The sequence below is a fragment of the Hyphomonas sp. GM-8P genome, assembly GCF_003263315.1.
Classification (GTDB): domain Bacteria; phylum Pseudomonadota; class Alphaproteobacteria; order Caulobacterales; family Hyphomonadaceae; genus Hyphomonas.
In genome coordinates, this window is sequence record NZ_AWFE01000071.1 from 1 (window position 1) to 50562 (window position 50562).

Annotated in this window: 54 protein-coding genes and 1 tRNA gene; 27 read left to right on the top strand and 28 right to left on the bottom strand. The window is 62.9% G+C overall.

Annotation, left to right across the window (positions count from 1 at the left end):
* A partial coding sequence (locus tag HY26_RS19230) for a hypothetical protein (RefSeq protein WP_233351593.1) occupies positions 1 to 242 on the bottom strand: 242 nt, incomplete at its 3' end.
* On the opposite strand from HY26_RS19230, the gene HY26_RS10050 reads away from it, so the two are divergent.
* From HY26_RS10050 to HY26_RS10080, 7 genes are all read left to right on the top strand, one after another.
* Entirely contained in the window at positions 153 to 974 is an 822-nt protein-coding gene (locus tag HY26_RS10050; RefSeq protein WP_112073531.1) for a ferredoxin--NADP reductase, read from the top strand. The two genes, HY26_RS19230 and HY26_RS10050, sit on opposite strands and share 90 nt — an antisense overlap.
* A gap of 47 nt (positions 975 to 1021) precedes the next feature.
* Positions 1022 to 1423 (top strand): hypothetical protein, encoded by a 402-nt coding sequence (locus HY26_RS10055; RefSeq protein WP_034761432.1) that lies wholly within the window; start codon positions 1022 to 1024, stop codon positions 1421 to 1423.
* Between the two features lie 75 nt (positions 1424 to 1498).
* Entirely contained in the window at positions 1499 to 3001 is a 1503-nt protein-coding gene (locus HY26_RS10060; protein ID WP_158531466.1) for a caspase family protein, read from the top strand.
* An 81-nt stretch (positions 3002 to 3082) separates the two neighbouring features.
* Positions 3083 to 3751, top strand: coding sequence for a hypothetical protein (locus HY26_RS10065; RefSeq protein WP_034761428.1), 669 nt, complete (start codon positions 3083 to 3085; stop codon positions 3749 to 3751).
* Between the two features lie 92 nt (positions 3752 to 3843).
* Positions 3844 to 4209: a hypothetical protein gene (locus HY26_RS10070; RefSeq protein WP_034761426.1), complete on the top strand. Its 366-nt coding sequence runs from the start codon at positions 3844 to 3846 to the stop codon at positions 4207 to 4209.
* 97 nt (positions 4210 to 4306) lie between these two features.
* On the top strand, positions 4307 to 5713 hold the full coding sequence (gene lpdA / locus HY26_RS10075) for a dihydrolipoyl dehydrogenase (protein WP_034761424.1): 1407 nt from the start codon (positions 4307 to 4309) through the stop codon (positions 5711 to 5713).
* Positions 5714 to 5775: 62 nt separating this feature from the next.
* Entirely contained in the window at positions 5776 to 6222 is a 447-nt protein-coding gene (locus HY26_RS10080) for an N-acetyltransferase (protein WP_051599510.1), read from the top strand.
* Positions 6223 to 6240: 18 nt separating this feature from the next.
* On the opposite strand, the gene HY26_RS10085 is transcribed toward HY26_RS10080, so the two are convergent.
* From HY26_RS10085 to HY26_RS10095, 3 genes are all read right to left on the bottom strand, one after another.
* Positions 6241 to 6999, bottom strand: coding sequence for a YebC/PmpR family DNA-binding transcriptional regulator (locus HY26_RS10085; RefSeq protein ID WP_034761422.1), 759 nt, complete (start codon positions 6997 to 6999; stop codon positions 6241 to 6243).
* Positions 7000 to 7091: 92 nt separating this feature from the next.
* Complete coding sequence (locus tag HY26_RS10090) at positions 7092 to 7667, bottom strand: TetR/AcrR family transcriptional regulator (RefSeq protein WP_112073510.1); 576 nt, start codon at positions 7665 to 7667, stop codon at positions 7092 to 7094.
* Between the two features lie 137 nt (positions 7668 to 7804).
* A complete protein-coding gene (locus tag HY26_RS10095) occupies positions 7805 to 8365 on the bottom strand; it encodes a carboxymuconolactone decarboxylase family protein (RefSeq protein ID WP_112073511.1) in 561 nt (186 codons plus the stop codon).
* 743 nt (positions 8366 to 9108) lie between these two features.
* Between HY26_RS10095 and HY26_RS10105 the strand changes: the two genes are divergently transcribed.
* Positions 9109 to 10635 (top strand): murein L,D-transpeptidase, encoded by a 1527-nt coding sequence (locus HY26_RS10105; RefSeq protein ID WP_112073513.1) that lies wholly within the window; start codon positions 9109 to 9111, stop codon positions 10633 to 10635.
* 191 nt (positions 10636 to 10826) lie between these two features.
* On the top strand, positions 10827 to 12404 hold the full coding sequence (locus tag HY26_RS10110; RefSeq protein ID WP_112073514.1) for an oleate hydratase: 1578 nt from the start codon (positions 10827 to 10829) through the stop codon (positions 12402 to 12404).
* A gap of 2 nt (positions 12405 to 12406) precedes the next feature.
* On the opposite strand, the gene HY26_RS10115 is transcribed toward HY26_RS10110, so the two are convergent.
* Both HY26_RS10115 and HY26_RS10120 read right to left on the bottom strand, forming a co-directional pair.
* Positions 12407 to 13228: a TIGR00282 family metallophosphoesterase gene (locus HY26_RS10115; RefSeq protein WP_034761414.1), complete on the bottom strand. Its 822-nt coding sequence runs from the start codon at positions 13226 to 13228 to the stop codon at positions 12407 to 12409.
* 85 nt (positions 13229 to 13313) lie between these two features.
* The gene (locus HY26_RS10120; RefSeq protein ID WP_034761413.1) at positions 13314 to 14933 is read right to left on the bottom strand and encodes a hypothetical protein; all 1620 of its coding nucleotides are present in this window, start codon (positions 14931 to 14933) and stop codon (positions 13314 to 13316) included.
* Positions 14934 to 15002: 69 nt separating this feature from the next.
* Here HY26_RS10120 and HY26_RS10125 point away from each other — a divergent pair, with 69 nt between their 5' ends.
* On the top strand, positions 15003 to 15731 hold the full coding sequence (locus HY26_RS10125) for a M48 family metallopeptidase (protein ID WP_034761407.1): 729 nt from the start codon (positions 15003 to 15005) through the stop codon (positions 15729 to 15731).
* A gap of 109 nt (positions 15732 to 15840) precedes the next feature.
* Here HY26_RS10125 and HY26_RS10130 read toward each other — a convergent pair whose 3' ends face one another.
* Genes HY26_RS10130 through motA form a run of 4 tightly spaced genes read right to left on the bottom strand, consistent with a single transcriptional unit; the run spans position 15841 to position 20308 of the window.
* Positions 15841 to 17775 (bottom strand): sodium:proton antiporter, encoded by a 1935-nt coding sequence (locus HY26_RS10130; RefSeq protein WP_112073515.1) that lies wholly within the window; start codon positions 17773 to 17775, stop codon positions 15841 to 15843.
* Between the two features lie 35 nt (positions 17776 to 17810).
* Positions 17811 to 18335 carry a hypothetical protein gene (locus HY26_RS10135; RefSeq protein ID WP_034761406.1) on the bottom strand — a complete coding sequence of 175 codons (525 nt, stop codon included), beginning with the start codon at positions 18333 to 18335 and terminating at the stop codon, positions 17811 to 17813.
* A 48-nt stretch (positions 18336 to 18383) separates the two neighbouring features.
* Positions 18384 to 19394 carry an endonuclease/exonuclease/phosphatase family protein gene (locus tag HY26_RS10140; RefSeq protein ID WP_233351591.1) on the bottom strand — a complete coding sequence of 337 codons (1011 nt, stop codon included), beginning with the start codon at positions 19392 to 19394 and terminating at the stop codon, positions 18384 to 18386.
* Positions 19395 to 19432: 38 nt separating this feature from the next.
* Positions 19433 to 20308 (bottom strand): flagellar motor stator protein MotA, encoded by an 876-nt coding sequence (gene motA, locus HY26_RS10145; protein WP_112073516.1) that lies wholly within the window; start codon positions 20306 to 20308, stop codon positions 19433 to 19435.
* Between the two features lie 134 nt (positions 20309 to 20442).
* Here motA and HY26_RS10150 point away from each other — a divergent pair, with 134 nt between their 5' ends.
* Positions 20443 to 20922, top strand: coding sequence for a hypothetical protein (locus HY26_RS10150; RefSeq protein ID WP_034761400.1), 480 nt, complete (start codon positions 20443 to 20445; stop codon positions 20920 to 20922).
* Between the two features lie 3 nt (positions 20923 to 20925).
* On the opposite strand, the gene HY26_RS10155 is transcribed toward HY26_RS10150, so the two are convergent.
* Positions 20926 to 22761: a dipeptide ABC transporter ATP-binding protein gene (locus HY26_RS10155; protein ID WP_112073517.1), complete on the bottom strand. Its 1836-nt coding sequence runs from the start codon at positions 22759 to 22761 to the stop codon at positions 20926 to 20928.
* 136 nt (positions 22762 to 22897) lie between these two features.
* Entirely contained in the window at positions 22898 to 23569 is a 672-nt protein-coding gene (locus HY26_RS10160; protein WP_034761396.1) for an OmpW family protein, read from the bottom strand.
* Between the two features lie 307 nt (positions 23570 to 23876).
* On the opposite strand from HY26_RS10160, the gene HY26_RS10165 reads away from it, so the two are divergent.
* On the top strand, positions 23877 to 25010 hold the full coding sequence (locus tag HY26_RS10165; RefSeq protein WP_034761394.1) for an iron-containing alcohol dehydrogenase: 1134 nt from the start codon (positions 23877 to 23879) through the stop codon (positions 25008 to 25010).
* A gap of 12 nt (positions 25011 to 25022) precedes the next feature.
* Positions 25023 to 25697, top strand: a complete 675-nt coding sequence (locus tag HY26_RS10170; RefSeq protein ID WP_034761392.1) for a DNA-3-methyladenine glycosylase I — start codon at positions 25023 to 25025, stop codon at positions 25695 to 25697.
* Positions 25698 to 25723: 26 nt separating this feature from the next.
* Here HY26_RS10170 and HY26_RS10175 read toward each other — a convergent pair whose 3' ends face one another.
* Positions 25724 to 27163: a carotenoid oxygenase family protein gene (locus tag HY26_RS10175; RefSeq protein WP_112073518.1), complete on the bottom strand. Its 1440-nt coding sequence runs from the start codon at positions 27161 to 27163 to the stop codon at positions 25724 to 25726.
* Between the two features lie 56 nt (positions 27164 to 27219).
* Between HY26_RS10175 and HY26_RS10180 the strand changes: the two genes are divergently transcribed.
* Together HY26_RS10180 and HY26_RS10185 are read left to right on the top strand one after the other, a co-directional pair.
* Entirely contained in the window at positions 27220 to 27819 is a 600-nt protein-coding gene (locus HY26_RS10180; protein WP_112073519.1) for a TetR/AcrR family transcriptional regulator, read from the top strand.
* A gap of 48 nt (positions 27820 to 27867) precedes the next feature.
* Positions 27868 to 28290, top strand: coding sequence for a hypothetical protein (locus HY26_RS10185; protein WP_051599506.1), 423 nt, complete (start codon positions 27868 to 27870; stop codon positions 28288 to 28290).
* A gap of 20 nt (positions 28291 to 28310) precedes the next feature.
* Here the strand turns inward: HY26_RS10185 and HY26_RS10190 are convergent, their stop codons facing one another.
* The gene (locus tag HY26_RS10190; protein WP_112073520.1) at positions 28311 to 28691 is read right to left on the bottom strand and encodes a hypothetical protein; all 381 of its coding nucleotides are present in this window, start codon (positions 28689 to 28691) and stop codon (positions 28311 to 28313) included.
* Positions 28692 to 28887: 196 nt separating this feature from the next.
* Here HY26_RS10190 and HY26_RS10195 point away from each other — a divergent pair, with 196 nt between their 5' ends.
* On the top strand, positions 28888 to 30174 hold the full coding sequence (locus tag HY26_RS10195; protein ID WP_112073521.1) for a polyhydroxyalkanoate depolymerase: 1287 nt from the start codon (positions 28888 to 28890) through the stop codon (positions 30172 to 30174).
* Here HY26_RS10195 and HY26_RS10200 read toward each other — a convergent pair.
* Together HY26_RS10200 and HY26_RS10205 are read right to left on the bottom strand one after the other, a co-directional pair.
* Entirely contained in the window at positions 30171 to 30782 is a 612-nt protein-coding gene (locus HY26_RS10200; RefSeq protein ID WP_034761381.1) for a hypothetical protein, read from the bottom strand. The genes HY26_RS10195 and HY26_RS10200 overlap by 4 nt on opposite strands.
* Positions 30783 to 30922: 140 nt before the next feature.
* The gene (locus HY26_RS10205) at positions 30923 to 31708 is read right to left on the bottom strand and encodes a ZIP family metal transporter (RefSeq protein ID WP_051599505.1); all 786 of its coding nucleotides are present in this window, start codon (positions 31706 to 31708) and stop codon (positions 30923 to 30925) included.
* A gap of 153 nt (positions 31709 to 31861) precedes the next feature.
* Between HY26_RS10205 and HY26_RS10210 the strand changes: the two genes are divergently transcribed.
* The 4 genes from HY26_RS10210 to HY26_RS10225 are packed head-to-tail and all read left to right on the top strand — an operon-like array spanning position 31862 to position 35202.
* Positions 31862 to 32476: a DUF2796 domain-containing protein gene (locus HY26_RS10210; RefSeq protein ID WP_112073522.1), complete on the top strand. Its 615-nt coding sequence runs from the start codon at positions 31862 to 31864 to the stop codon at positions 32474 to 32476.
* A complete protein-coding gene (locus HY26_RS10215; RefSeq protein ID WP_034761373.1) occupies positions 32476 to 33186 on the top strand; it encodes an ABC transporter ATP-binding protein in 711 nt (236 codons plus the stop codon). The genes HY26_RS10210 and HY26_RS10215 overlap by 1 nt, the downstream gene beginning before the upstream one ends.
* Positions 33183 to 34451, top strand: coding sequence for an ABC transporter permease (locus tag HY26_RS10220; RefSeq protein ID WP_034761368.1), 1269 nt, complete (start codon positions 33183 to 33185; stop codon positions 34449 to 34451). The genes HY26_RS10215 and HY26_RS10220 overlap by 4 nt, the downstream gene beginning before the upstream one ends.
* Before the next feature lie 55 nt (positions 34452 to 34506).
* The gene (locus HY26_RS10225; protein ID WP_112073523.1) at positions 34507 to 35202 is read left to right on the top strand and encodes a DUF3299 domain-containing protein; all 696 of its coding nucleotides are present in this window, start codon (positions 34507 to 34509) and stop codon (positions 35200 to 35202) included.
* Between the two features lie 16 nt (positions 35203 to 35218).
* Here the strand turns inward: HY26_RS10225 and HY26_RS10230 are convergent.
* A tRNA-Leu gene (locus HY26_RS10230) sits at positions 35219 to 35305 on the bottom strand.
* 86 nt (positions 35306 to 35391) lie between these two features.
* On the opposite strand from HY26_RS10230, the gene HY26_RS10235 reads away from it, so the two are divergent.
* Together HY26_RS10235 and HY26_RS10240 are read left to right on the top strand one after the other, a co-directional pair.
* A complete protein-coding gene (locus HY26_RS10235; RefSeq protein WP_051599504.1) occupies positions 35392 to 36033 on the top strand; it encodes an exopolysaccharide biosynthesis protein in 642 nt (213 codons plus the stop codon).
* A gap of 48 nt (positions 36034 to 36081) precedes the next feature.
* Complete coding sequence (locus HY26_RS10240; RefSeq protein WP_034761360.1) at positions 36082 to 36600, top strand: disulfide bond formation protein B; 519 nt, start codon at positions 36082 to 36084, stop codon at positions 36598 to 36600.
* On the opposite strand, the gene HY26_RS10245 is transcribed toward HY26_RS10240, so the two are convergent.
* Together HY26_RS10245 and HY26_RS10250 are read right to left on the bottom strand one after the other, a co-directional pair.
* Entirely contained in the window at positions 36597 to 37619 is a 1023-nt protein-coding gene (locus tag HY26_RS10245; protein ID WP_034761356.1) for an aldehyde reductase, read from the bottom strand. The genes HY26_RS10240 and HY26_RS10245 overlap by 4 nt on opposite strands.
* Before the next feature lie 75 nt (positions 37620 to 37694).
* A complete protein-coding gene (locus tag HY26_RS10250; protein ID WP_112073524.1) occupies positions 37695 to 38627 on the bottom strand; it encodes a DMT family transporter in 933 nt (310 codons plus the stop codon).
* On the opposite strand from HY26_RS10250, the gene HY26_RS10255 reads away from it, so the two are divergent.
* Positions 38626 to 38913 (top strand): hypothetical protein, encoded by a 288-nt coding sequence (locus HY26_RS10255; protein WP_112073525.1) that lies wholly within the window; start codon positions 38626 to 38628, stop codon positions 38911 to 38913. The two genes, HY26_RS10250 and HY26_RS10255, sit on opposite strands and share 2 nt — an antisense overlap.
* 4 nt (positions 38914 to 38917) lie before the next feature.
* On the opposite strand, the gene HY26_RS10260 is transcribed toward HY26_RS10255, so the two are convergent.
* The 8 genes from HY26_RS10260 to ykgO form a co-directional block, all read right to left on the bottom strand.
* Positions 38918 to 39799: an SDR family NAD(P)-dependent oxidoreductase gene (locus HY26_RS10260; RefSeq protein ID WP_112073526.1), complete on the bottom strand. Its 882-nt coding sequence runs from the start codon at positions 39797 to 39799 to the stop codon at positions 38918 to 38920.
* A gap of 78 nt (positions 39800 to 39877) precedes the next feature.
* Positions 39878 to 40732: an SDR family oxidoreductase gene (locus tag HY26_RS10265; RefSeq protein WP_034761347.1), complete on the bottom strand. Its 855-nt coding sequence runs from the start codon at positions 40730 to 40732 to the stop codon at positions 39878 to 39880.
* A 23-nt stretch (positions 40733 to 40755) separates the two neighbouring features.
* Positions 40756 to 41316 carry a hypothetical protein gene (locus HY26_RS10270; protein ID WP_112073527.1) on the bottom strand — a complete coding sequence of 187 codons (561 nt, stop codon included), beginning with the start codon at positions 41314 to 41316 and terminating at the stop codon, positions 40756 to 40758.
* Between the two features lie 38 nt (positions 41317 to 41354).
* A complete protein-coding gene (locus HY26_RS10275) occupies positions 41355 to 41615 on the bottom strand; it encodes a DUF2312 domain-containing protein (protein WP_034761343.1) in 261 nt (86 codons plus the stop codon).
* Between the two features lie 65 nt (positions 41616 to 41680).
* The gene (locus HY26_RS10280; RefSeq protein ID WP_112073528.1) at positions 41681 to 42622 is read right to left on the bottom strand and encodes an alpha/beta fold hydrolase; all 942 of its coding nucleotides are present in this window, start codon (positions 42620 to 42622) and stop codon (positions 41681 to 41683) included.
* Between the two features lie 4 nt (positions 42623 to 42626).
* On the bottom strand, positions 42627 to 43163 hold the full coding sequence (locus tag HY26_RS10285) for a tetratricopeptide repeat protein (protein WP_112073529.1): 537 nt from the start codon (positions 43161 to 43163) through the stop codon (positions 42627 to 42629).
* 55 nt (positions 43164 to 43218) lie between these two features.
* A complete protein-coding gene (locus HY26_RS10290; protein WP_112073530.1) occupies positions 43219 to 43827 on the bottom strand; it encodes an HAD family phosphatase in 609 nt (202 codons plus the stop codon).
* Between the two features lie 31 nt (positions 43828 to 43858).
* Complete coding sequence (gene ykgO / locus HY26_RS10295) at positions 43859 to 43984, bottom strand: type B 50S ribosomal protein L36 (RefSeq protein WP_034762314.1); 126 nt, start codon at positions 43982 to 43984, stop codon at positions 43859 to 43861.
* Positions 43985 to 44095: 111 nt separating this feature from the next.
* Between ykgO and HY26_RS10300 the strand changes: the two genes are divergently transcribed.
* Entirely contained in the window at positions 44096 to 45442 is a 1347-nt protein-coding gene (locus HY26_RS10300) for a lytic murein transglycosylase (RefSeq protein ID WP_065383202.1), read from the top strand.
* 4 nt (positions 45443 to 45446) lie between these two features.
* Here the strand turns inward: HY26_RS10300 and HY26_RS10305 are convergent, their stop codons facing one another.
* Positions 45447 to 46724 (bottom strand): MFS transporter, encoded by a 1278-nt coding sequence (locus HY26_RS10305; RefSeq protein WP_034762309.1) that lies wholly within the window; start codon positions 46722 to 46724, stop codon positions 45447 to 45449.
* 225 nt (positions 46725 to 46949) lie between these two features.
* On the opposite strand from HY26_RS10305, the gene HY26_RS10310 reads away from it, so the two are divergent.
* Genes HY26_RS10310 through HY26_RS10320 form a run of 3 tightly spaced genes read left to right on the top strand, consistent with a single transcriptional unit; the run spans position 46950 to position 50476 of the window.
* Positions 46950 to 49229, top strand: a complete 2280-nt coding sequence (locus HY26_RS10310; protein ID WP_233351592.1) for a S8 family peptidase — start codon at positions 46950 to 46952, stop codon at positions 49227 to 49229.
* Positions 49230 to 49826, top strand: coding sequence for a hypothetical protein (locus HY26_RS10315; RefSeq protein WP_034761330.1), 597 nt, complete (start codon positions 49230 to 49232; stop codon positions 49824 to 49826). It abuts the gene before it with no gap.
* A gap of 5 nt (positions 49827 to 49831) precedes the next feature.
* Entirely contained in the window at positions 49832 to 50476 is a 645-nt protein-coding gene (locus HY26_RS10320; protein WP_034761326.1) for a hypothetical protein, read from the top strand.
* Positions 50477 to 50562 lie beyond the last annotated feature (86 nt).

Consider the following 50562-nt stretch of genomic DNA (forward strand, 5'->3'; position numbering starts at 1 on the left):
CCCGCCGGTCCAATCGGCGGGTTTTTTTGTGCCCCCGATTTTCCTGCAGACTCGGCGGACTGTTGAGGAAATCTGAAGCGTTCTTCTGCCACATTGCAATCCAGCCGTGTGATAGTCATCTGCCGCTGACTGATATCGATAAGGGGTCTGCCATGTCCGCTGACGCGACCGGAGCCGCCGCTGGGGCCGCTCGAGTCAATCCGAATGCGCCGACGGAAGAAACCGTCCTTGCGGTCGAACATTACACCGACCGCCTGTTCCGCTTCCGCATCACCCGCCCGCGGAGCTTCCGCTTCCGTTCGGGCGAATTCGTGATGATCGGCCTGCCCAAGGAAGACGGCCGACCGCTGTTGCGCGCCTACTCAATCGCCTCCCCTGCCTGGGACGACGAGTTGGAGTTTTATTCCATCAAAGTGCCGGACGGTCCGCTGACCTCGCGCCTGTGCCACATCAAGCCCGGCGACAAGGTGCTGCTGGGCAAGAAACCGACCGGCACGCTTGTGCTGGATGCTCTCCTTCCAGGCAAGCGGCTCTACATGTTTTCAACCGGGACGGGATTTGCGCCCTTCGCGAGCCTTGTGCGCGATCCCGAGACGTATGAGCGATATGATGAGGTCATTGTCACTCATACATGCCGTGAAGCGGCAGAATTGACCTATTCGCGAAATTTGGTGGCCGATTTGATTAACGACCCTCTCGTAGGGGAAATGGTTGAAGGAAAGCTCCGTCTCTACACCTCCTGCACGCGGGAACCGCACGATCATCAGGGCCGTATCACGGACCTCATCGAATCCGGAAAACTCTTTGAAGATCTGGGGGTTAAGCCGCTCGACCCTGCCACGGACCGGGGCATGATCTGTGGCTCCATGGAAATGATCCAGGACACCAAAGCCCTCATGATCAAGGCCGGTCTGACCGAGGGTTCGAACGCCTCACCCGCTGAATTTGTTATAGAAAAGGCATTTGCGGGCTAGCCTTTACCGTGGCATTTACTCAGCCACTTTAGCTGGGAGGCTGAATTATGACGCGCAAGCTGGCAGGCGCCGTCGTAGGTATCGTGTTAGCCATGATGGTCGTCGCCCTCATCCAGATGGTGGGCCATTTCTTGTTTCCGCAACCTGAGCTTCCCGCGAACCCCTCTCCACAGCAGGTTCGCGATGCGGTTGCAGCCGCCCCCGTCGGGGCGAAGGCCATGGTCGTGCTGTCCTGGTTCCTCGGGGCACTCGTCGGCGTCTGGGCCGCTTTGCGGATATCAAAAGGCGCCCGCCGTTCGGCGCTCGTGGTCGCCGGGGCGGTCTTGTTGCTGACCATTGCTGTGCTTCTGTCGGTCTCCCACCCGACCTGGATGGTCGCTGGTGGCCTGCTGCTGCCAATCGTTGCGACCTTCCTCGCCACCCGGATCGTGCCCTTCGCTGAAGCCTGATCGGAAAAGCCGTTCCCTCTCGACGCGGTTTAACCATAAGGCTAGGTTTTCCCCGGTGTGGGAGGACCTGATCCGGTGAACCGAATAAAGCAATTCTGTCAGACCCGTCTGGCCCGCGTGGCGTTGGCCTGCACTTGCCTTCTTCTGCTGCCCGCCGCCTCAATCGCTGAAACCCGCCTTGGCCTGGTCATCTCCCAGACCGACTACACCGGAGATCTCTCCCGGGTAACCAGCGCCAGCCAGGAGGCCGACACGATTGCCAGCGCGCTGATCGAGACCGGTTTCGACGTCACCCGCGCACATGACCTCAACAAGCGTGACCTTGCCTCGACGCTCAACGCCTTCCGCCGCAAGGTCGATGCAGCCGGGCCCGATGCGGTGGCGTTCGTCTATTATACCGGCCATGGCGCCCAGCACCCCGAAAGCGGGGATTCCTACCTTCTGGGCGTGGATGCGGAACTGGTTGCCGCCTCCGACCTTGCCTTTTACGGCCTCGACATGCAGACCCAGCGCGACGGGTTTGCCGCCACCGGCGCCCGTGCGATTTTCCTGGTCTTCGATGCCTGCCGGAACGTGCCGGGCTTTTCCGGCTACAAGGCCGGCGTCAAAGGCCTCTCCCGCGTGGAGGCACGCCCGGACATGCTGATCGCCTATGCCACCGGCCTCGACGATGTGGCCAAGGAGGGCGTCTATGCGCCGGTGCTGGCCGAGGAAATCCGCCGGCCTGGCCAGAAAGCCGAAGACGCCTTCGCCGCCGCCCAGCGCCGGGTGGCCGGGCGCACCAATCGCAGCCAGCTGCCCTGGACCAACAATCTTCTTTACAACGAGTTCTGCTTTGCCGCCTGCGAAAAGCCGGCCGTTACCGAGCGGCCTGAACCCTTCGAACTGGTGATGAGCGGCAGTGATCTCGATCAGGCCTTCGCCGCCGCCTATGGCGACTTTGGCAAGGCGACCGTTGAAATCAAAGCCAGTGAAGAGTTTGGCGGCCGGATGGAGACGTTTACCTTCGAACCCGCCTTCGCCGTCAGGTTCGATGATTATATCGCCCTGGTCTCCAAGGGGACCAACAAGGAAGATGCGCATGTGGCTGCCGGCCGTATCAGCGCCCACTACATCAAGGATGGTGAGGTGATTGGCACCTGGCAGGATCTTGCCTTTGGCAATGGATTCGGCCAACCGCCAGACTATTCGCTCCGCACCGGCCTTCTGAACTATCCGACCATGATGGTCAAAGCCGGCTGGATGGGTCAGGGCTATGTGGTCGCCAAAGAGGACGTCATCGAAATCACACCGGACGGGCCTGCATTCCGCGCCAGTGTGACGACCCGGGATGACACGACTGGCGCCGCCTATGAAGAGCTGAAGCCCTGCGTTCTGGAAGGCCGGATCAAGCCCTCCCGAACAAGCGCCGACTCTTTCCTGGTCGATTACAAATTTACCAGCGAGATCAAAGGCGAAGATCGTCTGGTGACCTACACGCTCGACCCGGCGTCAGGCGCCTACGTGCCCGATTTCGAGTATGAGCAGGAAATCTGCGTGACCCTCATGTATGACGCTTTGGAGAGCAAAGCGGAATAATCGCCCCAAAAGGCAAAACTGAACGAATTTCAACGATTCCGTTCAGCGGATCGTCACCACGCGCGTGGTACGGCGTTAAGCATGCTCCGCCAGCTTATCGCCATCCTGATTACCTGTTTTGCGATCGCCTTTGCCTTTGGCGCGCTGACAGCCGTGCGCTGGCCGTCGATCATGATGGCCGTCAGCTGGCTGGCCCATGACCAATTGGCCGATGGCCTCGCCACGGTGAACTGGCGCCAGCTCGGCATCGACAATGGCGGACCCTATCTGCTCGCCGCGCTCTGCTTCTACTGCTCTGCCGCCATGGTGGCTGCGCGCCGCCGCGGCGGGGTTGCCTGGTATCTTTGCGGCATGGGCGCAGGCTTTCCGGTCTTCTACCTCGTCACCTTCGAACCCGGCTGGTGGGAAAACCCGAGCATTGCCGAAGGCGGTGTGGCCGGGCTCGGCGCCGTCGGCGTCCTGCTGCTGATCGCCGTCTGGGAGCTGCGCTACCGCCCTGCCCGGCCGGTTGAACAGGCAGAAGCCCAGCCCGAAGAGGTGCGGCAACCCGTGGTCCAGACCATCGTCGTCCAGCAATCTGCTGAGGGCGAAGAGCCGATTGTCGTGCGCAAGCATGTGTTCGGCCAGCCCAAGACCCGGCCCGGTTTCGTCCCAGCCGCCGTCGCGCGCCAACGGGCCAGCTTTGCCCATCATGGCCGCAAGGCCGCTGCCCGTCGGCAAAAAGTGCTGGAAGCCCGAGGCCTCGCCTGAGACCCGGCCAGACCGGCAGACCCTGAATTTACTTCGCTTTACGCCGACATGGCGTATGGTCCCCTCAAGAATGATAATGAGGGAGGCTTGTTATGACCGTTCGCAATCTCGCCGGCTTTGCACTGGCCGTGCTGGCAGCCTGGCTGCTCTGGGGCGGCATTCACACAGTGAACGTGATCGTTTCGCGCGGCAGCCCCCTGTCTGATGCCCTTCTCTCCCCGCCAACCAGCCTGCTGCGCATACTCGGCACCTTTGTCGCTGTGATCGGCGGCCTGCTGGCAGGCTTCGGCAAACCTTTCGGCGCCCTGCTCAGCCTGATTGGTGTGGGCGTTTTCGCGCTGCTGGCGGCCACGATGGCGCTTTCCGGGGCAAATTCGGTGCTCTGGATGGATGAAGCCGTGTTTTCGGGCATTCTGATTGTGCTGATGGGCCTGCTATTTATCCTGCAACGCAACTGAAGCTGCTCTCCCTACCAAGGGCGCATTGATTTCAGGGCGCAAATGCCTAGGTTGGCGCTCGAATCCTCAGGCCCCTTTTCGCAAGGCAGAATTTCCCATGGCAGAGACCTATGACGTCGTCATCATCGGTGGCGGCCCCGGCGGCTACAATTGCGCGATCCGCGCAGGACAACTCGGGCTGAAGGTTGCCTGTATCGAATCCCGCGGCAAACTCGGCGGCACCTGCCTGAATGTCGGCTGCATCCCGTCCAAGGCCCTCCTCCACGCGTCCGACCTTTATCGCGGTGCGCAGGAAGATTTCGCCGGCATGGGAATCAAGACCGGCAAGCTGGAAATCGATATCACCCAGATGATGGCGCAGAAGGACGACGCCGTCGAAGGCCTGACCAAGGGGATCGAATTCCTCTTCAAGAAGAACAAGGTCGACTACATCGTGGGCCGCGGCAAGATCCTCGGGCCGGGCAAAGTCGAAGCGACCCTGAACGAGGGCGGCACCCAGACCTTCGAAACGAAAAACATCGTCATCGCCACCGGCTCCGAGCCAGTCAGCCTGCCAGGCATCGAGATCGATGAAGAGCGCGTGGTGACGAACACCGGCGCCTTGTCGCTGACCGCTGTGCCAAAGCGCCTGATCCTGATCGGCGCCGGCGTCATCGGCCTCGAGATGGGCTCGGTCTGGGCACGCCTCGGCGCTGAAGTGACCGTGGTCGAGTATCTCGACCGCATCATGCCGGGCGCCGACAGCGAGATCGCCAAGGAAGCCCAGCGCGTCTTCAAGAAACAGGGCCTCACCTTCCGCCTCGGCCAGAAAGTGACCGGCGTCGAGAAGATGAAGTCGAAGCTGAAACTCTCCATGGAACCGGCCAAGGGCGGCGACACCGAAACCCTCGACGCAGATGTCGTGATCGTGGCCGTCGGCCGCCGTGCGTACACGGATGGCCTGGGTCTTGAGAATGTTGGCGTGACCACCGACAAGCGCGGTGTCGTGCAAGTGACCGACGGTCACTTCAAGGCCGCTGACGGCGTCTGGGCGGTCGGCGACTGCATCCACGGGCCGATGCTGGCCCACAAGGCCGAGGATGACGGCACGGCCGTCGCCGAACTGATCGCCGGCAAGGCGGGCCATGTCGACTATGATCTGGTGCCGAGCGTCGTCTACACGAACCCGGAGATCGCCTGGGTCGGCAAGACGGAAGACCAGCTGAAAGAAGCCGGCATCGAATACAAGAAGGGCAAGTTCCCCTTCATGGCCAACTCCCGCGCGCGCACGAACCATGAAACCACTGGCTTCGTGAAGATCCTGGCCGACAAGAACACCGACCGCATTCTGGGCGCCCACATGATGGGCCCGTGCGTTGGCGAGATGATCGGCGAGATCTGCGTTGCCATGGAATTCGGCGCGGCCTCGGAAGATGTCGCCCGCACCTGCCATGCCCACCCCACCCTGTCGGAAGCGATCCGTCAGGCGGCCATGGGCGTCGAAGGCTGGACGATGCAGATGTAGTTTTGCAGCGTTCACAGCCGAGAAACAGTGGACGCACAGAATTCCGTTGCTACTTTTAGGGCATGTACATTCATGCCGGAGCCGGCTGGCACATACGGGACTATGAAACGAGCGACGGGCAGGCCTGCATGTCGATCTTCATGTCCTGTCTGCGCAAGTTCCCGTGGCGCGGAGCCCCCCGGCCTTATGTGGCGCGGCTGATCCGGTCCCTGCCCGGCGCGAAGATCTGGGTCGCCGAAGAGCCGAGTGCCGGCATCATCGGCTTCCTCACGCTTCAGCCGCCCGATGCCTATGTCGACCACATCTTCGTGCATGAGGACTGGCGCTTTTGCGGCGTCGGCCGCGGCCTGCTGGAAGTTGCCCGGCAAGAGGCCGGCCAGCCGCTGACGCTGGATGTGGACACGCAGAATTTCGGCGCGCGCAAGGCTTACGAGGCGCTCGGCTGGCATGTCGCCGCCTCTGCCGGTGAAGACAGCGGCCGCAGCCAGATCCGCCTCGTCAGCCCTTAAACCAGTTTGCTGTCCGGATCACTCGCCAGCGAGGCGGGCGGCTTCCTCATCCGACAGTTCGGAATTGTCGTAGACGTTCGAGACATCGTCGAGGTCATCCAGCACGTCGAGCAGCTTCATCAGCGTGTCAGCCGCGTCGCCCTCGATCGGCACCGTGTTCTGTGGCTTCCAGATCAACTTGGTCGACTTGGCTTCGACCGCGTCCCCGAAATGTTCGGTCAGCGCATCGGCCACCGTCTGCAGGTCTTCGCGAGCGGTGTAGATGAAGTGGCCGCTCTCGTCGGACTCGACATCCTGGGCACCGGCCATGATGGCGGCTTCCATGATCTCGTCTTCGCTGCCGGCTTCCGGCGGGTATTCGATCTCGCCGACCTGGTCGAAGCCGAAGGAGACAGAGCCCGTCTCGCCGAGGTTTCCGCCATTCTTGGAGAACGCCGTGCGGATATCGGTCGCGGCGCGGTTCTTGTTGTCGGTGGAGGCTTCCACAATGATGCCGACGCCGCCGGGGCCGAAGCCTTCATAGCGGATATCCATATAGTCTTCGCCGCCACCGCCCTGGCCCTTGTCGATGGCGCGCTGGATGTTGTCCTTCGGCATCGACTGGCCCTTGGCGTTCTGGATGGCCAGACGCAGGCGCGGATTGGCGTCCGCATCGGGCCCGCCCATTTTCGACGCGATGGTAAGCTCCTTGGACAGACGCGAGAACAGCGCGGCGCGCTTCTTGTCCTGGGCGCCTTTGCGGTGCTGGATGTTTGCCCATTTACTGTGGCCGGCCATGAAAACCCTCTCGGCAGCGGTTCGAAACTGGAAAGGCAGGGCTTTAGCGCATGGGGCGCCGCAGGCCAAGCCGGACGGTTCAGGCGTGAAGGTCAGGCCGGTTCGAGCAGGTCCCGGCGGGCGGTTTCCATGGCATCGGTGAAAACGCCGGTATCGCCGCTGGCCCGGGCGACGAGGAGCGCACCCTGGATATCGATGATAGCCGCGGTCGCCCGACGCTTCGCCTCGGCCGCCGGGAGCCCCGCGCCTTCCAGCGCAGCGGCCAGCGCCGCGATCCAGTCATTCAGGATGGCCTGCACCTTTCCGACAGAGTCCGGCGCGAGGCCCGGCGAGACCATGAGGCTGGCGACCAGGCAGGGTTCCCGCCCGCAATCATACATCGCGCTGGTCGTTTCCAGCATCGCCGCAACCCGGTCCGCCAGCGGCCCTTCCCCGGCCAATGGCGCGAGGATGTTCTGTTCGATCTGGCCGTGGGCGAAGTCTGCGACGGCGGCAACCATCTCGTCCTTCCCGCCAGGGAAGTGGTGATAGAGGCTGGAGCGGCCAAGGCCGGTGGCCTCCGATATGTCCGACAGGGCCGCACCCTCGAAACCGCGATGGCGGAAGAGGTCGAACAATTTGCGGACGATCTCGTCGCGCGAATGGGAAGTTCTGGCAGCAGCGGTCATTGGTGTACCCTTCCGCAACTGACCGGTAAAATCAAAGCGGATTTCAGACGCGCGTTCGGGGAAGGACGAGTGGGAGAGTCCCCGTCCTTCCCCTTCCGGGCCTTTTGGGCCCGTCAGGCGCTTCCTCAGCGTTGGCTTCAGGCCGGCTCGGCCACGCGCTCGGCGGTGACGACCGGGAAGTCGATCTCGGTGCCAAATACCTCGTTGAGGTAGTTGGTGTAGACGTTGAGGGCGACGTGGCCGACGACTTCCACGAGTTCGCCATCCGACAGGCCAGCCGCGCGTGCTTCGGTGATGTCGGTGTCTTTCACGGCGCCGCGGGCGATGGCGATCTTGCGGGCGAGTACCACAGCCGCATCAGCTTTCGCATCGGAGGCACGGCCGCCACGGGCGCGGATGATCTCGTCTTCCGGCAGTTTCAGCATGTTGGCCGCGATGTAGGAGTGGGCCGAGTTACAGTAGGAGCAGCCGTTCACGTTCGCGATGGCGAGCGCGATGCGCTCCCGAGTTGCGGCCGGCAGCTGGCCTTTGCCGAGCGCGCCGTTGAACGAGAGCAGGCCGTCCAGGGCGGCCGGGCTGTTGGCGGTGAGGCGGTAGAGGTTCGGCACGATGCCGAGCGCGGCTTTCACGCCGTTCAGCGAAGTGTGTGCCGCGGCCGGGGCATCTTCAACGGTGGCGGGGGTCGGGATACGGGACATTTGAATTTCCTTGTTTGATCAGGGTGACTTCAGAGGTCGTTTGAAGGGTTATTGTCTTTCGACCCGGCTTATGTACCGATCGTTCGGTTCAATACAAGAGCCCTCGCGAAAGCGTGATCGCCAGCACGTGCGGCGCCCGTGACGGCGCTTGGTGAGGTGGGTTTGGTTTTCGGGGGTCAGCCGACGCGTCAGGTATCCGGCAGCGGCAGGTGAAGGCCCCTTCTCCCTTGGGACAAGGGGTTGGGGGTGAGGGGCCACGAAACACAAGCGAGTGCATGGCATACGGCAATGCCTTTACCCCCTCATCCCCCCTCTCCAGAGGGAGAGGGGCTGCAAGTTGAGATATGCCGGCACTGCGGCCCGCCCGTCGCACGCGACGGTAAGGCGGTCATTGGAATGCGCGCGCAGCATCAGCACCTGGACCCAGATCAGAGGCCAGAGAAAGGCGAGCTGCGGCGGGAACCAGGCGGGTGGATGAAAGAGCGACATGTGCCGGACTATAACTCCGGGCACGGAGGTGTCGGATGGAATTCTTTTCGCGGCAATGATGGCGGCAGGATTGGAGGCGTGATGCGTGCGGGGGGATAACTGCCACAGGACGAAATCCGACTACGCCATGATCTGGCCTGACTATAACGGATCATTCCGGACACGTTAGTCTGCCGCTCCTCCATCAGCTAAGACTGGACGAAGCGGCGTATTCACCGCCAGAATGAAAAGCGGTCAGTTGAAGAGGAAGCTCCATGCGCCCGAAGCCCATTATTATCATCCAGGCGGCTGCCGCATTGCTGTTGACTGCCTGTACGCAAACCCAGCCGGTTCAGGAGACTGCACACGCGGCAGATATTGCGCCCATCGTGACCGAGACCTTTTATGAAGAGGCCGGGGTCGAACAGGTCTGGTCCGATGAGAATTTCGACGAGCTGCTTTCCGCCCTGAAAGGCATTTCGAGTCATGGTCTGAATCCGGAAGATTACAATCTCGGCGCGCTGGAAGCTGCGCGCGGAGACCCCGCAGAGCGTGACCGGCTGGCCACTGCCGCATGGCTGATGGCCGCCTCCCACCTGCTGCAAGGCAAGCTGAATCCTGTGAGTATCGAGCCAAGCTGGACCATTCCTGCCCGGCAAGCAGATATTTCAGCCAGCCTGTCGAGCGCGCTGGAGAGTGGAGAGATATCAGCCACGCTTGAAGCGCTCGCCCCGCAACAGCCGGTCTATCAGGCGATGCGGGCAGAATTGGCAGCTCAGCAGGCGGCCGAAGCATTGAAAATCATCACCGTGGAAGAAGGGCCGGCACTGAAATCCGGTATGTCAGGCCCGAGGGTCGCCTCATTGCGCGCCCGCCTGTCTCAACTTGGCCTGCTGGAAGCCAGGGCGGGAAGCGATAATTTTGACGAAGCCACAAAAAACGCAGTCGAAACCTTTCAGGCTTCGGAAGGGTTGGACTCAGACGGTGTAGCCGGTGCTGCTACAATTCGTCTATTGAACAAGGGAATTGAGGCTCGGATTGCACAATTACGCGTCAACCTCGAGCGCTGGCGCTGGCTGCCCGATTCCCTCGGCCGCCGGCATCTACGGGCGAATATCGCATCCTTCGAGGTAACAGCCTTCGAAAACGGTATTTCTCAGAGTACGCACCTGACGATTGTCGGCAAGCCCTACCGGCGGACGCCTGTGTTTTCCGACGAAATCGAATACATCGTGTTTAATCCCTGGTGGGAAACGCCGGACAGTCTGGCCCGAGCGGACAAACTGCCCATGTTCCAGAAAGACCCCGGCACCATAGGACGACTGGGCTTCCAGGTACTTGACCGGTCGAACAAGGTTGTGGACCCCGCAAGCATAGACTGGGCCTCATTAAAGCCGTCGAACTTCCCCTATCGACTGCGACAGGCACCGGGACCGATGAACGCGCTTGGTCAGGTGAAGATCATGTTTCCCAATCCGTATAATGTATACCTGCACGACACGCCAACGCGGGGGCTGTTCGCTGAACGGCAGCGGGCCTTCTCGTCCGGCTGCTTGCGGACGCAGTTCCCGATCGAGCTGTCAAAATGGCTCTTGTCGGAAACATCCGGCTGGGATGCTGCAAAGGTGGACGCCGCAGTTGCGTCGGGCAAAGAAACACGCGCCACGCTCAGCACGCGCATACCTGTCCATATCCTTTACCTCACCACGGTCAGTGATGGGCTGGGAGGCATCCGCTACCTGGATGATATCTATGACAGAGATTCCGCCGTTCTCACCGCCCTGCAATCTGCACCTGAATAGCACCATCAATCACCCTGCACGATTTCCTTTGGGCTTCAGCGGCGCGGGAGGTGATGATGCTTTACAAGTGCGCTTCCCTAACAGCGATCGCCGACTTGGCAGGGCGGCGAAAACGCTGTCTGATCCGATAAGCGCCGCGCTGAAGAAATAACACAGCCCGCGGCAGCTGAACCCGTCAGGGAGGGCGGCAGATGACACGCGAACCGGAACGGCCTGCGCATTACTATCTCGCCGGGGGCGGGATCGCCTCGCTGGCGGCGGCGGTGTTCCTGATCCGCGATGCTGACGTTGCAGGCGAGCAGGTCACGATCTTCGAGAAGGAAGACCGCTTCGGCGGCAGCCTCGACGGGTCCGGCGATGCGGACATAGGCTATCTCGTGCGCGGCGGGCGAATGTTCGAGCCGAACTTCATCTGCACCTTCGACCTGTTGCAATCCATTCCGAGCAGATTGCCGGACGGTCTGTCAGCGAAGGAGGACATATTCGCCTTCAACCGGGACGTACCCGGATCTTCTCGCTGCCGGCTTATCCGGAATGGCGCGAAGGCCGACACGCGCCTCGGCCTGCGCCTGCGCGACATGCGGGACCTGGCTCGCCTGATTCTGGTGAAAGAAAAGACGCTGGATGGAAAGGCGATTGAGGACTGCTTCGATGCGGCCTTCTTCCAGTCGAACTTCTGGATCATGTGGAGCACGATGTTTGCCTTCCAGACATGGCACAGCGCGGTTGAGCTCGCGCGTTACCTGAAGCGCTTCATCCACCTCTTCCCAGGCTTCACCCGTATGGAAGGCGTTCTGAGGACGCGGTTCAACCAGTATGACTCGCTGATCGCGCCCATCGTGGACTGGCTGACAGAACGGGGCGTGACGTTCGCGACGGGCACGGAGATTGTCGATGCGAGCCTTGACGGGCCGGGAGAGGCGCTCAGCGTCGCCGAACTCATTCTCGACCGGGCCGGGCGGCGCGAGACCATGCCGGTTTCCGAACATGACCGCGTCTTCTTTACGCTCGGCTCGATGACGGCCAATTCGGTTCAGGGGTCGAACACGGCGCCCCCGCCCGCCCCGGAGACGGAGAGCGCCTGGACGCTGTGGCAAAACCTCGCGGCGAAGACGCCCGTATTCGGACGGCCGGACCTGTTCTGCCCGGACGTTACGCGCACACGCTGGGAATCCTTCACGGTGACCCTGAAGAATCCGGCCTTCGTCGATCACATGGAGCGCTTTTCCGGCAACCGGACTGGTACGGGCGGCCTGGTGACCATCGCCGATTCTGGCTGGATGCTGTGCTTCGTTATGCTCCACCAGCCGCACTTCCGTCAGCAGGCAGATGGCACCTATGTCTTCTGGGGCTATGGCCTGCTCGGCGACCGGGAGGGTGACTTCGTGAAGAAGCCGATGGCAGAGTGCTCGGGCGACGAGATCCTGGCGGAGCTTGCGGGCCAGTTAAGGCTCGGCGACGAGGCAGACGCCATGTTCTGCGATGCCATCGTCCGGCCCTGCATGATGCCGCTGATCACCAGCCAGTTCATGCCGCGACGCGCTGGCGACCGGCCGGATGTCGTGCCTGCAGGCGCCAGCAACTTCGCCTGCCTCGGCCAGTATTGCGAACAACCGCACGATGTCGTCTTCACGGTCGAATACTCCGTCCGCTCCGCCATGACGGCCGTGCACAGGCTGGCCGGCGGCAATCCGCCGCCACCCGTGAAGCGGACAGACCGCAACCCGATTGTGATTGCGAACGCCCTGCGGACAATCCTCGCCGGATAGACTCAGCCCGGCACCATCTCGCTCAGTCTGCCACCGATGCGGATTGGCTCTATACGGATGGCGAGGCCGGTGCGGTCGTCGGTTTCGACATAGGTGCCGCAGAGCGTGCCTTCGCCGAGGGCCGGCTGGTAGCGGTCACCGGGCAGCTGGGTCTGGAAGCGATAGAGCGAGATCTGCTTCTGCATGCCGATGACGCTGTCATAGTCGCCGCACATGCCGGCATCGGTCTGGTAGGCCGTGCCGCCTTCGAGGATCATCGTGTCGGCGGTCGGCACATGGGTGTGGCTGCCGACAACGAGGCTGGCGCGGCCGTCGCAATGGTGGCCCATGGCCATTTTCTCTGACGTCGCCTCGCAATGCATGTCGACCACGATGGCATCCGCCACGGCGCCGAGCGGCATGGAATCGAGCGCGGCGTCCACGGCGTCGAACGGGCAGCTCATCGTCTGTTTCATGAACACATTGCCCTGCGCCTGGATCACGCCGATGCGGCGGCCATCCGGCAGGGCGAAGAGATGCGCCCCCTTCCCCGGCGCATTGGCCGCGGCAGGATAATTGACGGGGCGCAGGAGGCGCGGCTCCCGCTCGATATAGGTCAGCGCCTCGCGCTGGTCCCAGGCATGGTCGCCAAGGGTCAGACAGTCCGCCCCCGCATTGAAGAACTCTTCCGCGATGGCGCTCGTCAGGCCAAAGCCGCCGGCGGCGTTCTCTGCGTTGACGATGGCAAAGTCGACCTGCAGGCGGGCTTTCAGGCCCGGCAGATGGTCCAACACGGCCTGGCGGCCGGGCTTTCCGACGACGTCTCCGAAGAATGCGATTTTCATGGCGATACGCTATGCACCCGGCCCGCAAAAAAGAAAAGCGCGCGCACCCAGAAGGATGCGCGCGCTCCTCATGTGGTCAGGAAGCCTATTCGTTGGCGGCGGAGAAGCCGAGCTTCTCTTTCGTCAGGGCCGACGGGTCTTCCATGTCGGCCAGCGTGGACATGGCCAGCGGCTCGGCCGGAGCGAGCTTGATGGTCAGCGTCTTGGGGCTGGTCACAAAGCTGGAAAGCGCTGTCGAGGCCTCGGTCAGCAGCTCAGGATCGATGCCGCTGCCAGCCGCCATCATCGGCGCCATGGCCAGGAGACCGGTCAGCTGGTTGCGGATCTCCTGCGGGTCCTGCCCGGACTGGGCGGCATAAGCGTTGAAAGCCCGGTCCATGAAGCCGTCATCGTCGATCGACAGTTCCATATTGTGGATGATCATGTTGTCGAGCGTATCGCCCAGCATGTCCGCCGGATCGTCGGATGCGTCTGCCTCGGCCATGGCCTTGGCGCCGGCATATTGCGCACCGAAATCGATGCGGAACCCGTCCTTCAGCTCCCAGAAGTTCTCACCCTTTTTATAGGTGGTGAGATCGGAGGCCTCGTCATAGGTCTGGTATCCGGCGCCGGACAGTTCCAGCTCCTGATAGCCCAGCATGGCCAGCTGGCCGGCCAGCTGCTCGCCATATTTGCCTTCATCCGTGGTGAGAGAAACCTTGAACGGCTCGGTCTTCACGGCGACGACACCGTTCTTCTTGTCACGACCAACGGCGGAGACGAGCTTCGGCAGGTCGATCTTCACGCCGGCCATGTCCATGTCGAAGCCGTTGAGCGTCAGGGATTCATAGCCCGGATTGGCCGGGTCCTGCCCCGCCAGATTCATCATCTGCGAGACCTCTTCCGGGTCTGCCGCGTCTTCTGATGCATCGGTCAGCAGGCCAAGGTCTGCGCCGCGCATCTCGATAGAGGCGAGATTGAGCTTCATCTTGGTATCTTCGACCGGGTCGAACATATCGAAGGTCAGGCCGTCCAGCTTCATCAGGGCGGCCGCTTGCTCCTTGAGACCCGTCACTTCGATTGTGCCGATGGTAAAGGTGCCCTCTTCACCATCGGGATCGTCGATGCGGAAATCGACATCCTTGACGGCCCAATGGTCGAAGGCGAGGGCGTCGCCTTCCGGCAGGTCCGGCACTTCATCTTCGGAGAACAGGCTGGCGACCCAGTTGGCGGTTTCCGGAGACGGATTGACGAGGTCGATGGAGCCGATCTTGCCGGAGCCATTTTCGGCCTCGTCCGGATCTGTCGGCACGAAGGTGATGTCGTTCAGCAGGATACGGGAGAAGCTCGGCTCACCGTCCAGCATGGCGAGACCGTCCAGTTCAAGCGTTGCAACCGTCAGGTCCGCGCCATCAAGCTCGGAGATCTCGTCCTCATCGTCGGCCTCATAGGCGGACGTGACGATGGTGACGCCGGTGAAGACGGCCTTGTCGCCATTGAGGGCCCGCTTGTCCCAGGTGACATTGCCGGAGCCGGAAGTTTCCAGCGACATGGCGGCGAGGGCGGCGGCAGCCGATCCTGCATCTCCTTTATGGACTGAGTAGGATGGAATCTTGGATTCGGAGAACACAATTCCTGACGGCACGGCGGCGTCATCCGGCTTGTCTTTCTGCCCGCAAGCCGTAAGCATTGTGATGGCGGCAACGCCCGTCAGCAAATATTTCATATGTTGGCCCTCTGAATAATTGGGTATTGGAATGCACGCGAATCCGGCGTTTGAGCGGAAGTCTTAGCAATGACCTACAACAATGGCCAGACAATGACACTACGTGCCCCGAACGGGCATCGTGTGCGGGTCCGGTTTGAGGTAAATGCCAAGGCCAGACGGCTGATTCTGCGCCTCGATGAACGCCGCCGCGAGGCCGTCGCCGTCGCCCCGTCACGCCGACAGATCAAGGATGCTGCAGCCTTTGCTGCAGAACGCGCCGACTGGATCTCGATGCGCCTGCAGCACCTGCCGGAACCTGTCCGGTTCGAGGAAGGCGCCATGATCCAGTATCGAGGCGCCCCGCTCCAGCTCACCTCGGAAGGCGAGGGACGGATCGCGAAAATCTGGCCTGAAGACGAAATTTCCCCGAGATTACTGAGTGTTCCGGGTGACCCGGAGACGATGGACCTGCGTGTGATGCGCTTCCTCAAGAAGCAGGCCCGGGCGGACCTGACCCGCGCGGTAAAGCGCCACACGGCCACACTTGGCGTCGTCCACAAGAGCATTTCGGTAAAGGATACGCGCTCGCGCTGGGGGTCGTGCACGCATGACGGGCAGCTTTCCTTTTCCTGGCGCCTGATCATGGCCCCGCCGGACGTGCTGGACTATGTGGCCGCGCACGAATGCGCTCACATCCTTGAGATGAATCACTCGCCGAAATTCTGGGCACAGGTGGCCAGATGCTGCCCGGACTGGAAGCGTCACAGGTCCTGGCTGCGCACCCATGGGGCAGGCCTGCAGGCCGCCGGAGAATAATCCGCATAAAAACAAAGACCCGGCCCCTTGGGAAGGTGCGCCAGCGGCGGGAGAACTCGTGCGCAGAACCCACCTCAGTACACAATACGGATTCGATACTCTGCTTGCGTCAGGCGGTGGCCGGAGACTCGGAGGATTCTTCCACAGCCTCGGCTGCCGGGGCCTCTGCTTCGCGCGGTGGGCCGAAGCTGATCAGCATCACGCCTTCACCGCCCTTCACCTCACGATGAGGGCCGAGGAAGTTCAGCGTGCCGTCCGGACGGAGCTCTGCAACGATATCGGCCTTCGGGCGGTCGCGCTTGAAGTGCTCGATATCGTAAGTTTCGGTCAGGCGCGTCTTCGAGAATTCCCAGCCGCGATAATGGTCGCGGATCAGGCTATCATAGCTGCGGCCCCGGCGGATCAGCGTGCGGCCACGCGTGGAGAGGCCCAGTGTGCGGTGATCGTCTTCCTCGGTCTCCTGGGCCGATAGCTGGAACACTTTGTGGCGGCCGAGTTCCGGCGCGAAATGACTGGAGACAAGCGCGTTATAGGGCTCGTTCGCCGACAGGCCGAGCACTTGGTCAAAGGCCGAATGGTCCAGCCGCACTTCGGCATCTTCCGACAGGACCTCACCAAAGAAGGTGCTGAGGCCGGCTTCGCGCGCGGGGCGCAGGCGCCGCCAGGTATTGTCCGCCAGGATCGGCTCGATGCCGATATCCTTTAGCGTGCGGGCAAAATCGATGCTCCACGGATTGACGCCGACCAGCAGCACGCCTGGCCGCTCCTTGCGGGCGAGGCCCAGACGCCGGGCCAGCGGGCCAATGGTGAAGCCGTGCAGTACGACAGTCGTGAACACCATGGCAAAGGCCAGCGGCGTGATCTGTTCGGCGCCGGAGAAGTAGAATTTGGAATCGCCCTGACGGCCGAGATCGGCGAGCAGGGTCGCGAACAGGCTGGAGACGGCCACGGCAACCACACCGCGCGGCGCAATCCAGCCGAGCAGCAGCGCCTCGTTCCGCTTCAACGTGCCGAAGGTCGAGATCCAGACCGACAGCGGGCGCACAACGAACAGCATCACCATCAGGAAGGCGAGCGTGTTCCAGGTCAGCGCTCGCCGGATCACGTCCGGCGTCAGGTTTGCCGTCAGGATCACGAACACGCCGGAGACGAGCAGGACGGCGATATCTTCCTTGAACTTGCGCAGCTCATTGAGGCCAGCGAGGCGCGAATTGGCCAGCGTCATGCCATAGGCGGTGACGGCGACGAGGCCGATCTCCTTCTCGATCATCTCGGCCATGGCGTAACAGAGGATGATCGAGGCGAAGATGATCGGCGCTTTCAGGTATTCCGGCGTCCAGCCCTGACGGAAAGCGCGCACCATGCCGAGGCCAAAGGCGATACCGAGGCCGACGCCCAGTGCCGCGGCGAAGACGATCATCGCGCCTTTGCCGAGAATGGACTCGCCGGTCGCGGCAACTCGGATGATTTCAAAGGCGGCAACGGCGAACAAGGCGCCCACCGGGTCGTTGACGATGCCCTCCCATTTCAGGAAGGCCCCTGCCCGGCCACCCAGCTTAGACTGGCGCAGCAGCGGCATGATCACCGTCGGCCCGGTAACCACCAGTACGCCCGCAAACACAACGGCGCTGCCCCAATCGAGTCCGGCCACATAGCGGGCCGCGAGCGAACCCAGGAACCAGGCCAGAGGTCCGCCAAGGAAGACCATCCGGCGCACGGCGGCGCCAGCTTCGCGCAGGGTCTCGAATTTCAGGACAAGGCCGCCCTCGAACAGGATCACGGCCACAGCCAGCGACACGATGGGGCGCAGCAGCTCCTTGCCGCCGCCATTGAACACGCGCTGCGGGTCCAGCAGTGCCTCACCGAAAATCACGGCCCAGAGCGGGCCGACGGCAAGGCCTGCCAGCGCCATCAGCACGATGGCCGGCGCCTGCAGCCGCCAGGCGAGCCATTGCGCGCCGATCCCCAGCGCCCCGATCAGGGCGCAGGCAAAGATAAGCTCGCTTGACCCCGCACTCGCCAGGGCAATCTCAAAGCCGTTCATATGTATCCCATCTCAGGTGATGCCCCAGCGGAAACCTAAACGTCCTGCTGGTTCGTGTCATCTGCGAAGTCAAAGCCGATCACCCGGCTGCCGTATTCGCCATTCTTGTAGCGTTCGATCTGATCGGTAAACCAGTTCAGAATGTGGGAGTAGATGTGATCATAGAAAGGCAGCTGGGTCTCGAAACTGATAGGCAGCTTGAATTCGTATTCCGAACCGTCCTCGATGCTGACCTTGAAGGTCTCACCCACTTTCCGGCATTCCATCGTGATGCGCAGCCAGTCATTGCCACGGGACAGGCGCACAGCCAGGCCGAATGCCACCGGTGACAGCGTTCGGAATCCGCGTGGCGGCATCGAAAACGCGGCATCGCCATAGGCTTTCGGCTCGAACTGGCCCGTTGGCGGCACCAGGTAGACGCAGGGTATCTCGCCCATGCCGATATAATCACACAGGCCGCCACGGATCTGTTCAGCGAGGCCGCGAATCCGGTCGTAATTCTCGGTGGCCAGCGCCTGATAGATCTCAACGGTCTCGACCAGCTTGTCTAAACGGGACATGGCTGCGGGCCTCCAAACATTCGGGAAAGTGCGTTACCGGAACAGATCTTACGGCTCCAGCGGGCGTCCTTCAAACTGCAGTGTCGTGGCCAGCGGACAATGGTCCGAAGCCTTCGGCTCGCTCCAGCCTACGCCAGGAAAACGTGCCCCCTCATAACGCCGCGCGCGAAAAGGGGTTCCCGCACGAACGATGCGTACGTGTGGTCTCGCATTGCGCTGCGCAAGTGCCGGGGAGAGGAAGATATGGTCCAGCGCGCCATATGTGTCGTCGCCATTATAGTGGTGGGTCCACCGGTCATACGGGTCGGCGACGGCATGGGTGACGAGGTCGACAGCAAACCCGTCATCGATCAGGGGGCCGAGGCCATGATCGTGCAGGGCTTGCCCGTCGCGTTCGAAATAGTCGTTGAAATCGCCAAGGATCACCCATTCGGCAGAGGCGGGATCCGGAAAGCGGCGCTCAATGATCAGGCGCACGGCCTGCGCTTCGGCCTCCCGGATGGCGCGGGTCCTGTGCCGGCCGCCGAACATTGACTTGAAATGACAGACGAAAAGCGTCAGCACGCACCCGTCCTTCAGGATATCCGCCTCAAGGCAGTCGCGCCGGAAGGCATAGTCGTTGACGCTCAGTCCATTTGGCGGCTTCAGCCCCAGCGTGCCATAGGTCTCCCGCGCATGACTGCGATAGTGGATCACCGGGAGGCGCGACAGGAGCCCGACATCAATGCCGCGGGAGTCGTTCCCCTCCAGGAGGACGCGTTCATCGAACTCGGCCCCGGACCAGCGCGCCAGGTAGCGCGTGTCGAACGCGGTCAGCGTGACAAGGTTCTCCACCTCCTGCAGGGCGCAAACCTCGGCCTGCGTGACCGCCAGCGCCTCGGCGGTCAGCGTCCGGTCATCCTCCGAAAGGACGTCAAAGACCGAATCCACCTGCTCCGCGACCACCGCATTGTCGACCTCGGTCAGCCGCTCGCGGGCCCGCGCAATGCCCGTATGGGCAAAATCGCAGCGCATCATCAGGTTTTCGCAATTGAACGTGGCAAGGCGGAGAACAGGCATTCCGGGGAGTGTTTAGGTGCGTCGCCGACGGGGTCAATCTATGCCGCCCTGCGCCCCGCAAAGCGCGCAGCAGTCGAGGCGCGCTCTACTGCTCCCGCATCCGGGCGGAAGTCTGCGGGGATGGCGGCGCGGCCGAGTTCGACGCAGATGCCGGGCTGGATGCCACTTCCGAAGGCGGCAAGCGTTGTGCGGGCGGTTTCCAGCATGACGGCTTCGTCTTCGACAACCTGTCCGAAACGCGCGGCCAGCGGCCCGACCACGCCATAGGCGAGGAACACGCCGAGGAAAGTGCCGAGCAGCGCCGTACCGATCATCGCGCCCAGCACGGCAGGTGACTGGTCGATCGAGCCCATGGTGCGGATGATGCCCAGTACGGCGGCCACGATGCCGAGCGCCGGCAGAGCGTCAGCCACGGTGTGCAGCGCGGCGACGGCCTTCATACGGCGGCCAAGGTTCTGATGGATCGACTGGTCCATATGCGCCTCGGCGCGGGCCGGGTCCGACAGGTCCAGTGCCATCAGGCGGAAGGCGTCGCAGATGAGGGAGCGGGCCGCCTCATCGTCGCGGATGGTGGGCGCGGCGGCGAAGGTTTCGGACTCCATGGGGTTTTCGATGTCGGCCTCGATGGAGACAAAGCCGCCCCTTCGGGCCTTGCGCATCAGCGTGCCGAGTAGGACCAGCATCGACTGGTAGTCCTCCTGCCGCCATTTGGCGCCGGTGAACGCCTTAAGCACCCCCGCCCCGGCCTCTTTGGCGACGGCGGGCGAATTGCCGATGACCAGCGTACCCACGGCGGCCCCGCCAATCAGGGCGAGTTCGAGGGGCAGCGCCTCCATCGCCATGTGGCCGCCCGTGAACACAAGGCCGCCAAAGACGAGCGTAACAACAAGGACAAGGCCGATCAGCTGAGGCAAGGACGCATTCCTTCGCGAAGAATACACCACTTTCGCACGGGGGTCTTAAGCCAAGGTTGCGCCCGGATGAGCAAGAGGGCGTGCCCCGGCGCGCGATTATGTCTATAAAAACAGAACCCGAGTGGAGTTCCGTCATGCGCGTTGCGACCTTTGCCATCTGTCTTCTGGCCACCCTGCCCGCCGCGGCAGAGCCGGTGCAGGCGGCGGGTGACTATCGCACCTGCCCGGCGGAGATCAGTGAAGAGGGGCGCGGCCTCGTGGCCAAATCCTGCGGTACGCTGGCCGTGCCGGACTTTTCAGGCGTGGAATTCCAGTCTGCCGGCGAGATGGAAGATGCCCGATCGCTGCGCGACGGCTTCCTGCTGGGCGTGAAAGTGTATGGACGCTGTGTGTCGGACTTCATCACCGCGCAGCAGCAGCCCGGCACTTCAGCCGACAGCCCCGCCGCCGACCAGGCCGCCTGCGCGCATTCCTGGGCCGAGAACAAGGCGACGGACGTGATCCGCGGGTTCGGACAGGCCTGCATCGCCTACGCCAACCGCTCTGTCATGGACATTCGCCTGCCGGTCTATGACGGCCCGTGTTATCCGGAGACGGACGAGACCGGGGGCTGAGCGTCAGCCCGCGACCAGCCCTTCGGTGCCCAGCATCGCGTCATGTTCTGCCACCAGGTGGCCGGGGGAAACCTCGACGAGTTGCGGGCGGTATTGTTCCGCATCTGCATCATCGACCAGTTTGGACTTCATGAAGCGCAGGGCCGCGCGGCTGTCGAGCGGGCTTGGCAGGTCGCCGGAGAGTTTCAGCTTTTCGCGCGCCTTCTCGCTTTTCGGGTCCGCATTCGGCACGGCGGCGATGAGGGCCTTCGTGTAAGGGTGGCGCGCATCGGTGTAGATCGCGCCGCGCCCGGCCAGCTCCACCACACGGCCAAGGTAGAGCACCATGACGCGGTGACTGATCTGGCGCACAACGGCGAGGTCGTGGCTGATGAAGATCATGGCCAGCCCGAACTCCTTCTGAAGCTCGATCAGCAGGTCCACGACCTGCGCCTGCACCGACACGTCGAGTGCAGAGACGGCCTCGTCGCAGATCACCAGTTTCGGCTTCAGGATCATCGCGCGGGCAATGCCGACGCGCTGGTTCTGGCCGCCGGAGAGTTCGTGCGGATAGCGGTTGATGAGGGCCGGATCGAGGCCGACGCGCGGCAGGATCTCGCGCACTTTCGCTTCGCGCTCGGCCTTTGAGAGCTGCGGCTGGTGCACCTGCAGCGGCTCGGCAATCGAAGCGCCGATCGACATTCGCGGGTCGAGGCTGGCCAGCGGGTCCTGGAAGACGATCTGGAGATCGTCGCGCAGGCTGTTCATCTCGCTCTGCCCCGCCTTGGTGATGTCGCGGCCCAGCCAGGCGACCGTTCCGTCCGTCGGCGGAATGAGCTTTAGCACGCCGCGCGCAAGCGTGGACTTGCCGCAACCGGATTCGCCGACGACGCCCAGCGTCTCGCCGGGCTTCAGGTCGAAGGACACGCCATCGACCGCTTTCAGCGGCTTGCGTTGGCCGAACAGGCCGCCTTTCACCTGGATCGGGAAATGGATCTTCATGTCCTCGACCCGCAGCAGCGGTTCGGCACTGTCTGCCGGCGGCGGCATCAGGGCCGCGCGGCCCGGACGGTCTGCCTCATCGATGCGCGGCACCGCGTTCAGCAGCATCTTCGTATAGTCGGCCTTCGGCGCGTAGAAGATCTCGTCGGTGCTCCCCTCTTCCACGATCTCGCCATGGCGCATGACGATGACCCGGTCGCACATACGGGCGACGACGCCCATATTGTGCGTGATCAGCGCAATACCGGTGCCCGTCTCACGCTTCAGCTCGTCCATCAGTTCCAGCACCTGCGCCTGCACCGTGACGTCCAGCGCCGTGGTCGGTTCGTCGGCGATCAGGATTTCCGGATTGCACAGCATGGCGATGGCGATCATCACGCGCTGGCGCATGCCGCCGGACAGCTCATGCGGGAACTGGTTCAAGCGGCGGACGGCTTCAGGAATGCGCACATTCTCAAGCCATTCGACGCAATGCTTGTCGGCCGCCTCACCCTTCTCGCCGGTATGAAGTGCCAGCACTTCGCGCATCTGCGCACCGACGGTCATATGGGGCGTGAGACTGGTCAGCGGGTCCTGGAAGATCATCGAGACACGCGCGCCTCGGATCTGGCGCAGCGTCTGGATCGGGGCGGTCAGCATGTCGGTGCCATCGAACAGGATCTCGCCGGTGGCCTTCCCGTTGCCAGCCAGAAGCCCCATCGTCGCAAGCGCCGACTGGCTCTTGCCGGAGCCGCTTTCCCCGACGATGCCAAGGCATTCGCCGGCGGCCAGATCGAAATTGATGCCCTTGACGGCGTTCACGGCGCCATCGGGTGTGTCGAACGTGACCCGTAGGTCTTTCACGGAGAGTATGCTCATGGCCTTCATCTGTAGCGGCCGCGGACAGGCGCGCAACAATCGGGCGCAGAAAAATGGCCGCGTCCGGGGAGGGACGCGGCCAAGTTACCAAGTCTTCCGCAAAGAAAAGGGATATAAACGGAAGCTCAGGGAGACTTTAGAACTTGTAGCCGAAGCCGAGACCAACAACCGTCGGGTTGATGTCCACATCGGCTTTCACCGTGGCGCCGAGGGCGGTGGTGAAGTCGACGGTGACGTCGCTGTTGATCCAGATCTTCTTGACGTCGGCGTTGAATGCCCAGCCGCCCGGTACGCCATCAAGGTCGTAGTCGAAGCCGACTTGCAGCGCCGGACCAATGCTCGAGTCATAGTCGATGCTGTCGGCGGTGGAGCCTTCGTCTTCATTGTAGAAGAGCGTGGCGTTGATGCCGGCACCGACATACGGCTTGAACTTGCCGCCATTGTCGAAGTGGTATTGCAGCGTCAGCGTCGGGGGCAGAACCCACACATCGCCGAGTTTCACGTCAGCACCACCAACGGCAGCCACGTTCGTGGCGGTCACGTCATGCTGCGTTGTCGCCAGGATCAGCTCGGCAGCGATGTTCTTGTTGAAGAAGTAGGTGATGTCGAGTTCAGGGACGTATTCGTCGCTGATGTCGACGCTGCCGCCGAGCGCAGCACCGGCGACCGACAGGTCAGCCGACTCGCTTGGCATGACACCGATGACACGGCCGCGGATCATCCACGGATTGCCTTCGGCCGCTGCGGCCCCCGCAAAAGTTGTCCAAGTTGCGCTCGCCAGGAGCGCGGCACAGAAGAGGCGTTTCATGTCTTTCCCTCCATGAAAAGAATGCCGATGGGCAGGAGATAGACCCCTGTTTTTTTAGATATAATTAGCCAGTTTGACGCGCGCCGAGGTGCCGCGCGACACGGCCGCGCAATTAGGTATTTCCCCGAATTGTGAGGGGCTTTGCGCTCATGCAAATTCACAGAACGCAACCCGAGATGGGATGTGTTAACGCCGGTGAACCCTATTGTGTTCGTCAGGGCGGAACGCCGCATCCATCTGCCGGGGGCTTGCGTCTTGTCCCCTCCCTCCGCAAGAGTGCGCGCGCTGTATTTGAGGAGCCGCACCCATGCCTGTTTTGAACTTCCTGACCACCTGTATTTTTGACTCCGGCGCGCTCAAGCAGCTGCCGAATGTCGTAAAGACTCTGGGGATCACCCGCCCCTTCATCGTCACCGATCCCGGCATCAAGGCCGTCGGCATCCTGGCGAAAGTGGAAGACGCGCTCGGCATGGCTCCGGCGGGCGTATTTGCCGACACCGTTCCCAACCCGCTGGAATCCCAGGCCAAGCAGGCGGCGGAAGCCTACAAGGCCAGCGGCGCCGATGGTCTGATCGCCGTTGGCGGCGGCTCGTCCATGGACCATGCCAAGGCCATCGGCCTGTTGGTCAGCCATCCCGATCCACTGGAAACCTATGCCGCAATCACCGGCGGCGCGAAAAAGATCAAGAAAATCCCGCCGCTGATCGCCATTCCGACAACGGCGGGCACGGGCTCTGAAGTCTCTGTCGGTACCGTCGTGATCCTGGAGAACGGGCGCAAGGAAACTATCGTGTCCCCGAACCTGATCCCGGCCACTGCGATTTGCGACCCGGACCTGACGCTCGGCCTGCCGGCCATCCTGACCGCCGCGACCGGCATGGACGCCCTCACCCACTGTATCGAAGCGGTGCTGGCCCCGGCCGTCAATCCGCCTGCGGAGGGTATTGGCTATGATGGCGCCTGTCGTGCGTTTGGCGGCGGCTGGCTGAAGAAAGCCGTTCAGGACGGCTCCGATCCAGATGCCCGCTGGCACATGATGATGGCCAGCTATGAGGGCGCGCTCGCCTTCGTGAAGGGGCTTGGCGGTGTCCACGCGCTGTCTCATGCAGCCGGGCGCCTGAAGGACAAGAAGCTGCACCATGGCACGCTGAATGCGATTTTCCTGCCGCACATCCTGCGCTTCCATGAAGGGGCTGCAGACGCAAAATACGCCCGCCTGCGCCAGGTCATGGGCCTGAAGGAAGGCGCAGACCTCGCCGACGCGATTGCGAAACTGAATGAAGACATCGGCATTCCCGCCACGCTGAAGGAATTGGGCCTTGGCATGGAAGACGCCGAAGGCATCGTGGAATACGCACTGAAAGACCTTGCGCACTTCGGAAATCCGAAGCCTATGAGTGCTGACGATTACGCAAAGGTCTACGAGACCGCGCTCGGATAAGGAGCCTCACTCATGGCGCGAAAGTTCGCCCCGATCCTTAAGATGGCCGCCGGCCATCATGGCGGAAGGGCGAACGCGCTGGAGATGTCGCAAAACTCGCACACGGTGGCGGACCTTTCGAAAGTGTCCGCCGACCGTTTGCTCTCGGTCATGACACGCTGTGTGTTCAATGCTGGGTTTAACTGGAAAGTCATCGACGCGAAGTGGGACGGGTTCGAAGCGGCCTTCGAAGGCTTCGATCCCGGCAGGCTCGCTTTCTTCGGCGACGAGATGCTGGACCGTCTGGTCTCGGACGAACGCATCGTGCGCAACGGCCAGAAGATCAAGGCCACGCTGGAGAATGCGAAATTCGTTGCGGACGTGGAGGCGAAGGAAGGCGGCTTCGGGAACTTCCTTGCCAGTTGGCCGGCGAATGACCAGCTCGGCCTGATGACAGCATTGAACAAGCGTGGCTCCCGTCTTGGCGGGGCGACCGGTGCATATTTCCTCCGGTTTGCGGGCTGGGATGCCTGGATTGCCTCTTCCCATGTCTGCGCAGCGCTGGTGCGCGAAGGCGTGCTGGACAAGCCGCAGGCCACGTCAAAGCGCGACCTCACCGCCCTTCAGAACGCGATCAACGCCTATCACGATGACAGCGGCCTGCCACGCGCCCAGATCAGCCGACTGCTCGCCTTGAGCGTCGGCTGACTACCAACTCATCTGGGCCAGGCCCCTCAAGCCTGCGGAACGAAATTGCCGTGGAAGCCGGGCGGGATGCGGTAAGGTATGTGCACTTCTGCCACCGGCGGCGCGGTGAAGTTCGCCGCATCCAGCACCACGAAGTCTGACGTGCCGGACTCGACATTGCTGACATAGCCGATCACCCAACCCTCGTCTTCACCAGCGTTTTCATGCGCTGGCACGAACACGAATTCCGCCGGCACCCGGCCCGGGCCGAAATCATGGACGTCACGTTTGCCTGTACCAAGATCATGCTTGAACAGACAGGTCGAGCCGACAAAGCCGTCATCTGCCTGATCCGGCAAGGCCACGGCATAAACATAGCGATAGGGCTTGCCCGTCAGGCGTTCATCATAACGCGGGAATTCCTGCGGCGACGGGTCGACCACCTCACGGGTCACCGTCTTCGCGACCGGATCCATGGTCAGGGATTCGAACTTCGCCGTTGGCGAGTCAGGCCCGTGCCCGTCCGTATCAAACATGGTTTCATAGACGCAGGCATCCATGACCACTTTGCCGTCTTCGGTCTCGTAAGCGTTTGCGGGATGAAAAATGTAGCAGGGATCGACGTCACACCAGATGATATCCTCCCCCCTGCCCTCGCGCGGCAACAGGCCGATGCGGGCCTTGTGTTTCGGGTTCCAGCGGAAGGGGAAGCTCGCTCCGCCCATCAGGGCCGACATGGAGAAGGTTACCGGCAGGTCCATCACGATCACATAGTTTGGCGTGATCTGGCAGTCATGGATCATCGGGCCGTTCTTGACGGCGATGGGCTCATTGCGGCGGACATGGCCGCTCGTATCGACCACGGTGTGCCAGATCGTATCCGGGTGCTGCGCCTCATAGCAGATCGCATGCATCTCGCCGGTGTCCGGATCGACGTGCGGGTGGGCGGAATAGGATTCGCCCAGCGTGCCGTCGAAATCGGAATGCGCGACCGTCGTCAGGTCGTCCGCCATCTCGACCGGATAGCCGCCCGCTTCGACAATTGCCCACAGCTTGCCAGCATGGCCGACAATGTTGGTATTGGCGACATCCGTACGCGGATGGCGCGGGCCAAGGGCACGCGGCTCCCCCAGCGCATCGCTGACCGCATTGGAGCGGACCCAGCGGTTGCGGTACCAAAGGGCCTTGCCATCCTGCAGGCGGATGCCGTGGATCATGGCATCGCCAATGAACCAGTGATGCGTCGCGGCGTTCACCTTGGCCAGCGGGTTTGGCCCGTTGCGAACATAGAGCCCGTTCAGCGCTGCGGGAATTTCACCCGTCACCTTCAGCGCCGTATCGGTCACTTCTTCCGTAACCGGCGTATGCAGGCCTTCCAGGAAAGGGTTGGGGCCTTTTGACTTCTTGCGTTCGCGATTGAAGTCGGCGATGGCCACGACACCTTTGGTGACGACGCCTCGAATGGCAGATTCTACAGGGCTGGGCATGATCAGTGACTCCGTGTCGCGTTGCGGGAAAGAGAAACTATGTTTACAGTGCTAACATGACATCGGATGATAACACTGTCAACATGAAGTCGCGCGACGGGCGCTACCATCATGGCGACCTGCGCTCGGCCCTCATCGAGGAAGGCCTCGCTCAGCTCGACGTGAAGGCCCCGGATGCCGTCAGCCTGCGTGAGATCGCCCGCAATGTCGGCGTATCGGCGACGGCAGTCTACCGGCACTTCCCGGACAAGGCCGCGCTCCTGAACGCGCTTTGCAGCGTCGGCGGCGAGCGCCTGGCCGAAGCGTTCCGGGAAGCGATGGACGGCGCTGAGGATCAGCGGGCGGCGTTCCGCGCCATGGGCCGGGCCTATGTGAAGTTTGCCCTGCGCAATCCATCGGTTTTCCGTCTGATGATGACGCAGCGCCCGCCGGAAGGTGACCGCAACGAGACGCCCTGCGCCACCGACAAACCCTTCGGCATGCTGTCTGACACGTTAAGCGGTCTGATGCCGGCCAAGGCCTCGAAGGAAGACCGGAAGATCAAGCGCCTGCAGGCCTGGTCCATGGTGCATGGCCTGGCCATGCTAATGCTGGACGGACAGGTCCCGCGGGACGAAGCGCTCGTCGATCAGGTGATCGTTGCGAGCTTTCTCTAAACGGATCAGGCTCTAGGCTGATCCGCGAATCCGGCGCATATTCCGGTCATGTTTCAGAACCTTGCTGCGCTCGCGTCCAATCTCGGTCTTATCTTCTCTGCCCTGGCGATCGGCTCGTCATGGGTGGCGGCCATTGCGGCGCCGAATTGCAGTTTTGAGGAACTGGATGGCAGCCGGGCCGACCGGCACGTGCGGGAATTGCTGCACGCCACCTCCACCCCCATCGCCGGCATGATGCTGGCAGCCGGGGCCTGTTTCCTGCTGGCAACCCATTGGGCCGCCGGCGTGACCGCCCTGCTCGCGGCCTTCGGCTTCTATTCAAATCGCTGGATGCTGGCCCCGAAAACCGGCAAGGCCCCGCATGGATCGCGCACCAGCCGCAAGGGCCAGCGAGCCGTCTCGGTCAGCCTGTCACTGATTTTCATGCTGGTCGCGATCATCGCCGCGATCCTTGGAATGGTCGGGATCTGAGCCCTGACTGTTTTCAGGGCCTATTCGTAGACCAGCCACATACAGCCAAGCTCATGCAGGCGGCGGAAATTGTCCGTCGAACGCCGGGCCGCATTGCGCGCCGCTTCACCGGCGGATTTCCGGTTCACCGCCAGCATCAGCACGCAGGCCGCAAGCCCGACGAAGAACATCCACCAGGCCACGGTGATCGTGCCAACCCCACCAACGAAGCAAAGCCCGTAAGCGATGGCATCCAGCGTGCGGAAACGCAGGCTGTTATGCGGGCCGAACTCGTTCAGCAGGTCCGGCTTGTTGTGCAGGGCCTCAGCATCGATCGCGAAGCGCTGGTCGGCATGATGGAACAACACCGCCCGGGTCATACGCCCGCCCTGATGCGGATTGGGTTCGCATTTAAGGAACATGGGTCAGCCTCTCCGGCGGTTAAGGCCTAAAAACTAGCAGCTGCTCCTTAACCCGAGACGGGCACGAAATTGAAAGTTTCAGGCAAATTCAATCGACTGCGTTAATCTGCCGGTAAGGCGCCTGGCTGGCGAATCCATTTGCCACATCCGGATTGCGGCCATATGCTGCAGCGCAACATGAAAGGTTGGTAAGGCGATGCTGTACTCCCTTGTCGAACTGAACCGTGCCGCAATGGCGCCGATGCGTCTGGCCGCGCGTGCAGGCCGTATGGCACTGCACTCCTCGATGAACCCCATCGCGAACACAGATTACGGCAAGGCGCTGATCGCGTTTGCCGACGTGTTCGAAAGCGCCACCCGCTATTATGGAAAGCCCGAATGGGGTATCGAATCGGTCAAGATCAACAGTGCCCCGGTGGGCGTGACCCCAACGGTCGCGTGGAAATCGCCTTGGTGCAATCTGGTGCATTTCCGCAAGGATCCGGACGCGCTGGCCTTCGCCCGCAAACCCGGCGCTTCGCCCTTGCCGCGCATGCTGATCGTGGCGCCGCTGTCGGGACACTATGCCACCCTGCTGCGCGGAACGGTGGAAGGTTTCCTGCCGACCCATGATGTCTACATCACCGACTGGGCCGATGCGCGCATGGCGCCGGTCTGGCTCGGCCGGTTCGATCTCGACGATTACATGGACCATGTCCGCAAGATGATCACCCATATCGGCCCGGGTGCGCACGTGCTGGGCGTCTGCCAGCCCGGCCCGCCGGTCCTGGCGGCGATCTCGATGATGGCCGAGGATGATGATCCGAACCGCCCGGCTTCAATGACCTTCATGGGCTCGCCCATCGACACCCGCCGAAGCCCGACCGTGCCGAACGAACTGGCCGAGGAACGCGACTTCAGCTGGTTCGAGGAGAACATGATCCACACGGTGCCGGGCCCCTATCCTGGGGCATTCCGGCGCGTCTATCCCGGCTTTGTCCAGCTTGCCTCCTTCATGAACATGAACTGGGGCCGGCACGTCGATGCACAGTGGCGCTTCTTCAACCACCTCGTTGAAGGCGATGGTGACAATGCCGGCAAGCACCGAGAATTTTACGACGAATACCTGTCGGTCCTCGACCTGACCGAAGAATTCTACCTGCAGACCATCTTGCGCGTGTTCCAGGAACACCATCTGCCGCGCGGTATCATGAAATATCGCTACACGCGCCAGATCCGTCCGGAAAAGATCCGCGACGTGGCGCTGATGACGGTGGAAGGCGAGAAGGACGACATTTCCGGTATCGGCCAGACGCAGGCCGCGCATGATTTGTGCACGAGCCTGCCGAAGGAGATGCAGCTGGACTATATCCAGCCGGGCGTTGGTCATTACGGCGTATTCAACGGCAATCGTTTCCGGACCGAGATCGCCCCGCGCGTAACCGAGTTCACCCGCCGCTTCACCCAGCGCGAGCTGGACGAGGCCGCGCTGGACCGTCACTAGCTGCGTTTCAGGCGTACCGTCAGGCAATCCGCAGGCAGGCCCGGATCAGCAGGATCCGGCGTGCGAAGGTAAGCTTCGGCTTCTGCCATGGCAGCGGCTTGCGCGGCTTCGTCTCCGGCCGCCGCATCGACCCGGCCCAGATTTTCCTGCCCCCTGCAGGACAGGCCCTCGATCCGGACGGCGCCATCTTCAGCGGCATGCAGGCTGACCGCGAAGGGCAATTCGGTTCCATAGGGCACGGCCACAAGATCTTCGAGCACCGCACCGGCATTGCCAGCAGGCGCGTAGCGGACCTTGTAGACCAGGCCCGTTTCGAGCCGCTGTACCGTGAAGCGGGTTTGCAGGCTGGTCAGCCAGTCGACCATGGCGCGGTTCCGGTCTGCCTTGGCCCGCTCCTGCTTCAAGGTGGCGAAGGCGTCCGCCATTTCGGCCAGCGGATCGAGCACTGCCTCCGGCCGCGCATTCGAATGCAGCACACTCGCCGGCGGCATCAGGCCGGACCCGTTCGGGCCGCTCGCGACATTGTACTGGCCATAGGTGAGACAGGCAGTAATGCCGGCGGCGATCGCGGCCGATGACATCTTCGCCAGAATGGACAGGGTCAGCATGGGGCGGCGGTCTCCGGTTGTCCGAAAACCTGTTTCTCCGCTGATTTCGTAAACAGGGCACTTCCCTCCGGAATGCATACGTTTTCAACCTCTCCCGCCTTGCCGGGGAGAGGCTGCAAAGGGCATGCCGGGCAGCGTCCTTAGTGGTCGATTTCGTGCGGCGCCGGGACGATGTGGCCGCCCTCGTCCTCATGCGGGTGCAGCGGCATGAGCGCCATCAGGATGGCCAGTCCCACACCGGCACTCAGCGCGATCAGGCTGCGCAGGGGCGGCTCTTCCTCCAGCGGCTCCATCAGCGGCCCGGTGGCCACATAGAGCAGGAGGCCGGCGGAGACCGCGAACAGGCTGCCGACAATGTCAGGCGTCAGGCCATACATGAACGGCGTTGCGACGATGACGCCCAGCGGGGTCGTCGCCGCAGAGGCGATGAACGCCCAGATAAACGCTTCACGGTTCGAGAAGCTGTGGCGGCGCAGAATCGCGAAGGCGATCACGCCTTCCGGAAACTCGTGCAGCATCAGAGAGGCCGCGGCATAAACGCCCGAGGAGAAACTCGCGGCGAAGGTGACCGAGTAGATCATGCCATCCAGCAGGGAGTGGATTGCCACAGCCGCCAACGGCGTGATGGCTGCGGCCCGCCCCCGGTCGGAGTGTTCGGGAAACGCAGCGCCGATCCCGAAATGCAGAACGAGACCACCAAAGAAACCGACCATCAGGAAGACCGGCGTATGGGTGCTGAGCTCAAAAGCTTCCGGCGCAATGTGCAGCAGGGTCAGGCTGACCAGCATGCCCCCTGCAGCCAGCGCGAACAGGCCGGAATAGCGCGCACTCCAGTCCCCGCGCACCGACACGGTGATCAGGCCGAGCGTCGTGATAAAGGCGGCGGTCAAGCCGAACAGCAAAGGGGCCTGGAGGGATTCGAGCATGTGTGCGTAAACCGGCGGCGTTCGTGAAAATGGCAGAAGGACTTCTGCAAGCCCCGCCTTGATTAAATGTGATATAGTATCACAATCGGGTTCGCGACAAAAAATATTGACCTTTCTGCACTAATCCACTGTGTGGCGCACCGGAGGCCCACAATGATTTCAATCCGTTTCTGGCCGGTTGCGGCCTTGTCCGCCGCCACCTTGCTGGGACTTGCTGCGTGTAGTCCGGCCGGCGCGCCTTATGAGCCGCCGCCCGCACCAGCCCCTGAGGCGGCACCGGCAGATGACGCGACAAGCCTCGCTGCGCCAGCCGCCGTCGAAGCAATCGAAGAGGTCCATGACCACGAAGAAGGCCATGCCGGCGAAGCGCATGTACATGGCGGCGGAGAGCTCGCGATTACGCGGGAGGATGACTTCCTGACGGTCAGTCTCGATGCCCCGCTCGCCAATTTCGGCCTCTCCGAAGCGAAAGTGCCGGAAGGCGCCAAAGCCGAGAGATACGCCGAAGGCATCGTTGAGCCGATCGGACCGACGGTCTGCGAAGAAACGGAACGCTCCATCACTGGCCGCACCGACGGCGCCCATGGCGCGATGACCGTGTCGGTCGTCTGGCGCTGCAGGAAGATCGACCGGGTGGAGGGCATGCTTGTGCATGTCTTCGAGCTCTACCCGGCGTTTGAACATATCGACGCGATCTATCTCGGCCCTGAAGGCCAGCAGGTCGCCAAGGAACTCACCCCAAGCGACACAGAGATCGATTTCGACTGATGCAGCCTGAGACCCCCGGCACGGATGCCATCCGGGTAGACAGCCTTCGTTTTGCCTGGCCGGGGCATCCGCCCGTCCTGGATATCGAGAGCTTCACCCTTGGCCGGGGCGAAAAACTGTTCCTGCGCGGACCATCCGGGTCCGGAAAATCGACCCTGCTGGGCCTGATCGCCGGTGTGCTGAGCCCGGAAACCGGCACAATCAATGTGCTGGGCAATGACATGGCGATGCTCAGCGCGGCGAAACGTGACCGCGTGCGGGCCGATCATCTGGGCGTCATCTTCCAGATGTTCAATCTGGTGCCCTACCTGTCTGTCACCGGGAACGTCACGCTGCCGCTGCACTTCTCCCCTGCCCGCCGCGCAAAGGTCGGCAAGGACACCGAAGGCGAAGCCCGCCGCCTGCTTGGCCGGCTGGGCCTGACGGATGAAACCCTGCTCGACCGGCGCGTCTCTGACCTCTCCGTTGGCCAGCAGCAGCGCGTCGCCGCCGCTCGTGCCCTGATGGGCGGGCCGGACATCGTGATCGCCGATGAGCCGACCTCCGCCCTCGACGCCGATGCCCGAGACAAATTTATCGAACTCCTTAGCGAAGAGGCCGGGCGCACCGGTGCCGCGCTCCTGTTCGTCAGCCACGATGCAAGCCTCGCCCGCCTGTTCGACCGGGCGGTCGACCTCTCCGAAATCAACAAGGCGGGGGTGAGCGCATGAAGGCCCTGTTTGCCCTTGCCTGGAAAAGCCTGCTGAACCGGCGCGCCTCGGTTCTGCTGACCCTGCTGGCCGTCGCCCTGTCGGTCGCTCTGTTCCTCGGCGTCGATAAGGCCCGCACCGGCGCGCGCGAAGGCTTCGGCCACACGATCTCCGGTACGGATCTGATTATCGGCGCCCCGACGGGCAGTGTGAACCTTCTGCTCTATTCGGTCTTCCGGATGGGCAATGCGACGGCGGAGATCTCGTGGCCGACCTATCAGGAACTGGCCGCGCGAGATGACATTGCGTGGACCGTGCCGATCTCTCTGGGCGACAGCCATCGCGGCTTCCGCGTGATGGGCACGAACCATGCCTATTTCGAGCACTACCAATATGGCCGCGGCCAGCCGCTCCGCTTCGCCAAAGGCGTCGAGATGGATGACCTGTTCGATGCCGTGATCGGCGCCGACGTCGCCCGCGAACTTGGCTATGACATCGGCAGCCCGCTGGTTCTCTCGCATGGGCTCGGCAAGGCAGACTTCGGCTCGGGCCACGAGAACCGGCCCTTCCGCGTGGTTGGTATCCTCGCGCCGACAGGCACGCCGGTCGACCGCACCGTGATAGTCTCCCTTGAAGCCATCACGGCCATTCACGTCGGCTGGGAAACCGGCGCCAAGAATCCGATGGCGGACTCGATCACCGAAGACATGATCCGCAGCTTCAATCTGACGCCCAAGACGATCACCGCCGTCTATGCCGGTCTGAAGCGCAAGGGCACGATCCTGCGCACACGCCGCGAGATCAATACCAACAAGGGCGAACCGCTGATGGCGATCATTCCCGGTGAGGCCCTGGCCGAGCTGTGGAGCGTCACCGCCATGGCTGAGCGCGCCCTGCTGGCGGTTTCTATTTTCGTGATCGCCGTCGGTGTCGTCTCGATCCTGACATCGATCCTGACCAGCCTGAACGAGCGGCGGCGTGAAATGTCCATCCTGCGGGCCGTCGGCGCCCGCCCGGGACATATCTTCGGTCTGCTGACACTGGAAGCCGGACTGATCGGTTTCCTCGGCGCCCTGCTCGGCATTGTGATCGTGCACGGCCTGATCCTGATAGCCGGGCCGATCGTGATGCAGCGCTATGGCATTTCCCTCGGCGGCACAGGACCCGGCATGACAGACCTTCTGACATTGCTGGCCGTCACTGGCGCCTCCCTGCTGGCCGGGGCCATTCCGGCCTGGGCCGCTTTCCGCAGATCCCTCGCTGACGGCCTGTCCGTGAAGTTGTAGCAAGGTTGTCAAACCCGTCTGGCACATCCCTCCCTGAAAGCCTAAGAAAACAGTCATGAAGCGTTCTCTCCTCCTCCCCGCCCTCGTTCTGATCAGCCTGTCGCCCGCCTGTGGCCAGGCCACTGCGCCCCCCGCCGACGCGGAAACGCCTGCCGAAGTGAAAGTCAGCACGGCTGAGCCAGCAGGCCCGCAGGTTGGTGACAAGATCGGCGAGAGCGAAGCCGAACAGGCCGCAAAGGACTCTTCTGTTGCCGCAGCTGCGGCTGCAGCCCTGAAGGAGCAGGAAGAAATCAAGGCCCGCGGCGTCACCGAGATCGGCTGGGAAGACCTGATGCCGGAAGGCGAGGAAGAGCGCCTGCAGAAAATGTACGCAGCCCAGATGGCAACGCTCTATTCCATTCAGGAAGGCTCCGCCGCCGATACGGCCACGCAGATCGGTTCGTTCAACACGGTCGACACCTATGACGGCAAGAAGATCCGCATGCCGGGCTACACCGTGCCATTCTCATACGATGCCAAGGCCGAGATCCGCGAATTCCTGCTGGTGCCCTATTTCGGCGCATGCATCCACGCGCCGCCGCCGCCGCCGAACCAGACCATATTCGTGCGTACCGAAGATCCGATCCTTCTGAAGGACTTGCCACAGGCCGTCTGGATCGAAGGCACGCTTCATGCACAGAAGCAGGAAAGCGACCTCGCGGACGCTGCCTACATCATCGATCTGACCCGGGTGGAGAAATACGAATACTGATGGCGCGATACAGGGCTGGTACCTCTGGCCGGACTCGAACCGGCACTCTGTTGCCAGAAGCGGATTTTGAATCCGCCGCGTCTACCAATTCCGCCACAGAGGCCCTTATCGGGAAGGCTCTCCTGCCCGAGCCGGGCCTGCCCGTCAATCTACCCCGGGCGGCATATTAACAGGACGTACTGAGCGCACATGAGTGTCACCGACGCCGGAACCGAAAAAACCCTGCTTCAAATCGTCGAGGCCATGGCCGCCGGCGCACCGGAAGACGGGTATACGCTGCGGGAAATCTTCGACCGTCTGGATGAAAGCGCGTTCGGCGCAGGCCTGTTCCTGCTGGCCCTGCCTTGCTGCATTCCCTTCCTCTATGGCGTGCCGCAAATCGTCTCGCTGCCGATGATGGCGCTGGCGGCACAAATGGCCCTCGGCCATGAGCAGCCCTGGCTGCCGGATGCCCTTGGAAATCGGAAGATCGACCGCAAAGGCCTGACCGCCATGGCCCAGGGCGGCCGCAAATGGCTGGGCTGGATCGAGACTTTCTCCAAACCCCGCTTCGCCAAAATTACAGGTCCGCGCTCTGAACGCCTGCTCGGTTTCGTGCTTTGCATCTTCTGCGCGTCTATCCTGGTGCCGCTGCCGATGACCAACACGGTTCCCGGATTTGCGGTGGCGCTGGCTGCCTTCGGCCTGATCAACCGGGACGGCATCCTCGTCATTATCGGTTGCGTTCTCGGGATCCTCTGGGTGTCGATGCTGCTCGTTCTGGCCCTGCCGGTAGCGCTGGCGGCCATTCACTTCGCCCTGATGTGGGTCCTGGGAAATTTCAGCTCGTGACGCTGCGCCGCACTTTTGCTGGCGGGGCAGCATGCTAGCGTGCCGGCGATGAGCATCCTTCAAAGTCTTCTCAAGGACTGGAAATGGCCGGTCGCCGCGGTTGTGGTGTCCGCCTTGATGCTTGCTGCGGCCCACGCCTTCGAAACTTTCGGCAAGCTGTATCCCTGCCCGCTCTGCCTGCGCCAGCGGGAGGTGTACTGGGCCCTCATCGCCATGACCCTGACAGGGCTCGCCCTCTGGAAACTGCGGCCGACCCGGCGTTTCCTGGTGGCACTGAACGTGCTGATCGGGCTTGTCTTCGGCGTTGGCGTCGTCGTCGCCTTCTATCATTCCGGTGTCGAGTGGAAGATCTTCCCGCCCCCGGCCGGATGTACCGGCAGCGGCCCGATTGATCTCATGAACATGGACGCGCTGGACCGGCCGATGACGGTGCCGTCCTGCACCGATGCGCCATTCTATGTTCTGGGCCTGTCCATGGCCGGGTGGAACGGCGTGATCTCGGCGATCCTCGCCGCAGCCAGCTTTATCGCGGCCGGGGCGACCTTCCGGGGCCGCAACGAAGCCTAAATCACGTTCAGGTCGATCAGCGTCTGCGCGCTTTCGATGATCGCTTCTTCTTCGGTCCGCGGCGTCCAGCCCAGAATGCGGCGGGCCTTCTCGTTCGAACAATGCCGCTCCCGGCCAAGCTCCGGCACAACGGCCTTCAGGGGCGGGTTCACCAGCGTCAGCGCCTTCAGCAGCCAGTCTGGCAGTTCGCCCTTCGGAAGTTTCTTGCGGTAGTCCGGGAATTGCTCGCGCAGCACGTCGGCCACTTCGCCCATCCACATGAAGCGGCCGGACGCCAGGAAGCGCTCGCCAGCGGCTTCCGGCACCGTCATCGCCTTCACATGCGCATCGGCGACATCACGCACATCGACTACACAGAAGCCGACCCGCGGCGAGGCCGGCGCCTTGCCCGTCATCAGCTGGGTAATGATCTGGAGCGAGGTGGAAACATCCGCGCTCATCGCCGGGCCGAGCACGGCGGAGGGATTGATCACCGAGAGCTCCATGCCGGCGCCCTCCCCGGCCATAAAGTCCCAGGCGGCCTTCTCGGCGATCGTCTTGGAGCGGGTGTAGGCCGTATTGTCTTTCAGATTGTCGGGGTTGGACCAGTGTTCCTCGGTCAACGGATTGGGCCGGGCGTCGCCCCAGCCATAGGCAATCGCCGCCATGGACGAAGTCATCACCACGCGCTTCACACCGGCCGCCTTGGAGGCCTTCAGCACGCGCAGGGCGCCGTCCCGAGCCGGCCGGATCAGCTCCTCATGGTCTTTTGGCATCACGGCCAGGAAGGGTGAGGCGAGGTGCTGGACATAATCCATGCCCTCAACGGCCTCCGCCCAGCCGACATCGCTGGTCAGGTCTGCCTCGACGATCTCGATATGGACCGGCTTGCCGGCATAGTCGCTCAAAATCGTGTTCAGGGGTGTTTCCCTCGAAACGGAACGGGCCGTACCCCTCACTTCGTGTCCGGCTTCCAGCAACTGGTGGATGACATGACCGGCAATGAAGCCGGTGGCACCGGTGACAAGAACTTTGGCCATGCGAGTCTCCCTTTTCAGGCCTGATCAATGAACGATTTCGCCATTATTCACAAGAGAAGACTTCGAAAATGACCTTCAGGCGCCTCTGGCGCGGCGGCGCACCTGGCGTTCCCGCAGGGTAATATAAGCCGTCGCACCGATGATGATGAACGTACCGACCCAGGTCCACGGCCCCGGCAAGGCCTTGAACAGCAGCCAGTCCACTGTCGCGGCCATGGGCAGGCGCAAATAGTCGATCGGCGACAGGAACGAGGCGTCCCCGATCGCCATGCCGCGGATATAGAAATACTGCCCGGCCACACCGCAGCCGCCCATCAGTGTGATCATGGCCCAATCCTGCCAGGAGGGCATCACCTCGGGCATCTTCCAGAGAGCCAAGGGCAGCAACATCGCCGAGGAGAGCAAATTCGCCCAGATCAGCAATGTAACCGGCCGATGATTACGGGAGAGCAGCTTCACCAGCGTGATCGCCCCGGCCATGCAGAAGGCCGCCGCCAGCGCCAGCAATGTGCCGAGACTGACGCCTGCCTGCGGCTGGGTCATGATGAGGACGCCGATGAACCCTGCCAGCGTCGCACCCCAGCGGTGCCAGCCAACCGTCTCCTTCAGCAGCCCCGCCGCCAACACCGTAATGAACATGGCGCGGGAAAAGCTGATCGCGTTGAACTCCGACAGCGGCAGGCCGAACTGGGCCGAGACCGCGTAGAAGCCGAAGATGAAGCCCATCGTGCCGAACAGGCTGCGCAGCAGCACCATGCCCGGCTGGTGGATACGCATGATGCCCCAGCCCTGCTGTATGATCACCGGTAGGGTCAGGATCAAGGCAATGAATGAGCGGAAGAAGGCGAGGAAGCCGGGGTCGTATTCGGCCGACTGAACCTTGGACAAGGTCAGGAACACGGTGAAGACGAGGCCCGAAGCCGTCATCCAGAGTGCACCTTCCAGGTTGCGGGGCGCTTCAGCCGCACTAACCTCGGCGAGACCTGATTGATCTGGACTGACTGCCATGACCGCCTTTACGCCTTCCGAAGTCGACGAGATCGACGCCCTGTGGCGCAGCCTGCCGCCGGATCATATGTGGACCGGATGGGCCGCTGCGGGCGAGTCCCCCGACCAGATCTGGATCTTCCGCACCCGCGCCCACTGGCGCCGCTTCCCGCTGTTCAAGGCCGATCAGGGCTATGCCCTGTCGGACGAGAAAGGCCGCCGGGTGATCCGAGCCGACTCCCTGCAGGAATTGCTGTCCGCTGTCGAGGCCATGCCCGGCCTCGACCCGGACCGGCGCCACCGCTGAGCCCTTACTTCTGGGCCTGCATCGCCGCGGCCATCTGCTCGGCCTGTTCCGGCGTGATGCCCAGGGCTTCGAGGACCGGACCGCCAGCCGTCTCATCCCAGGAATGACGCGGACCGACGGTGATGCCACCATCGACGGTGAACTGGCTGCCTGTGATGAATTCTGCCGCGTCGGAGGCGAGGAAAGCTGCCATTTCGGCGATATCCTTGCCCTGGCCCGTCCGGCCGGCCGGCTGCATCGATCCGCCCTGCTGGGCCAGCATCTCGGCCATCTGGTCAGCCACTTCACGCGACATGCCGAGCGAGGCACCGAAAATGGATGTGGCGATGAAGCCCGGCAGGATCGCATTTACGCGGATCTTGTATTTGGCGACCTGCGCCGCAGCGATGCGCGAGAAGTGCGCCACGCCGATCTTGGCCACGGAATAGGTGATCGGGGCCCAGCCGGCTTCCAGTGCGCTGATCGAGGACGTGTTGATGATGGCGCCGCCTCCGGACTCCTTCATGCGCTCGACGGCGTATTTCGTACCGAAGAAGACCTGCTTGAGCAGCAGGTCCATCGTCATGTCATAGCCTTCTTCGTCGAGCTCCTCGACCGTCGCGGGCGTGCCGCCGCTGCCGGCATTGTTCCACACCACATCGATCTTGCCGAAATGGCTGACGGCGCCGTCCATCAGGGCTTCGAGCTCAGCGAGGTCCATCACGTCGCAATGAATATAGCGGACTTTATCCGTTCCGAAGCGCGCCTCCAGCGCGCGGCCCTTTTCGTCCTGGATGTCGGCTGCGATGACTTTCGCGCCGGCCTCCACAAAGGTCTCCACGCCTGCCAGGCCAATGCCGCTTGCTGCACCCGTGATTACGGCAACCTTGCCGCTGAGATCCGCCATGATGTTTCCTCCCTTATCGTGAAAGGCATCATGCACGGGGGTTCCGTGCGGTCCGTCAAGCGAAACCTGACAGGGGCGTCACGGTTTTTTCAATCCGAAGCGTTTCCAGAATATGCCATCCAGCATGCGCTTTGGCAGGCGGGTCGGGATGGTCCAGTTGGTCAGCTTGTCCGGCACCGGCGCATAGCGCGCTTTTGGCTTGTCTGCGGCAAGCGCGGTTTCGATGTATCCGGCAATTTCCTCCGGCGTCAGGCCGGAGCGCCCGCCGGACAGCATGACCTGTTCGAACTGTTTCAACGACTCGCCCCAGTCACTGGAGGCATAGGGGCCTTCGGTATTGTCCTGCTCGGCCTTGTCCCAGATCGGCGTCTTTACAGAGCCAGGTCCGATGGCGATGGCATCGATGCCATAGATCACCAGCTCCCGGCGCAGTGAATCCGTCATCGCCTCAACAGCATGTTTGGTCGCGGCATAGGCGCCGAGGAAAGGAGACGACAGCCGACCGCCGACGCTGGTGATGTTGACGATCCGCCCGGGCGTGCCTGTGCGGGAGGGGTCAGAGCCCAGCAGCGGCACGAAGGCCTGCGTCATGGCCAGCAGGCCGAACACGTTCACCTCGAAATGTGCGCGGAAATCCTCCATCGGCTGGATCGCCAACGGGCCCATCTTCGCGATGCCCGCATTGTTGATGAGACCAGCCAGGCGCTCGCCCGCCAGCGCAGCCGAAACTGTCTCCACGGCCTGTGCCACCTGGTCCGGTTTCGTCACATCAAGGAGGATCGGGCGAAGGTCTCCTGTCGCCTTCACCTTCAGCATCTCGCCGTCGGCATGCTTGCGGACGCCCGCAAAGACCCTCCAGCCCTTCGCGGCCATGTGGCGCGCGGCGCCGGCCCCGATTCCTGTGGAGGCACCTGTAATGACGACAGAATTCATGGCCTTGCTCCCAGAATACGGAGCTAGGTGTCAGGCTCCGTCTTGCCCCCGTCGATCACGCGGAAAACCGGCCGCCCGGCGGGGCGCGGTGCGGGCGTGTTGTCCTTGTACGCATCAGGGACCGGTTCGGACGAATCGTTTTTGGGAACCGCCTTCAATACCGGCTTGCCGCAGGGCACCGGCGCAGGCGGCGGCGTCTTCACAGCTTCAGCCGCAACGTCCTCCTCGATATCGTCATCGATCTGGCGCACGCGCGGCGGGGCGCGCTTTGCAAAACTGCCTTTCGGCGTCTTCTTTCCGGAGGCGGATTTCTGGCTGAAGCCCTTGCGGGCCTTGCCGCGGGCTTTCTTGTCGATCTCTTTCAGCTTCAGCTGCTGCAGGGCCGAGAGCGCCTCGCCCTCATCGCCCTTCATCGGATCGGCAAAGGCCGAACCGTATTTCTCGATCCGCTCTTCAACTTCTTCCAGGAACTCACGCTCCCAGTCGGACAGGGGCGGGCCCTTGCCCTGTTCGGCAAGCTCGGCCGCCTTGCGCAGTTTGCGCAGCGCGGCTCGCTTTTTCCGTTCGTCGACATCCCGGCCCATGGGCGCAGTTTAAGCCGATCAGCAGGTTCTAGAAAGCCTCAGGCTTCGCCGAGCGCGATGAGGTAGGTTTCGAGCATCATTTCCTGCTCTTCACGGTCGGACTTGTCGATCTTGCGCAGGCGCACGACCTGGCGCAGCGCCTTGGTGTCGAATCCGAACGCCTTGGCCTCGGCATAGATCTCCTTGATCTGCTCGGCGACCTCTTTCTTCTCTTCTTCCAGGCGCTCGATCTTGGCGACCGTCTGGCGCAGTTTCTCGCGGCTGGCTTCGGTGAGGTTCTCGATCGGGGCGTCGTCCATGAGGAACTCCAGTTATTGGCCGGCGGGCGGCAGAATCGGAATTGGAAAGGAAAAGGAGCCGCGTCTTAGCGGCTCCCGGGCGGGCTGGCCAGACGCCGTATGGCGTCGGCGACATCAGCTCCGTGATTATGGTGGGGCATGTGGCCTTCCTCCGGCAGGATGACCAGATCGATGTCGGCCTGCTTCTTCAGGCGGGCGGTGTGTTTGGCCGGCGTAATCACCGTGTCCTTGCTGCCGGAGAAGACTGTGATCGGCATGGCGAGCTCGCCATAGCGCTTCGACTGCGCGGCCAGTTCCCTGTCCAGCACACGCACGTCGCGGGCATTGGCGCGGAAGGCCGGTGGGCGGAACAGGAGGCCGATGCCCGACTTTTCGAAATAGCCTTCCGGTGCGGGCGACGGGTCGAACACGCCGCCAATCCCCGCCCCCACTTGCGCAGGGCCCACCAGCGGCACGACCTGGCTGAAGGCCGGGCCGATCAGGCGCGAGGCGGCAAAGCGGTTGTACCAGGCATGGCCGTCCCCGCCCCAGTCATGCGTCACCGGTGCCAGCAGCACGAGGCCTTTGACGAGCTCCGGCCGGTCGAGCGCAAGGCGCAGCGCCACCGCGCCGCCAAAGGAATGGCCGACGACGACCGCCTGCTCATCCGGCGCGAGTTTCTCCAGCACGCCTGCCATCTGCGCGGCCTGCACACCCAGCGCCTCAGCCCCCGGCGGGCGGCGGGAATGGCCATGCCCCGGTCGGTCAGCCATCAGTACACGGAAATCCTGTTCCAGCTTCGGCGCCAGCGTCCATGTGAATTCGCGCGCATTGGCGCTTGCACCATGGATCATCAGGACCGGCGGGCCTGCCGTACCAGCCTCCAGCACGTGCACACCATAGCCGCCGACTTCGATCCGTTGCCCGGACGCCGGATGCGCCTTGTGAATGCGGGAAGTGTAGGCCCCCGAAGAAAGTCCGACCGCGGCACCGAGGCCCGCCAGCGTGATGGCTGCAGCCGTCAGCAAGGCCTCAGAGCCCCTGCCCTTCGGCGATCTTGGCGAGGCGTTTCTCCGCCTGCAGCCCGTCCCGCATATAGGGATAGATCGCCAGAGCCTCACGCCAGGCTTCCAGCGCCTGGTCGTTGGCGCCCATCGTCTCGAACATGGAGCCAAGCCCGGCCCAGGCTCCGAAATGGCGGGGCTCCAGCTTCAGCGTCTCGTTCAGGTCGCGCAGGGCTTCGGGAAAATTCTCTTCAGCCAGGAAGATGCCCGCCCGTCGGAACCAGGCTTGCGGATTGTCCGGCTTGATCATGATGGCGCGGTCGTAAAACGTCCGCGCGGTCTCGGTATCACCAATCATCTGCGCCTCGACGCCGCGCTGCATGATCATGTCCACCGTGGCCGAGCCCGATTCCATCCAGGACGCCCAGATGTCCTGCGCGATATCATTGGCTTCGCTCTCGCTGGGCGCAGCCTTCAGCTTGTCGAACATCTCGTCCGTCGGCACCGCCAGCGCGGGCAGGCTGGCGGTCACGAAAGCGAGAAACAGGAGGAAGGCTCTCAGCATGGCGCGATACTAACCGTCCAATACGGCCGGGCAATGTCCTCTTTCTGTCAGACTGTCAGAGAAGGCCTTCTGCCTCCAGGGCGGTCTCTAGCCCCTCCGCGGTGCGGAACAGGTGCGTCCGGAAGCCGAGCGCATCGGCGGCATGGGTGTTCTTCTCGCTGTCGTCGATGAAAAACACCTCGCCCGGCGACGGGCTGCCCAGTTTCTCCAGCGTATGCGCGAAGATCGCCGGGTCCGGCTTTACAAGACCGATATCGCCGGAGACCACCGTGTGGCGGAAGCGTTTCAGCAGGGGGAAATGCTCCTGCATCATCGGCCAGGGTTCCGACGGCATGTTGGAGAGGGCGAACAGCGGCACGCCGCGTTCCTCGAGGCGGTTGATCAGGGCTGGCGTGCCGTCGATATAGCCGTCGAACATTTCCATCCAGCAGCCGCTCCAGGCCTGGATTTCAGTTTCGTATTGCGGGTATTGCGCTATCAATGGCAGCGCGTTGTCGGCAAAGCTCACGCCCGCGTCGTGGCGGGTGTGCCAGGCCATCGTACAGATTTCGGAGAGAAATCGCTCGCGCTCTTCCGCGTCAGGCAGGAGGCGAGAATATAAACGGGCCGGCTCCCAGTCGAGCACGACCCGTCCAAGATCGAAAAGAGCAATCCGGGCGGTCATTTTCCCGCCTTATTGCCCATTCACGTTCCGCTCAGCCTTGCTTTGCTTTGAAGCGGGGATCGGTCTTGTTGATCACATAGACCTTGCCCTTGCGGCGCACGACCTTGCAATCGCGGTGACGCGACTTGAGCGATTTGAGAGACGAACGGACTTTCATGGGATGGCCCCGTGGGTCATAAGGAATTGGAAAGCGGTGCGAGTAATGAATCCGGTCATCAGAGTCAAGGACACGCGCTGTCATGCGCGGCTGTTTTCAGGAGCATATCAAGTGGCACGCTTCGCGATCGCGCGCTCGCATATCGCCGGTGCGGCAATTCTGGCCGGCCTGCTGGTTTCCTGCGCCCACAGTCCGCAGGCTTCGCCTGGTATGCCGTCCGTTCCGCCACCCGCGCCCAGCCAGCCGGCGCCCGACACCGGGCCGATCAGCTACAAACCCACTGGAAACAGTGACATGGATGCCTGGCGCGCGGATTTTTCCGCCCGCGCCGTCGCTGCGGGCCATGACCGGGCCCTCGTCAAATCCTTCTTGGAGAACATCAAACCGCTGGACCTTTACCTCGGCTCGTCCTTCCAGGCGGCGGCCGTCGGCATCGGCGATCAGGCCGAGTTCGCAAAACCGATCTGGGACTATCTGAAAGTCCCGCTCGGCAACAGCCGCGTCTCCAATGGCGCCTCCCACCTTCACAATGAAGCCGACCTCTTCGCCGCCATCGAAGCGAAATATGGCGTCGATGCCGAGTACATCGCCGCCATCTGGGGAATGGAATCTTCCTTCGGCGCGGTCATCGGAAATTTCGATGGCCCGAACACGCTGGCCAACATGGCCGTGGAAGGCCGCCGCAAATCCTTTGCCGAAGGCGAATTGCTGACCCTGATGAAAATCGTCGAACGCGGCGATGCCCACCGGGATGACCTGATCGCCGGCTGGGCCGGCGCCATGGGCCAGACCCAGTTCATGCCGTCGACCTATTATGCCTACGCGCAGGACTTCGACGGCGATGGCGAAAAGGATGTCTGGAAGAATGAGGGCGACGCCCTCGCCTCGGCGGCCAATTATCTGAAATCTTCCGGCTGGTCGCCCGGCCAGCCCTGGGGCATCGAAGTGATCGTGCCGACCGGGTTCGACTTCTCGCTGGCGGACGGAAACGAGCGCCGGATGGAGACCTGGCGCGGCTATGGCATCATCCCGATCCGCGGCGGCGACTTCGATACTGGCGGCGCCGAATATGCCGAACTCTGGCTGCCCGCGGGCGCGACCGGGCCGAAATACCTGATCTTCAACAATTTCAAGGTGTTCAAGCGGTACAACAATGCCGACTCCTACGCCCTCGCGGTCGGCCTGTCGGGCGACGCCTTCACCGGCAAGAAAGTGCCGGTCGCCGTCTGGCCGACGGAGATCGAGCCGCTGACCGTGGCAGAGATCAAGATCCTGCAGGCGAACCTCAATTCACGCGGCTTCGATGCGGGCGTGGTGGACGGCATTCCGGGCCGCAAGACCCGTACCGCGCTGCAGGGCTTCCAGAAGTCGCAAGGCGTCGTGGCAGACGGGTATCCGACCAAGGGCATGCTGGCACTGCTCACCGGCCAGACCGTCGGCACAGCCTCGACCAACTAAGCCCTCAGAGGTCTTCGTCGGGATCGAATTCGCCCACGCCGTCGCGCAGGGCGAACCAGGCGTAGAGTGCCATGAACACCAACAGGCCGGCCGCGATCATGAACGGGATGTTCGCACCGACATACTGGTAGACGAAAAGACCGAAGAAGGGCGTCACGATATAGCCCATCCCGTTCGCCGAAATGACAAGGCCCGCGACATTGCCCTGCAGCTGGGGCGACACGGCTAGCGAAGCGCCGCTGGAGAAACCCGGCCGGGCGAGCCCCTGCCCGAGCCCCAACAGGAACTGCACCATCACGAGCGTGGCAAAATCCTTCGCCACGATCATGAGCAGCGCGCCGAGGACCAACGGTACGCAACCGACGACCATCAGGGTCTTGTTGCGCATCTTCATGCGCGGAATCAGCACGAGCTGCGCAAGAAGCACCGCCATCGCGCCGACGGTGAAGGCCGGCCCGGTGTACTGCGCCGCCTGCGGCCCGCCCACATTCAGCTTGTCCATCACTGAAAAGACGAAAACCTGCGTCAGGATACCGGTTGCCAATGACAGGCAGACCGCAAAGACGAGGAAGGGCATCACATCCCGCGAATGCCAGAGCCCCCGGGCATTGGTCTCCATATCCAGATGCGTGGCATCCGTGATCGGCTCGCGCTGTTCCGGCAGGCGGAACCAGATAAGCGCCGCCATGATCGCAGCGATCACCGCCGTCAGCAGAAGCGGGCTGAGAATTCCCGCTGTCGCGACCAGCGCCGCCGCGAAGGCGGGGCCCACCACGGTGCCAACGCTGAAACCCGAGGAAATGAAGGCAATCTCGTCTCGCCGCTCGGCCTGGCTCGTCCGGTCGGCGACATAGGCCTGCGCCGCCGGGTTCGTACCGGAACCGAAAATACCGAAGAAGGACCTCGAAATGGCAAGGCATGCGAAGATCAGCAGCGTGCTGGTGATCGCACCCGTCATGGCGGCAAGGCCGGACAGGTAGAGCAGCAGCATGGAGACCGAATACCCGGCCAGACCCAGCGCCGCGATGGGCCTCCGTCCGATCCGGTTCGACTGTTTGCCCCAAACTGGGGAAAAGGCCGACCAGAAGAAGGCCGAGAGGGCAAACACGGCCCCGGCCATCCAGTCCGGCAGGCCGACTTCGCGCGAAAGCGGCGGCAGCACGGCGGCGATCAGCATCGTGTTCCCGGCGCCGATGGCCATCAGGCAGAAGAACAACAGGAAAAACGCGCCACGGCGGTCCGGGCGCGACAGGTCTGGCGGCTCCTTGCTCCCCTCGCTCATTCTCTCTTCATCTGCCGCGTCATCGGGCTTGTCCAGACAGGAAAACGATCTGGCGGGCTCATCACCCAGGGTCAGACAGGCGGCCTGCGGGACGATCATTCGCCACATTGGCCTGTCAATAAATGCCTTTGGGTTGGACAGGACGGAAACGGCGTCATAATCTTTCCATAGGGTTAATTTAGGCAGGCTGGGATGTTGTTTGAGAAACTCACGGGGAACGTTCTCATGTCGAACCAGTCCACCAAATCAGCGCGTCTCCTGATCGGGGCAGCGCTGACCAGCCTGCTGCTCGTCTCGGCATGCGACCGCCAGAGCGAACGGCTCGAACGCGCCCGGGAGATCGCAGAAGTCTCCCTCAGGCAGATTACCGGCGAGACCATCGTCGATCAGGCCGACAAGAAGGATCCTATGCGGTCCGTGCCGGTGGAGGCCCGCGCGATTGCTGGCAAGGTGATCAGCGACATTTCCGGCCAGCCGACCAACAAGCCGGCCTTTGCCGTCCTGTCCGTGATCGCGAAGCCGGCAGACATCCCCCCGGCTGAGGCCATGGCGGAAATCGAAGACGGCGACCTCTACATCGAGGACGAGGCTGCTCTGGCAGAAGCAATGGAAGCGCCTGTTGCAGCGGCCCCCGCACCGGATGCAGGTGCCCGCGCCCTAGCCTCCCGGTCGCTGGAATTGTTTCGTCCGGAGGTCGGGATCTCACCGCGTGTGAAGCTCGACCCGAAAGCGCGTGAGCAGTCCCTGCAGCGGGTTGAGGAAGCAACCCAGGCGATGCAGACAAGGGCGAAGGTCGAACCTGCCCCTGTCTCGAAAACGCGCTCGCTGCAGCCCCGCTCACTGGAATCCGCCCCAGTCGAAGAGCAACTGGCCGCCCGCAAGATTGCCCGCCGGTCGCTGGTCAACCGTGAGGCCATCGTCGCCCAGCGCGACGCCAATGCCGTGATGCTGGACACGCTGGCCAAGTACAAGATGAACGCCGAGGTGACCCTGTCACGCGAAGGCCAGATGGTGATCCAGGTGGCTGGCGCCGGGCCGACCCTCTTCTCCCCGGAAGATGCCAAGGATCCATCGCTGAGCTTCCTTGCCATCGACGAAGGCACCGGATGTCCGGACCCGAACGATCTGGAAGCGATCGAGGCTGACCCGGTGCTCGCAACGAATTGTTTCGTCGATGACCTGCGCGCCTCAGGCCAGTTCGAATATGTCGAGAAGGACTTCATCTTCGAGAACCAGTTCGTGCGCCGTCCGCCCGCTGGCTCTCCGTCCACCTCGGGCGGCGTTACGCCCACAACCGGCTCCACCACGCCGGTGAAAGTGGAAGTGACCCCGAACGATCCGCTCTGGGACCTGCAATGGGACATGAAACCGAGGGGCTCCGGTGAAGGCCAGTCGCTGGGCGGCGCAGGCTTCCAGGAGTTCTGGACCCGGCAGGGCATCGAAGGCTCCTCCGATGTCGTCGTCGCCGTGGTCGATACCGGCCTGCAGATGACCCATCCGGACATTGCCGCCTCAGCCAATATCGCACCGGGCTGGGACATGGTTTCCGACCCGCGCATGGGCAATGACGGCGACGGACGGGATTCCGATCCGAACGATCCGGGCGATCTCTGTAACCCGGCTGTGCCCGGTTCTGCCGATTCCTTCCACGGCACCCATGTCGCCGGCACCATAGGCGCAGCGGCCTCCAACAATGGCGCAGGCGTCGCGGGCGGCGCATGGAACGTGAAGATCGTGCCAGTTCGCGCCCTCGGCAAATGCGGCGGGCGTCTTTCCGACATCAATGATGCCATCCGCTGGGCCGCCGGCCTGATCCCGGCCGAAGGCGAAGACGGCAGCGAAGTCTGGAACGACAATCCGGCCGACATCATCAATTTGTCGATCGGCCTGTTCGAATACTGCCCGGCCTCGCTGCAGGATGCGATCGACTCGGTGACCGACCGCGGCGCGGTCGTCGTCTCCGCGGCTGGCAACGCCCGCATCGACACGGCCTATTACGCCCCCGGCGGCTGTGACAATGTCATCTCCGTTGCGGCCGGGAACGCCCTCGGCGAGATCACCGCCTATTCGAATTTCGGCGACGGCGTCGACATTCTCGCTCCCGGCGGGGAAATGGCCCGGGACGACGACAATGACTCCCGCCCGGACGGCATCCTCTCCACCAAAGCCTCGACCGATTGCTACGACCCGGTCACCGGCGAAGCGGTACAGGATTGCTACTACGCCTATGAGCAGGGTACCTCGATGGCGGCCCCACACGTCTCGGCAGCGCTGGCTCTGCTGAAGGCCCGCACCCCGGATGCCACATCGGACGAGCTTGTGTCAGAGCTGCTCGCCGCCACCGATCCGCGTACGGACCTGCAATGTGCGGGCCTCTGCTCGGACTATCCGGGAACGACCCCGATCGAAGGCTCTGATGGCATGTGCCGCCGCCCCTGCGGCGGGCGCATCCTGAACCTTGCAAACGTGCCGGAACCGGTCGGCACCTCCGGCGGTGGAGACTGAATGAGCGGCGGCCAGCCCCCTCCCCATCTTGGCGGCCCGCTGGGGCTTGTGGGCCTCGCCATGCTGGCCGGGGCAACCGGTATCTTCGTCATGGCCGGGTCCGGCGGACCGGCCCATGCCCCGATCGCACAGCAAGCGGCCGTCCAGACGCCAGCCCGCGAAAAGGTCGCCCCTGTTCCGGAACTCCGCCCCGGCGACGCGTTGCCTGTGGTCCGCCCTGCGGAACTGCCTGCTTCGGCTGAAACGAGAACGCCGGCAGAGACCAAACTTGCCCAGATCAGCGCGGACGGGACGGAAATCGTCTATATCGTCCGCATCAAGGGCGAGCCGGAGATCGACGTGATCTCCCGCAATTTCAAGCGTGACCGCGCCGCCGCCGACATCGCCTGGGCCAATCTGCAGTCGCGCTATCCGGTGCTGCAGGATTTCCGGCTCGTCGGGGCCAGCTATTCAGGCGAGATCCGGCTGGGATATCGCCTGCCGCCCGGCCTTGAGCCGACGCGCGCAACCATCAACGAAATTCAGAGCCGGATCATGCAGGTCGACAGCGTCGCCTATGCCGATCCGGACTATGTGGCCCAACCCGGAAAGGAATAATTGCCATGAGGAAGCGGATTGCCATTGCATTGGTGCCCGCCTGCGCCCTGTTGGGTCTTGCTGGCTGTGACAAGTTCATTCGGGGCATGGGAGACGATGCCGGCACCGAAATTTCCGAACCGGTGGATACGACCCCGGCGGAAGAAACCGTTCCTGCCGCTGCAGTGGACAAGCCGGTCTACACGCAAGCCATGAGCCAGGAAGCCACCATCGACTGGCTGGCTGCCCGCGACGACGTTGCATCCAATTCCGGCACCAGCGGGAATTTCATGGCCGCATCGCAGGAAGGCGACCCGCCGCCGGTGCCTGTCATGCTGCCGACCGGCATCGTCCTGCCGCAGGGCGCAGAATCGGACGTAAAATTCCAACCACTGAGCGATGGCTATTTCGCCTTCTATCCCGGCACGGACTATAACATCGTCGTCAATGGCACGAACGAAATCATTGGCGAGCGCGCGCCGGGCACGACCGAAACGCCGATGCGCTTCATCCCCACCATGAGCGGCGCGCAGGTCGCCTTCACGAAATATGGCGCCGACTATCTGATCGAGTTTGAATGCACCGTCGCCGAGGGCGAGCATGCCGACTGCATCAGTGAGGAAGACGCCCTCTCCATCGCAGACTCCCTTGTTGCGGTGAGGTCGCGCTGATGACCCAGACGCGTTCCCTCCTGCTTGGCGCCGCCGCGCTGCTGACCCTTTCGGCCTGCGATTTCATCCGTTTTCCCGGTGACGGC

Coding starts and splice junctions, on each gene's coding strand:
- HY26_RS10050 (WP_112073531.1), top strand. CDS start 153: ATGTCCGCTGACGCGACCGGAGCCGCCGCTGGGGCCGCTCGAGTCAAT.
- HY26_RS10205 (WP_051599505.1), bottom strand. CDS start 31,708: ATGCTCGAATCCCTCCAGGCCCCTTTGCTGTTCGGCTTGACCGCCGCC.
- HY26_RS10170 (WP_034761392.1), top strand. CDS start 25,023: ATGGCGCGAAAGTTCGCCCCGATCCTTAAGATGGCCGCCGGCCATCAT.
- HY26_RS10285 (WP_112073529.1), bottom strand. CDS start 43,163: ATGCTGAGAGCCTTCCTCCTGTTTCTCGCTTTCGTGACCGCCAGCCTG.
- HY26_RS10250 (WP_112073524.1), bottom strand. CDS start 38,627: ATGGCAGTCAGTCCAGATCAATCAGGTCTCGCCGAGGTTAGTGCGGCT.
- ykgO (WP_034762314.1), bottom strand. CDS start 43,984: ATGAAAGTCCGTTCGTCTCTCAAATCGCTCAAGTCGCGTCACCGCGAT.
- HY26_RS10125 (WP_034761407.1), top strand. CDS start 15,003: ATGACCTACAACAATGGCCAGACAATGACACTACGTGCCCCGAACGGG.
- HY26_RS10180 (WP_112073519.1), top strand. CDS start 27,220: ATGACATCGGATGATAACACTGTCAACATGAAGTCGCGCGACGGGCGC.
- HY26_RS10155 (WP_112073517.1), bottom strand. CDS start 22,761: ATGAGCATACTCTCCGTGAAAGACCTACGGGTCACGTTCGACACACCC.
- HY26_RS10175 (WP_112073518.1), bottom strand. CDS start 27,163: ATGCCCAGCCCTGTAGAATCTGCCATTCGAGGCGTCGTCACCAAAGGT.
- HY26_RS10080 (WP_051599510.1), top strand. CDS start 5,776: ATGTACATTCATGCCGGAGCCGGCTGGCACATACGGGACTATGAAACG.
- HY26_RS10195 (WP_112073521.1), top strand. CDS start 28,888: ATGCTGTACTCCCTTGTCGAACTGAACCGTGCCGCAATGGCGCCGATG.
- HY26_RS10320 (WP_034761326.1), top strand. CDS start 49,832: ATGAGGAAGCGGATTGCCATTGCATTGGTGCCCGCCTGCGCCCTGTTG.
- HY26_RS10275 (WP_034761343.1), bottom strand. CDS start 41,615: ATGGACGACGCCCCGATCGAGAACCTCACCGAAGCCAGCCGCGAGAAA.
- HY26_RS10270 (WP_112073527.1), bottom strand. CDS start 41,316: ATGGGCCGGGATGTCGACGAACGGAAAAAGCGAGCCGCGCTGCGCAAA.
- HY26_RS10255 (WP_112073525.1), top strand. CDS start 38,626: ATGACCGCCTTTACGCCTTCCGAAGTCGACGAGATCGACGCCCTGTGG.
- HY26_RS10210 (WP_112073522.1), top strand. CDS start 31,862: ATGATTTCAATCCGTTTCTGGCCGGTTGCGGCCTTGTCCGCCGCCACC.
- HY26_RS10070 (WP_034761426.1), top strand. CDS start 3,844: ATGACCGTTCGCAATCTCGCCGGCTTTGCACTGGCCGTGCTGGCAGCC.
- HY26_RS10105 (WP_112073513.1), top strand. CDS start 9,109: ATGCGCCCGAAGCCCATTATTATCATCCAGGCGGCTGCCGCATTGCTG.
- HY26_RS10185 (WP_051599506.1), top strand. CDS start 27,868: ATGTTTCAGAACCTTGCTGCGCTCGCGTCCAATCTCGGTCTTATCTTC.
- HY26_RS10305 (WP_034762309.1), bottom strand. CDS start 46,724: ATGAGCGAGGGGAGCAAGGAGCCGCCAGACCTGTCGCGCCCGGACCGC.
- HY26_RS10055 (WP_034761432.1), top strand. CDS start 1,022: ATGACGCGCAAGCTGGCAGGCGCCGTCGTAGGTATCGTGTTAGCCATG.
- HY26_RS10065 (WP_034761428.1), top strand. CDS start 3,083: ATGCTCCGCCAGCTTATCGCCATCCTGATTACCTGTTTTGCGATCGCC.
- HY26_RS10200 (WP_034761381.1), bottom strand. CDS start 30,782: ATGCTGACCCTGTCCATTCTGGCGAAGATGTCATCGGCCGCGATCGCC.
- lpdA (WP_034761424.1), top strand. CDS start 4,307: ATGGCAGAGACCTATGACGTCGTCATCATCGGTGGCGGCCCCGGCGGC.
- HY26_RS10160 (WP_034761396.1), bottom strand. CDS start 23,569: ATGAAACGCCTCTTCTGTGCCGCGCTCCTGGCGAGCGCAACTTGGACA.
- HY26_RS10260 (WP_112073526.1), bottom strand. CDS start 39,799: ATGGCGGATCTCAGCGGCAAGGTTGCCGTAATCACGGGTGCAGCAAGC.
- HY26_RS10190 (WP_112073520.1), bottom strand. CDS start 28,691: ATGTTCCTTAAATGCGAACCCAATCCGCATCAGGGCGGGCGTATGACC.
- HY26_RS10315 (WP_034761330.1), top strand. CDS start 49,230: ATGAGCGGCGGCCAGCCCCCTCCCCATCTTGGCGGCCCGCTGGGGCTT.
- HY26_RS10165 (WP_034761394.1), top strand. CDS start 23,877: ATGCCTGTTTTGAACTTCCTGACCACCTGTATTTTTGACTCCGGCGCG.
- HY26_RS10090 (WP_112073510.1), bottom strand. CDS start 7,667: ATGACCGCTGCTGCCAGAACTTCCCATTCGCGCGACGAGATCGTCCGC.
- HY26_RS10140 (WP_233351591.1), bottom strand. CDS start 19,394: ATGCCTGTTCTCCGCCTTGCCACGTTCAATTGCGAAAACCTGATGATG.
- HY26_RS10115 (WP_034761414.1), bottom strand. CDS start 13,228: ATGAAAATCGCATTCTTCGGAGACGTCGTCGGAAAGCCCGGCCGCCAG.
- HY26_RS10220 (WP_034761368.1), top strand. CDS start 33,183: ATGAAGGCCCTGTTTGCCCTTGCCTGGAAAAGCCTGCTGAACCGGCGC.
- HY26_RS10245 (WP_034761356.1), bottom strand. CDS start 37,619: ATGGCCAAAGTTCTTGTCACCGGTGCCACCGGCTTCATTGCCGGTCAT.
- HY26_RS10095 (WP_112073511.1), bottom strand. CDS start 8,365: ATGTCCCGTATCCCGACCCCCGCCACCGTTGAAGATGCCCCGGCCGCG.
- HY26_RS10290 (WP_112073530.1), bottom strand. CDS start 43,827: ATGACCGCCCGGATTGCTCTTTTCGATCTTGGACGGGTCGTGCTCGAC.
- HY26_RS10120 (WP_034761413.1), bottom strand. CDS start 14,933: ATGAAATATTTGCTGACGGGCGTTGCCGCCATCACAATGCTTACGGCT.
- HY26_RS10135 (WP_034761406.1), bottom strand. CDS start 18,335: ATGTCCCGTTTAGACAAGCTGGTCGAGACCGTTGAGATCTATCAGGCG.
- HY26_RS10150 (WP_034761400.1), top strand. CDS start 20,443: ATGCGCGTTGCGACCTTTGCCATCTGTCTTCTGGCCACCCTGCCCGCC.
- HY26_RS10215 (WP_034761373.1), top strand. CDS start 32,476: ATGCAGCCTGAGACCCCCGGCACGGATGCCATCCGGGTAGACAGCCTT.
- HY26_RS10240 (WP_034761360.1), top strand. CDS start 36,082: ATGAGCATCCTTCAAAGTCTTCTCAAGGACTGGAAATGGCCGGTCGCC.
- HY26_RS10085 (WP_034761422.1), bottom strand. CDS start 6,999: ATGGCCGGCCACAGTAAATGGGCAAACATCCAGCACCGCAAAGGCGCC.
- HY26_RS10235 (WP_051599504.1), top strand. CDS start 35,392: ATGAGTGTCACCGACGCCGGAACCGAAAAAACCCTGCTTCAAATCGTC.
- HY26_RS10130 (WP_112073515.1), bottom strand. CDS start 17,775: ATGAACGGCTTTGAGATTGCCCTGGCGAGTGCGGGGTCAAGCGAGCTT.
- HY26_RS10265 (WP_034761347.1), bottom strand. CDS start 40,732: ATGAATTCTGTCGTCATTACAGGTGCCTCCACAGGAATCGGGGCCGGC.
- HY26_RS10310 (WP_233351592.1), top strand. CDS start 46,950: ATGTCGAACCAGTCCACCAAATCAGCGCGTCTCCTGATCGGGGCAGCG.
- HY26_RS10110 (WP_112073514.1), top strand. CDS start 10,827: ATGACACGCGAACCGGAACGGCCTGCGCATTACTATCTCGCCGGGGGC.
- HY26_RS10225 (WP_112073523.1), top strand. CDS start 34,507: ATGAAGCGTTCTCTCCTCCTCCCCGCCCTCGTTCTGATCAGCCTGTCG.